We start from the raw sequence: 56,449 nt of genomic DNA, 5'->3' as shown, positions 1-56,449 counted from the left end.
CCACGAAGATCGACTGCCCCGTGACATAGCCGGAGGCCCCGCTCGCCAGGAACACCGCCGCGCCCGCGAAGTCCTCCGCCAGTCCGTTGCGGCCGATCAGTGTGCGGGCGGCCAGTGCCGCCACCTTCTCGGGGTCGGAGGACAGCCGTGCGTTGAGCGGTGTCATCACGAAGCCCGGCACGAGGGTGTTGCAGGTGACGCCGTACGGCGACCAGGCCTCGGCCTGGGAGCGGGCCAGTGACTCCAGTGCGCCCTTGGAGACGCCGTAGGCGCCGCTGTGCACGAAGGCCCGGTGGGCCTGCTGGGAGGTGATGTGGATGATCCGGCCGAAGCCCCGCTCGGCCATGCCGGGACCGAACCTCTGCCCCAGCAGGAAGGGCGCCTCCAGGTTCAGCGCCATGGTGGCGTCCCACACGTCCTCGCCCAGCTCGCCCATCGGCGGCCGCAGGTTGACCCCGGCGCAGTTGACGAGGATGTCCGGCTCCCCGAACACCCCGGCAGCCTGCTCGGCCGCCGCGCGCACGCCGTCGCGGGTGCTCAGGTCGGCGCTGACCCAGGCCGCCCGGCAGCCCTCGGCCGTCAGCTCGTCGACCGTGGCGGCCAGCTGCGACTCCTTGCGCGCCACGACCACCACGCTCGCGCCGGCGCGCGCCAGCGCCCCGGTGACGGCCCGGCCGATGCCGGAGCTTCCGCCGGTCACCACCGCGACTCGGCCGTCCAGCGAGAACAGTTGGGAGAGGTACGCCTGCGCAGTCATGCGGGCAGCCTAATCGGCGGCCCTCAGGCGAAGATCACCGTCCGGCGGCCGTTGAGCAGGATCCGGCGCTCCGCGTGCCACTTCACCGCGCGCGCGAGTGCCTGGCACTCCACGTCCCGTCCGATGGCGACCAGTTGGTCCGGCGTCACACCGTGCCCCACCCGCTCGACCTCCTGCTCGATGATCGGGCCCTCGTCGAGGTCGGCCGTCACATAGTGCGCGGTGGCACCGATCAGCTTCACGCCCCGGGCGTGCGCCTGGTGGTACGGCTTGGCGCCCTTGAAGCTCGGCAGGAAGGAGTGGTGGATGTTGATGATCCGGCCGCTGAGCTGCTTGCACAGGTCGTCCGAGAGGACCTGCATGTAGCGGGCGAGGACGACCAGTTCGACGTTCTCCTCGCGCACGATCTCCAGCAGCTGTGCCTCGGCCTGCGCCTTGGTCTCCTTCGTCACCGGGATGTGGTGGAAGGGGACGTGGTACGAGCCCACCAGCTCCTGGAAATCCGTGTGGTTGGAGACCACGGCCGCGATCTCCACCGGCAGGGCGCCGATGCTGGCGCGGAAGAGCAGGTCGTTCAGGCAGTGGCCGAACTTGCTGACCATCAGGACGATGCGCATCTTCTCGTCGGCCCGGTTGAGCTGCCAGTCCATGTGGAAGGTGTCACCGATCGCCGCGAAGCTCGCCCGCAGCTTGTCCACGGTCAGCGGCGCGTCCGCCGAGAAGTGGACGCGCATGAAGAACAGTCCCGTGTCGTGGTCGCCGAACTGCTGGCTGTCCTCGATGTTGCAGCCGGTCATGAACAGGTAGCTCGACACGGCGTGCACGATGCCCTGCTTGTCCGGGCAGGAGAGGGTGAGGACGTACTGGTCGGCCGGGGCGGCGGCCGGGGCGGACTGCTCGTTCATGCACCACAGGGTCCCATACGGCCACGCGCCGTGGGCAATCGTCCCGCAGGGCGGGACGGGTGGGCACGGCCTGCGGCGCCGGGCGCCGCCGCAGGAAGAGCCGGACCCCGCTTACGCGGACCTGGTCACGATCCGCAGTACTTCCAGGCTCCGCGGAGGTGCGTCGGGGTCGTCACCGTCGCTCGCCGCGAGGCGTATGTGCGCGTCCCGGGCCGCCCGCACCGCCTCCGGCCACCCGTGGTGGTCGAGGTAGGCGGAGACCGGCGCGTCCGGGCCGACCTGGTGCATGATCCTCAGCACCCGCAGCACGGCGGTGTCGACGAGCGCCGCCTCCTGCGAGTCCCGGAATATCGTGCCGACGTACTTCTCTGCGGACCAGTTGTCCAGCCAGGTGTCCTCCACCAGGCGGTACACGGCGTCGGTGACGTCGCCGTATCCGTCCACACCGGCCAGCCAGACGTTCTGCTGGAACGCCGGATCGGAGAGCATGTGCAGCGCGGAGCGCACATTGCTGCGCCAGCGCCACCACGGCATGTCGTTCAGTGGCATGCCGCCCATGGTGGAGGAGCGACGGCCGCGACGGGAAGAGTTCTCCGGAGCTTGCACGGTCATCGATCGTACGTTCCTCGTCACACGAGTCTCACCGACCCCCGTAATTCACCTCCGTGTCACTCTTCGTTGACCATGGAGCACTCCACGGTTAGCAGTGTGACGGAATCGTGCGTGTTCATGACCGGCAGGCGACGCACCCCCCGCAGCATCCTCCGATCCTTCTCCCGGCCCGTCAGAGGCACCGCCCTGTCCGCGGGTGCCCTGGCCGCCGCCGCGTCGCTCACCGCCGGATGCGGGGTCATCCCCGGTGCCACGGGGGGCTCCGGGGATGACTCGATCAAGGTCATGACCTGGGCACCCGAGAACACGGACGCCACCAACAAGCCCGGCATGCCCGCGATGGCCCGCACCTACGGCAAGTGGATCAACTCCCAGGGCGGCATCAACGGCCGCAAGCTCGAGATCCTGACCTGCAACGACCACAACGACAGCGTGGGCGCGGCGAAGTGCGCCCGGTGGGCGGCGGCCGAGGACGTCGTCGCGGTCGTCGGCTCCTACAGCCAGTTCGGCGACTCCTTCCTCGCCCCGCTGGAGAGCGCCGGCATCCCCTACATCGGCGGCTACGGCGTCACCAGCGAGGAGTTCACCGGCCCCATGGTGTACCCGGTCAACGGGGGGCAGCCCGCCCTCCTGGCCGGCCTCGGCAGGGCGCTGTCCGCCGCCTGCGGCCGGATCTCCCTGGTCCGCCCCGACAGCATCGCCGGGGACCAGCTGCCCGCGCTGCTCGACTCGGGCCTGAAGGCGGGCGGGCACGCGGCGGCCGACGACCAGCTCGCCGCCGAGAACGCCACCGAGTACGACAGCCAGGTCGGTCAGGCGCTGCGGGGGGCCACGAAGGACGCGACCCGCAAGGGGTGCGTGGTGCCCGCGCTCGGGGACCGCACCAACACCTTCATGGACTCCTTCCGGCGGGCCCGCGAGGACTACCCGTCGGTGCGGACGGCGACGGTGCTGGGCAGCGTCGACCAGACGGTGATCAACGCGACGGGCGGGGCGTCGGGGCCGTACGAGGGGGCGTACATCACCGGCTGGTACCCGGTTTCGTCCGACGCCCGCTGGGACCCGATGAAGAAGGTGATCAACAAGGAGGCCTTCGGCGACAACCGCATCGACCCCGCGGACGCCGGAGTGCAGACCACCTGGATCGCCTACACCGTGCTGAAGGCCGTACTGGAGAAGATCGGCTCCGGCGAGGTGACCGCCGACAGCGTGCGGCACACCCTCAACGACGGCCTGCACGTGTCCACGGGCGGCCTCACCCCGACCCTGCACTGGCCCTACGAGAGCAAGCTGGCCGGGGTCGGCTTCCCGCGGCTCGTCAACGCCGACGTGACCCTCCAGGTCGTCCAGGACGGCCGGCTGGTCGCGGCGAAGAAGACCGCGGGCTCGGGCATCGACGGGATCACCGACATGACCAGGACGCTGGAGAGCGCCCAGATCGACTGACCCTGCGCCCCGGCTCCCGCCGGTCCCGCCTCACAGCTGGGTGGGCTGGCGCTGGGTCAGGCCGTACTTCTGCGCGATGGCGTTCCACAGCCCGGCGGCCTTCACCTTCTGCTGGCTGGCGGTGCCGCTCTCCCGGTTGCCCGCCTGGGTCTGGCCGGTGACGCGGGCGTGGCCCTTCTTGCAGCCCTTGCCGCTGCCCGCCTGGTCGGCCCAGGCCGCGTAGTGGTTGTCGGCGGCCGCGGAGGCCTGCCAGGCCTTGGTGAGGGCGGCGGTCAGTTCGGCGTTGCCCGGCAGCTTGTCGACGGACAGCTTGCCGAGCCGGGTCACCAGGTCGGTGCGCTGCCTGGCCGCGTCGCGCAGGTCGGAGGCGGCCTGGCCGAGGTTGTTGCACTGCTTGACGTTCGCCACCGCCCGGATCACCGAGGCGCGGCTGCTGCCGCTGTCGGCGAGCAGCTTGTCCAGGGCGACGGCCTGCTCCTTCGCGGGGTCGGCGGCCGCCGAGGCGGAGTCCTGGGTGGCCGGGGAGGCGGCCGCGACGGTCTTGTTGTCGTCGCCCTTGTCGCCGCCACCGCCGCTGAACAGCGCACCGACGCCGACTCCGACGACGACGATGCCGACGCCCACCGCGGCGATCAGCGGCACCTTCGAACCGCTACGGCCGCCCCGGCGCCCGCCGTCGTCGTCCATGGGCGGGCTGTACGACGGCTGCGCCGGGCCGGGGTAGCCGGTCTGCGGCTGACCGTAGCCGCTCTGCGGCTGGATGCGCGGCATCTGCTGCGTGGCGCCGGCCGGGCTCTGCCCGCCTCCCGGCCCGCTGCGGAAGAGGTTGTCGAACTCGGCGGGCGGCTGCCGGTCCCCGCCCTGCGCCTGGGCGCCGTAGGGCGGGATGTACTGCGTGGCCTGGGCGTCGGGGTGCGCGGGCGGCTGCTGCGTGAGCCCCAGATACCGCGTCTGCTCGCCGACCGCCTCGGGCGGCAGCGCGCCTGCGGCCACCGGCGGTATGTACTGCGTGGCGCCCTCGTCGGCAGGGGCCGCCGGGACCGGGGGCAGGTACTGGGTCGCCCCCTCGGCCGCGGTGGCCGTGGGGACGGGCGGTATGTACTGGGTCGCGCCCTCGTCAGCCGGTGCCGGCGCGGCGGCCCCGGGAACCGGCGGTATGTACTGGGTCGCGCCGTCGGCCGCCGGAGACAGCGCCGCGCCCTGCGCCGGATAGACGTCCGGCACGGCGGCGGGCAGGGGCGCGGCCGGGTACTGCTGCTGGTACGGGGCCGGGGCACCGTGGGCGGGCTGCCGGGCCGCGGAGTCCTGAGGCTGCGAGCCGCCGTCGTACGGGGCGCCGCCGTACCCACCAGGGGCCTGGGCGCCGTACGCCGGGGCTTGTCCGGGCGTGCCGTAGGCCTGGCCGCCGTACGACGGAGCCGGTGCGCCCTCCGGGGGCAGCGGGCCGGGGCCCTGGCCGGCGGGCGGCTGCTGTTCCGGGGCGCCCCACTGCTGGGCGGGCGCCTGAGGCCAGCCCTGGTCCTGCTGCGGCGCCTGCTGCCCGCCGGGGCCCCACGAGCCGCCCCAGGCCTGGCCGCCGGCCGGTGCGGCGGCGGCCGGGGGCCCCGCCATGCCCGGCAGCAGGGGCTCGCCTCCGTCGGAGGGCAGCACGATGCCTTCGCGCGCGGGCTGCGCCGAGGGCTCCTCGCCCTGTCCACTCTGCGTCACCGGGACTCCTACGAATGGGGGACCTTCGGAATCGTCGGCTCACGCTACCGGGTCCCCCGAGCCGGGTGCCACGCAGCTCAGGGCGCGATCTTGTTCCCTGTGACAGCAGTAACAAAACGGCCCCGCGGTGCGCTGTTCAAGGGAACGGTCGTGGATCCGGGTGCCGTTTCCCGTGCGTTCACGCAACCGGGGGGCCGATGTTCAGGCGGCCTGCTGGAGGTCGAGTCGGGCCCCGAACTCCCGTACGACCGCTTCGTCCCGGAAGGGTTCCAGGCGCTGCTGCAGGTCCTCCAGGTACTCGGCGCCCCGGTTGGAGCGCAGCGTCTCCAGCAGCTCCACCGCCTTCATCCCGGTGGTGCACGCCTGCTCGATCTCGCGCTGCTGCACCTGGGCCGTGGCGAGCAGCACATAGCCGATGGCGCGGCGCCGGGCCCGGGACTCGGGATGCCCGGCCAGCGACTGCTCGGCATAGCGCGCCGCCGCCTCGGCCTGGCCCAGGTCGCGGTGGCAGTGCGCCAGCTCGTCGGCCAGATAGGCCTCGTCGAAGTGCGCGATCCACACCGGGTCGTCGCCGGATACCGCATCCGCCTGCTCCATCGCCGAGACGGCCCGCCCGCAGGCCGCCTGCGCGGCGCGGACGTCACCGAGCAGGGCGTGCCCGCGAGCCTCGGCCGCATGGAACATCGCCTCCGCGCGCGGGGTCACATGCCCGCGCGCCCCTTCCTGCGCGGCCCGCGCCAGCTGGGCGATCTCGCGCGGGTTGCCGAGCTGAGCGGCGAGGTGGCTCATGGAGGCGGCGAGGATGTAACCGCCGTAGCCACGGTCGCCGGCCGCCTGCGCCAGGCGCAGCGACTGGATGTAGTACCGCTGGGCCAGGCCCGGCTGCCCGGTGTCGACCGCCATGTACCCGGCCAGCTCGGTGAGCCGGGCGACGGTCGCGAAGAGGTCGCGGCCGACCGCCTCGCGGTACGACCCCGCGAGCAGCCCGGAGACGACGCTGTTGAGGTAGTGGACGACGACCGGGCGCACATGCCCGCTGCCGTACTGGTGGTCGAGGTCCACCAGCGCCTGGGTCATGGACCGTACGGCGGCCACGTCGGACTGGCCCACGCGTGGGCCCGCCTGCCGGGACACCTGGGCGTCCGGCGCCGAGATCAGCCAGTCGCGGCTGGGCTCGACCAGTGCGGAGGCGGCGACGGACGAGCCGGACAGGAAGTCCCGCCGGCCCACGTCGCTGCGCCACAGCTCGCAGACCTGCTCGATGGCCCCCAGTACCGTCGGCGAGAACTGGAGACCGACCCCCGAGGCGAGGTTCTTGCCGTTGGCCATGCCGATCTCGTCGATCGTGACCGTACGGCCGAGCTTGCGCCCGAGCGCCTCCGCGATGATCGCCGGGGCCCGGCCCCGCGGCTGCTGACCGCGCAGCCAACGGGCCACGGACGTCTTGTCGTAGCGCAGGTCGAGACCGTGCTCGGCGCCGCACATGTTGACCCGCCGGGCCAGCCCGGCGTTCGAGCACCCCGCTTCCTGGATGAGTGCCTGCAGCCGTTCGTTCGGCTGCCTCGCGACGAGAGGCCTTGCGGCCATGTGCTACCCCCTGCGAACCCCTGGAGCGTGATGTTCCGGCCGGAAGAGTCCGGTCGTGAAGATCACTGCCCAGCTGACATACCGTCAATGCGTGACATGTGCGGTTTGCCGGGGTAAAGGCAGATGCCATCCCCATCGCTGGCTACCCACCCCACGCCCTGCTTCCTCCTGCGCGCCCCCACCCGTGCACCCATGCGCCCCGGCTGCGGGGCCGGTGCTCCTCCCCCGCGCACGCATGGGCCGTAACTCCAGGTGGGTGCGGGAGTTGAGTGAAACGTGGAAGAGACGATCGCCGGCACCCAAGCCGCTCAGATTCCGCAGCAGCGCGGGGAATCGCTGCTGGAAACCGCCGTACGCTACGCCGAGGAGCGGCACTGGGACGTGTTCCCGGGCGCCTGGCTGGAAGCCGTCGACGGGGCGCAGCGCTGCTCGTGCGGCGATGCTTCCTGTCCTGCGCCGGGTGCGCATCCCACGCGCCCCGACTGGACGACCCAGGCGACCGGCAGTGCGACCGTCGCGCGCCGGATGTGGCAGAAGCAGCCGACGGCGTCGATCCTGCTGCCGACGGGGCGTACGTTCGATGCGTTGTCCGTCCCGGAGAGTGCGGGGTTCCTGGCGCTCGCTCGTATGGAGCGGATGGAGCTGACGCTGGGGCCGGTGACGTTGACTCCCGACCGGCGTATGCAGTTCTTCGTGCTGCCGGGGGCTTCGGTGAAGGTTCCTGAACTGGTGCGGAAGTTGGGGTGGTCGTTGGCCTCGCTGGATCTCGTGCCGTTGGGGGAGGGCGGTTACGTGGCTGCTCCTCCGACCCGGTTCGCGTCCCGGGGGGCGGTTCAGTGGGCTTGCCGGCCCACTCCCGCCAATCGGTGGCTGCCGGATGCGGAGGAGCTGATCTCACCGCTTGCGTATGCCTGCGGACGGGATCGGTAGCCGCGCCCCTTCAAGTCGGCTGCAGCCGCGTAGGGTTCCTGCATGACCGAGGCTGCAGTGCGTGTGCGTGGGCTCTGGAAGCAGTTCGGGGCGCAGGTTGCCGTCGGCGGGATCGATCTCGATCTGCCCGCCGGGAAGTTCATCGGGCTGGTCGGGCCGAACGGGGCCGGGAAGACCACCACGTTGTCCATGGTGACCGGGTTGCTGCGGCCCGATCAGGGGTCCGTCGAGGTCGTCGGGCACGACGTGTGGCGGGACCCGGTGGCCGTGAAGGCGCGGATCGGGGTGCTGCCCGAGGGGCTGCGGCTGTTCGAGCGGCTGTCGGGGCGGGAGCTGCTCGGGTACTCGGGGCGGCTGCGGGGGCTGCCCGGTGCCGAGGTCGACAAGCGGGCCACGCAGTTGCTGGACGTGCTCGACCTGGCCGGGGCGCAGCACAAGCTCGTCGTGGACTACTCGACCGGCATGCGCAAGAAGATCGGGCTCGCGGCCGCGCTCCTCCACAATCCCGACGTGCTCTTCCTGGACGAGCCGTTCGAGGGCGTCGACCCGGTCTCCGCGCAGACGATCCGGGGCGTGCTGGAGCGGTACACCGCCTCCGGCGCCACCGTCGTGTTCTCCTCGCACGTGATGGAGCTGGTCGAGTCGCTGTGCGACTGGGTGGCCGTCATGGCGGCGGGCCGCATCCGGGCGACGGGCACGCCGGCCGAGGTGCGCGGGGAGCATCCCACCCTGCAGGCGGCCTTCCTGGAGCTGGTGGGGGCGCGCGGCCGGGACGCCGCGTCCGATCTGGACTGGCTGGGCGGCGGGGCGACCCGATGACGAGCCTGACCTCCACCGTCGTACGGCTGAAGCTGTCGCTGCTGCGGAACGGACTCAGGCAGTCCACGGGCCGGCGGGCCGCGTTCGTCGCGTCGGCCGTCGTCACGCTGCTGTTCGCGCTGCTCCAGCTGCTCGGCTTCGTGGCTCTGCGCGGGCACGCGCACGCCGAGGCCGCCGCCGTGCCGGGTACGGCCGTGCTGGCGCTGGGCTGGGCGGTGATGCCGCTGTTCTTCCCGAGCGGTGACGAGACGCTGGACCCGACCCGGCTGGTGCTGCTGCCGCTGTCGCCCCGGCCGCTGGTCCGGGCCCTGCTGGCCGCCTCGCTGGTCGGGATCGGGCCGCTGTTCACGCTGCTGGTGCTGGTGGGGTGCGTGCTGTCGGTGGCGCACGGCGCAGCGGGCTGTGCCGTCTCCGTCGTGGCCGTCGTCCTCGCCCTGCTGGTCTGCGTGGCGCTCGCGCGGTCCGTCGCCGCGGCCAACGTACGGCTGCTGACGAGCAGGAGGGGCCGCGATCTGGCCGTGCTGAGCGGACTGGTGATCGCCATCGGGGCGCAGCTGGTCAACTTCGGCGCACAGCGGCTGGGTTCGACGGGACTCGGGCAACTGCAGCCGGCCGCGGACGTGCTCTCCTGGGTGCCGCCCGCGTCGGCGGTGGGGGCGGTGCGCTCGGCGAGCGAGGGGGAGTACAGCACGGCTCTCGGCCAACTCGCGTTGTCCGCAGCGGCGTTGGCGCTGCTGATCGTGGTCTGGGCGCGCAGTCTGGCCCGACTGATGACCTCGCCCGACGGATCCACGCTCCAGGCGGCCGACGCGGGGGTACGCGACCGTTCCCCGGCCGGGCTCCGGCAGCTGCTTCCGGGCGGGCGCACGGGTACGGTCATGGAGCGCAGCCTGCGCTACGTCTGGCGCGACCCGAAGACCAAGGCCGCCTGGGTGACCTCGCTGGCCATCGGGCTGATCGTGCCGGTGTTCAACGCGGTGCAGGGCACCGGGTCGATCTACTTCGCGTGCTTCGCCGCCGGCATGCTCGGCATCCAGATGTACAACCAGTTCGGGCAGGACACCTCGGCCTTCTGGATGGTGGCCCTGACGATCTCCTCACCGCGGGACGCCTACACCGAGCTGCGCGGGCGCGCACTGGCCCTGCTGGTGATCACCCTGCCGTACGCCGCCCTCGTCACCGCCCTGACGACCGCGCTGCTCGGCGCCTGGGCCCGGCTGCCGGAGGCGCTCGGCCTGTCCCTCGCCCTGCTCGGCGCGATGCTGGCCACCGGCGCCTGGACCTCGGCCCGCTTCCCGTACTCCATCCCGCAGGAGGGCCACAAGAACGTGGCCCCCGGCCAGGCGGGCCTCGCCTGGATCTCCGTCTTCGGCGGCATGGTCGCAGCGGCCCTGCTCTGCTCCCCCGTCATCACGGCGACGATCTGGCTGAACGTGACAGCGGACGGCCATGCGTGGAGGTGGCTGCTGCTGCCGGTGGGGGCGGTCTACGGCGCTACCCTCACGCTGCTGGGCCTGAGGCTGGCGGCTCCCCGAACGGCGACCCGCCTGCCGGAGATCCTGACGGCGGTCAGCAAGGGCTGACGGCGCCACACGCAGACGAGAAGGCGCAACACCGCTCAAACACCCAGCACAGCCTCGAGAAACGGCTCGACAGCACTCCGCCAGGCCACCGGCTGGTCATAGTGAACAAGGTGCCCGGCCTCGGCAACCTCCGCATACTCCCCAAGAGGCAGCACCCGCACCATCTCCTGCGCCTCCGCCCGCCCCAACTCCCCATCAAGTCCACGGACGACAAGAGCAGGGCACCGCACCTGGGCCAACTCCTCCCAGTGCGCGTCATAGACCCAGGTCTCACGGGACTTCAGCATCTGGTCGCGGTCGAAAACGGGCCGCCAGCCGTCGGCAGACTCGTGCATCACCTCGGCGTAGAACTCCCCCCGCGCAGGGTTCGGCCGCTCCACCCACGGATCGTCCTCACCGAACCACTTGCGTACGTCTGCCAGCGTGGCGAAGGGAACGGGCCAGGCCTTGAACCAGTCCGCCCACTCCCGCTGCGAGGCCGCGCCCAGCGCGGAGGCCCGCATGTCACAGATGATCAGGCCCCGCACCAGGTCGGGGCGTTTCGCGGCGAGCTGCCAGGCGGTCAGGGCGCCCATGGCGTGGCCGATGAGGACGGCGGGGGCGAGGCCGAGCTGTTCGAGGGCGGCCTCGGCGTCCTCGACGTAGGCCTCCCGGGTGTACGCGGCCTGCGGGAGCTTGTCGCTCTGGCCGTGGCCGCGCTGGTCGAGCGCGACGGCGCGGTGGCGCTCGGCGAGCCAGCGGGCGGTGGACGCCCAGTGCGAGGCGCGGCCCATCAGGCCGTGGAGTAACAGCACGCCCGGGGCGCCGGGCTCCGCCTCCGGTTTGGGCGGGTCCGCGAACTCCCACGCGGCCAGGCGCACCCCGCCCGCTCCCGTCACATCGATACGCCGTGCCATCGGTCTGGCACCCCCCAGCTCCGCCTGCCTCGCACCGGTGTACTGCCGTTGTCGCCGTCGTGCTGCCGCCGCAGACTATCGAATGCGTATTCGAAAATACGGCCTCTGCGGACAACACCCCTCGTTCGAGTGACACCCCTCAAGGAATGATCGCCGCCGCCGAGGGGATCTTTCTGGCGGGAGGCGGACCGCTCGGGGAAAAACGGTCCGAGGGGGACGACCCTGAGAGCTCGGGGCTCCGGGTCGGCACAGGGGAGGACAGGCCCCGGCGCCACACGGCGCCGGGGCTCTTCTGTGCCTCAGCGCTTGGCGACGAACACATGCGAGGCGACGTCCGCCTCCAGCTCGGCCGCCTCGCCGCCGCTGCCCACCAGCACCCCGCCGGCCGACTCCGTCACGCTCACCACCGAGCCGGGCTGCACACCCGCGCGGCGCAGCGTGTACATCAGCTGGGCGTCCGTCTGGATCGGCTCGCCGATCCGGCGGACCACGACCGTCTTGCCGTCGCTGCCCGGGTCCAGGTCGGCCAGCGACACCATGCCCTCGTCCAGGAACGGGTCCGCCCCGTCCTTCTCGCCCAGCTCCTCCAGGCCCGGGATCGGGTTGCCGTACGGCGACTCGGTCGGGTGCCGCAGCAGCTCCAGGACCCGGCGCTCCACCGCCTCGCTCATCACGTGCTCCCAGCGGCACGCCTCCGCGTGGACCTGCTCCCACTCCAGGCCGATCACATCGACCAGCAGACACTCCGCGAGACGGTGCTTGCGCATCACCCGCGTGGCCAGCCTGCGGCCCTCGTCGGTCAGCTCCAGATGGCGGTCGCTGGCCACCGAGACCAGTCCGTCGCGCTCCATGCGCGCCACCGTCTGGCTCACCGTCGGCCCGCTCTGGTCCAGCCGCTCCGCGATGCGGGCGCGCATGGGGACGACGCCTTCCTCTTCGAGTTCGAGGATGGTGCGGAGATACATCTCCGTGGTGTCGATCAGTCCGGACATACGTGCCCCTCGATTACCTCTGCCGGAAGCCCGGCGCGTGCGCTGGCCCTGCAACCAATTCTGCCGTACCCCACCGACAAGCGGGGGGTACCGGGAAAACGGGGGCCGCTGCGATCTCGTCGGCCGTGGGCAGTATGCGGCTGTTCGTGCCCACCGCGGCGGAGCCGCACATCGATACAGCCCCGCGCCCCTGGGGAACCGCAGCACATGGCACCCGTACAGCCCCCGGCCGTATTGACACCGCACTGGTCCAGACCGCACGGTGATCCGCGACACAGACGCTGCGAAGGGGCACCGCATGAGCGACGGCACGCCTGCCGACCTGTTCTTCGACGCCGCCATCGGCCTGCTGCAACGGGTCCGCGAGGAGGAGGCCGAGGCGATCACCGCGGCCGGCACCCTCCTCGCCGACACCGTCGCGGCCGGCGGCCGCCTGTTCGCCTTCGGCGCCGGACACTCCTCGCTGCCCGCGCAGGACGTCGTCTACCGCGCCGGCGGTCTCGCCCTGATGAACCTCCTCGCCGTCCCCGGAGTCGTCGGCGTCGACGTCACCCCCGCCACCCTCGGCTCCGCCCTCGAACGCGTCGACGGACTCGCCGGCGCCGTCCTCGACACCTCCCCGATCCGCGCCGGCGACGCCCTCGTGATCATCTCCCTGTCCGGCCGCAACGCCCTGCCCGTGGAGATGGCTCTCAACGCCCGCGCCCTCGGCGTGAAGGTCATCGGCGTGACATCGGTGGCGTACGCCTCTGAGACCACGTCCCGGCACGCCTCGGGCACCTTCCTGAAGGACCACTGCGACATCGTCCTGGACTCGAAGATCGCCGTCGGCGACGCCGAACTCACCCTCGACACCATCCCCGCCCCCTTCGCCCCCGCCTCCACGGTCGTCACCAGCGCCCTGATGCAGGCCGTCATGGCCACCACGGCCGCCGCCCTCGCCGACCGCGGCATCGAACCCCCGCTGCTGCGCTCCGGCAACGTCGACGGCGGCCACGACTGGAACGGACGGATCATGACGGAGTACGCGGACCGGATCTTCTACCGGCACTGAGCACCGGCTACTGCTGCTCCCCCGGCTTCTCCCGCACCGCCTCCGCCAGATCCAGCTCCGCCGCGATCCGTACGGCCACGTCCTCCGCGTAGGCCGCGTCCGCACGCTCGAAACGGCTGCGGCCGGACCCGCGCAGGAACGTGACCACACCCAGCGTCCGGCCCCGGCTGCGCAGCACCGCACACAGCGCGTACACCGCGTCCTCGGGCCACTGCCGGGCCCGCGCCCACTCCCGCGCCTGCTCGGCCGGAACGGACCCGGCGTCCGCACGCACGGTTCCCGCCCGCTCCACACAGCTCAGCGCCGGATGCCCCTCCTCGTAGCGCAGCGGCAGCCCCGCGGCGCCCGTCAGCAGGCTGGGCCCCGGCGCTCCGGCGGGCGACGCGGCCAGCCGCACCAGCCGCACCGGAACCGCATCGTCGCCCTCCGCGCGCGGGGCACCCGCCAGCCGGTCCAGCAGCGCATGGTCGGCGAACCCGGCGAGGGCGAAGTCCAGGTGGACGGTGGCCGCCTCCGTCGGATCCTCGCACTCGGCCGCGGCACGGGCCGCCCGGTGCAGCTGGTTGGAGCGGAACCGCAGCAGCGCCGCCTCCTGCTCGCCCTGCTTGGCGTCCGTGACGTCCTGGAACAGCCAGCCGACCCCGAGCGGCACGGGCTCCTCGGCGAGCGGCGAGGCCAGCCGCACGAACCCACTGCGCCAGCAGCGCCGCTTCTCCCCCTCGGACGTACGCACCGTCACCCACATCTCGGCGGGCGCCGGCGGCGCACCCTCGGCCAGGACATGGGTGAGCGCGCTCTCCAGCTCCTCCACACCCTGCGCGAGCAGCTCGCCGAGCGGCCGCCCGAGCGCGGACGTCCGCCCGATGCCCAGGGCACGGGCCGCGTGCGCATTGACGACGGCGGGCCGCAGATCGGCGTCGACCAGCACGACACCCCAGGAGGCGTCCTCGAACAACGCCTCGCTGAGCGCGATCGACCGCTCCAGATCGATCTGCGCATGCACCTCGCTGAACGCGCAGTACAGCCCCGCCGGCTTCCCGTCGGGCCCGCGCACGGCAGCCGACTGGGTCCGTACGAGAACCCGTCCGCCGTCCTTCGTGACCAGCGCGAACTCGTGCACCTGCCGGCCCGGCGCATGCATGGCCGACATCAGGCGCGCCTCGACATCCTCGGCGTCGGCACTGCGCACCGCCCACCCCGCGAACCCGTGCCGCCCCACCGCCTCGGCGGCCGTCCAGCCGAGGATCCGCTCGGCCTCGCGGTTCCAGTGCGTGACGACCCCGTCCGCGTCGAAGGCGCACAGGGCCGCGTCCATCCCGTCCAGCAGCGCGGCGAGCAGATCGGAGCCGCCGGACTCCTCCGGACCCTCGTCAGAGCTGTGCGGACCGTCCGGCTCGGGCTCGTCCGGCCCCAGCTCGTCGGTGGTCCCACTCCGCCGGGAAGCACTCACCTGGACCCCCTGCAGGCTGCGTCCGCGCACGTACGGCGCTCGGTTCGCTCACTTGCCTTCATTCAACTGGAACGTGACGCAGCCCACATCCTGTTCCCGCAACATTGCAGGAATCAATGCCCGCCACCGGGCCCTGGCTCCAGCCGCAGATCAACCCACTCATCCGGAAGCCGCACTGCCAATCTCTCGAAAAAACAGTTGAGCGTCCGGAAGCCGGTTCCTAGAGTGGGCGTTACTTCGGAAAGGAGGTGGTTCGGCAGATGTATGAATACCGGACAGAAGAGGTGGCTGCGGGCTAGCGGCCTGCCACCACACCATGTGCGGTGCCGGACCAGCGTGTGTGACAAACACGCAGCCGGCCTAATCCAACGCAGTCACCCGACCCGCGAGCTCGCCGGCACGTCCGGCCGGCTCCGACGCCGAACAGGCGGAGGAACCGAGCTCGCGGGTCGTCTGCGTGTGGGGAGGGTGCAGCGCCTTCAGGGGCTGAGCCGCTCCACGTCCCAGTCGCCATCCGGTCGGGACACGTACCGCAGCCGGTCGTGCAGGCGGTTCTCGCGGCCCTGCCAGAACTCGACCGTCTCCGGCGCGATCCGGAAGCCGCCCCAGTGCGGCGGGACCGGCACCTGCTCGCCCTCCGGGTAGCGGGCGCCCAGCTCCGCATAGGCGGCGTCCAGCCCGTCACGGGACGGGATCACCGTGGACTGGGCGCTGGCCCAGGCGCCCAGCTGGGAGCCGTGCGGGCGCATGCGGAAGTACGCGGCGGTCTCGTCGCGGCCGGTCCGGCGCGCGACACCCGTGACGATCACCTGGCGGGCGATCGGATGCCACGGAAAGAGCAACGAGATGTACGGGTTGACGGCCAGCTCGCGGGCCTTGCGGGAGTCGTAGTTGGTGTAGAAGACGAAGCCGTCGGTGTCGTACTGCTTCATCAGGACCGTGCGGGAGCTGGGGCGGCCCGTGGCGTCCGCCGTGGAGACGACCATCGCGTTGGGCTCGTAGATCGTGCCGTGTGACGCCGCCCGGGCGGCGTCCTCGAACCAGCGGGAGAACTGGTCCATGGGATGCGAGGCGAGGTCCTTCTCGTCCAGGCCCTGGGCCCGGTACTGCTTGCGCATGGCTGCGGGATCGACGAGGGGGTCGAGACTGATGTCGCGGTCGGTCACGCGGTCATCTTGCCGTATCGAACGTGAGTGGCACTCAGTGTCGTGTGGGCTCCCCAACGATGGCACTCGGAGTTATGGTGCTGATTCCCCTGCGGTTTGGGTGACCACCGGCTGATCGGGGCATCACCGGGGTGACCGCCGCCGACACTTTCACGAGGAGCCGCCTGATGTCCGATTTCGTACCCGGGCTCGAGGGAGTCGTCGCGTTCGAGACGGAGATCGCCGAACCCGACAAGGAGGGCGGCGCCCTGCGCTACCGCGGCGTCGACATCGAGGACCTGGTCGGGCACGTCTCCTTCGGGAACGTGTGGGGCCTGCTGGTCGACGGTGCCTTCAACCCCGGACTGCCGCCCGCCGAGCCGTTCCCGATCCCCGTGCACTCCGGTGACATCCGTGTGGACGTACAGTCCGCGCTCGCCATGCTCGCCCCGGTCTGGGGCCTGAAACCGCTCCTCGACATCGACGCGGACCAGGCCCGCGAGGATCTGGCCCGGGCCGCGGTCATGGCGCTGTCGTACGTCGCCCAGTCCGCGCGCGGGCAGGGGCTGCCGATGGTGCCGCAGCGGGAGATCGACAAGGCGAACTCCGTGGTCGAGCGGTTCATGATCCGCTGGCGGGGCGAGCCGGACCCGAAGCACGTCGCGGCCGTCGACGCCTACTGGACGTCGGCCGCCGAGCACGGCATGAACGCCTCCACCTTCACCGCGCGGGTCATCGCCTCGACCGGCGCGGACGTCGCCGCCGCACTGTCCGGGGCGGTCGGCGCCATGTCCGGTCCGCTGCACGGCGGTGCCCCCTCCCGCGTGCTCGGCATGATCGAGGAGATCGAGCGGACGGGTGACGCCGAGGCCTACGTCAAGAAGGCCCTGGACCGCGGCGAGCGCCTCATGGGCTTCGGGCACCGGGTGTACCGGGCCGAGGACCCCCGGGCGCGCGTGCTGCGCCGTACCGCCCGGGAACTGGGTGCTCCTCGCTTCGAGATCGCGGAGGCGCTGGAGAAGGCGGCGCTGGAGGAGCTGCACAACCGGCGGCCGGACCGGGTGCTGGCGACCAACGTGGAGTTCTGGGCCGCGATCATGCTGGACTTCGCCGAGGTGCCGGCGCACATGTTCACGTCGATGTTCACGTGTGCTCGCACCGCCGGGTGGTCTGCGCACATTCTTGAGCAGAAGCGGACCGGGCGGCTTGTGCGGCCGTCTGCTCGGTACGTGGGGCCGGGGGCGCGTAGTCCGCGGGAGATCGAGGGTTACGCGGATATCGCCCACTGAAAGGGCCTCTGAGGAGCGCGGGCGACTGCGGCCGCATCGTGGCTTGTCGCGCAGTTCCCCGCGCCCCTCAAGGAGTTGCTCACGCCGGAGTCAGAAGGCTCCCGTGGTGCCGTTCCGCCACCAGGGGGTGGGCCCTCAGTTTGCCCTTCAGCTCGTTGTAGCCGTACTCGGCGAAGAGCGGGTTGGCCGGGTCCGTCGTGATGCCGGGGGCCGTCGACGCGTGCGGGAAGGGCAGGGGCTCGATCTTGGCGTCCAGGCGGGGGTTGTAGAAGAAGGGGACCGAGAAGCGTTCGGTGGCTCCGGGTGGGCTGATCACTCGGTGGTTGGTGGCGATCAGGTAGCCGTTGGTGGCGACCTCGAGGAGTTCGCCCAGGTTGACGACGAAGGCGTCCTCGAGTGGGGGTACGTCGTGGAAGAGGCCGTCCTCGCGCTGGACCTGGAGGCCGCCGACGGTGTCCTGCAGGAGCAGGGTGAGGAAGCCGTAGTCCTTGTGGGCGCCGACGCCCTGGTCGGTGCCGTCGTCGGCGCTGCCCGGGTAGCGGACGAGCTTGAGGTGCGGGTGGGCGTGTGCGCCGAAGATCGGGTCGTAGAAGTCGGCGGGGGCGCCGATGGCGGTCAGGAGTTCGTGCAGGAGGCGGTGCGCCACCCCGCTGAGCTTGTCGATCCAGGCCAGGGCGGCCGTGCGCAGCTCGGGGAGGGCGGCCGGCCACTGGTTGGGGCCCTCCAGCCACCAGTACGGGGGCTCGCCGGGGCCGGGGGCGTGGGCGGGGCGTTCGGCGCCTATGTCGAGCTGGTCGCGCCAGTCGCGGGCGCCGCGGGTGCGCTCGTCGCCGGTGCGCGTGTAGCCGCGGAAGTGCGGGGAGTTGACGTTGTCGAGGGCGAGCCGGTCGGCCTCGGGGAGGGCGAAGAAGGCGCGCATGGCGGTGAGCAGCGCGTCGGTCTCGGCCCGGGTCACTCCGTGTCCGACGAGCTGGAAGAAGCCGACGTCGTGCGCGGCGCTGTGCAGCTGGGCGTGGAGCAGGTCACGGGCCTGGGGGCCGCGGTCGGCGGCCGAGAGGTCGATGATCGGGAGCTGTTCGTACGACGGGTTCGTCGCGGTGTGCGTCGTCATGGATGCGTCCACAGGGGTGTGTGGGCCACGGGCAGGCCGCCGAGGGTAGGGCGGCGCCCAGAATGCCGTAAGAAGGGGAGAAAAAGGGGCTGATTTCAGGCCGAATGCCGACAGCCCATGCTCGTGACGCGCACGTAGTCCACGTGGCGACGGCGAACGAGCATCGGAAGCATGGGCCAAGGGTAACGCGCCTCCGCGCGAACCCTTTCAGCCCAGCGTTTCCTCCAGGAGGGCCGCCCACTGGGCGACCACGCGCTCTCGGCGGGCGGTGTCGTCGGTGAGGAGGTTGGCGAGGCCGAGGCCGCGGGCCATGTCGAGCAGGCCCTGGACGGTCTCCCGGGCGCCGGGGCGGGTCTCGTCGGCGCCGAGGAGGTCGACGGCGATGCGGTGGGTCTCGCGGCCGACGCGGGCCTCCAGCTCGGTCACGCGCGGGCGCAGCTGTTCCTCGTCGCAGGCGGCGACCCAGAGGTGGAGGGCGGCGCGGAAGAGGGGGCCGGTGTAGAGGTCGACCAGGGCGAAGACGACAGCGCGGCGGTCGGCGGCGCCGTCGGGGAACAGCTCCCTGAGCGCGGTGGAGCGCTGTTCGGCGACGTACTCGACGGCCGCCGTGAACAGGTCCTCGCGGGTCGGGAAGTGGTGCTGGGCGGCGCCCCGGGAGACTCCGGCGCGTTCGGCGACGACGGCGACGGTGGAGCCTGCCCAGCCGTGCTCGGCGAGGCAGGCCACGGCGGCTTCCAGGAGCCGCTGCCGGGTGGCCCGGCTGCGGTCCTGCTTGGGTACGCGGTCGCGTTCCGCCGTACTCACACCACCCATGCCGCATCCCGTCTTTCCAGGAAGGCCGTCATCCCCTCCCGGGCGTGGGCGGTGGAGAACAGCCGGGCCGAGAGCGCGGTCAGCTGGGCCGCGTCCCGGTCGAACGTCTCCAGCACCCTAGCCGTGAGCAGCTGTTTCGTCTCGGCCAGGGCCTGCGGGGAGGAGCGGCGCAGGCCGTCCAGGACGGGGGCGAGGGCCTCGTCCACGTCGTCGGCGGCCGTCGTCAGCAGGCCGACGCGTACGGCCTCGGCGGGATCGAAGCGTTCGCCGGTGAGGTAGTAGCGGGCCAGGGCCCGGGGGTCGGCGCGCGGGATCACCGGGAGGGAGATCACCGCGGGGGCGACGCCGATGCGGACCTCGGTGAAGGCGAAGGTGGCATCGAGGGAGGCGGCGGCGATGTCGCAGGCGGCGAGGAGGCCGAGGCCGCCCGCGCGGACGTGACCGGTGATCCGGGCGAGCACGGGTTTGGGCAGCTCCACGATCTGCCGGAGCAGGCCCACAAGGGCGGCCGGGTCGGGTGGGTCGCGCAGGTCGGCGCCGGCGCAGAAGGTGGTGCCGGTGTGGGTGAGGACGACGGCCCGGACGTCCGGGTCCTTCCCGCAGTCGGTCAGGGCCTCGGCGAGCTGGGCGACGAGGGCGGCCGACAGGGCGTTGCGGGTGTCGGTGGCGTCCAGGCTGAGGGTTTCCACGGCACGCGCGCGCGTGCGTCCGATCAGTGTGCTCATGTGTGCTCCCTGAGCTGTCGGCGCAGGATCTTTCCGGAGGCGGCGCGGGGGACGCCGACGATGAAGGTGACCTTGCGGACGCGTTTGTAGGGGGCGACGCGTTCGGCGACGTAGAGCATGATCTCGTTCTCGCTGAGGGCGTCGGCGGTGGGCTGGCGGACGACGAAGGCGTGCGGGACCTCGTTGCCGTCCTCGTTGTAGGCGCCGACGACGGCCGCGTCGGCGATGCCGGGGTGGGCGAGCAGCAGGGCTTCGAGTTCGGCGGGGGCCACCTGGAAGCCCTTGTACTTGATGAGTTCCTTGACCCGGTCGACGACGAAGAGCCAGCCGTCGGCGTCCACGTGGCCGACGTCTCCGGTGTGCAGCCAGCCGTCGGTGTCGATCATTGCGGCGGTGGCGTCGGGGCGGCCGAGGTAGCCCTTCATCACCTGGGGGCCGCGGATCAGGATCTCGCCGTCCTCGCCGGTGCCGAGGTCCTTGCCGGCGTCGTCGAGGGAGACGATCCGCATCTCGGTGCCGGCGATGAGTTTGCCGACCGTGCCGGCAGGCGCCTGGTGCAGGGCGTCGAGGGGGACGACGTGGGTGCCGGGCGACAGTTCCGTCATGCCGTAGGCCTGGCCGATCGGGGGCAGGCCGAGGCGTTCGGCGCAGGCGGCGGCGAGCCCTGCGTCCAGGGGGGCTGCGGCGCTGATGACGTACCTCAGGGACGAGAGGTCGTAGCGGGCGACCGACGGGTGTTTGGCGAGGGCGAGGACGATCGGCGGGGCGACGTACAGGCCGGTGATGCGGTGGTTCTCGATGGCGGCGAGGAAGGTCTCGAGGTCGAAGCGGGGCAGGACGACCACCGTGGCGCCCTTGCGCAGGGGCGCGTTCATCAGGGCGGTCAGGCCGTAGATGTGGAAGAACGGCAGGACGGCGAGGATGCGGTCGCCGGGGCCCGTCGGGACGGGGGCCTGCAGCTGGGCGAGGTTGGTGGCGATCTGCCGGTGGGTGAGCATCACGCCCTTGGGGGTGCCGGTGGTGCCGGAGGAGTACGGCAGCGCGGCGATGTCCTCGGCCGGGTCGAGGTCGATCTCCGGCTCGGGGGCGGCGCAGGCGAGCATGTCGATGAGCGAGCGGTGCCCGGGTGCGCTGTCGCACACGAAGATCTCCCGTATCCCGCCCGCGAGTTCGGCGGCCCGGCGGGCGGCCTCCAGGAGCGGGGAGACGGTGATGATCCAGCGGGCGCCGCTGTCGTCGAGTTGCTTGGCGAACTCCTCGGGCGTGGCGAGCGGGTGCACCGTGGTGACGGAGGCACCCGCGCGCGTGGCCGCGTAGAAGGCGGTCGGGAAGGCGATGGTGTTGGGGCTGTGCAGGGCGAGGACATCGCCCTTGCGCACCCCGGCGTCGGCGAGCGCGGCGGCCAGCCGCCGGTGGAACCGGTCCACTTGCCCGTACGTGAGGGTGGTGCCGTCCGTGCCGTCGATGAGGGCGGGCTGGTCGCCGAACTCGGCGGCACGGCCCAGGACGGCCTCGTGGATGGGGAGTTCTACGGGCGGGACGTCTGCGTACTCGCTGCGGAACACGGTTCCTCCAAGCGGCTGCCGGTGGTGGCCTAGTACGACTTGGGCAGGCCCAGGGTCTGGTGGGAAACGTAGTTGAGAATCATCTCCCGGCTCACCGGAGCAATACGAGCCACGCGCGCGGCCGTTATCAACGAGGCGAGCCCGAACTCGCGGGTGAGCCCGTTGCCGCCGAGGGTGTGCACGGCCTGGTCGACCGCCTTCACGCAGGCCTCTCCGGCCGCGTACTTGGCCATGTTGGCGGCCTCGCCCGCGCCGATGTCGTCACCGGCGTCGTACAGGTGGGCCGCCTTCTGCATCATCAGCCGGGCCAGTTCCAGGTCGATGTGCGCCTGCGCCAGGGGGTGCGCGATCGCCTGGTGGGCGCCGATGGGGGCCTTCCAGACGGTACGGTCGCGGGCGTACCCGATCGCCTTGGAGAGCGCGTAGCGGCCCATGCCGATCGCGAAGGCGGCCGTCATGATGCGCTCGGGGTTGAGCCCGGCGAACAGGTGCAGCAGGCCGGCGTCCTCGTCGCCGACCAGCGCGTCGGCGGGGAGCCGTACGTCGTCCAGGACCAGCTCGAACTGCTTCTCGGCGGCGCTGAGTTCCATGTCGATGGGGTGCTTCTGGAAGCCTTCGGCGTCCGTCGGGACGATGAACAGGCAGGGCTTGAGGCGTCCGGTGCGGGCGTCTTCGGTGCGGCCGACGATCAGGACGGCGTCCGCCATGTCGACACCGGAGATGAAGACTTTTCGGCCGGTGAGGAGCCAGTCGGTGCCGTCCCGGCGGGCGGTGGTGGTGATGCGGTGGGAGTTGGAGCCGGCGTCGGGTTCGGTGATGCCGAAGGCCATGAGGCGGGTGCCGTCCGCCAGCCCCGGGAGCCAGGACCGCTTCTGCTCCTCCGTGCCGAAGCGGGAGACGACCGTTCCGCAGATGGCGGGTGAGACCACGAGCATGAGGAGCGGGGAGCCCGCCGCGCCCAGCTCTTCCAGGACGATGGAGAGTTCCGTGATGCCGCCACCCCCACCGCCGTGCTCCTCCGGGAGGTTGACACCGAGGTAGCCCAGTTTGCCTGCCTCGGACCAGAGTTCGGTGAGGGGCTTTCCCTCGGCGATGGTGCGGGTGAGGTAGTCGCGGCCGTAGCGCTTGCCGAGGGCGGCGACGGCGGACCGGAGGGCCTTGTGCTCTTCGGACTCGATGACGGGAGTCATGGGGCTCCTAGGAAGAGGTTTCCTGTACGACGGCGAGCAACATGCCGGGCTCCACCTGCTGGCCGGCCTTGGCGTGCAGGGCGCTGAGCGTGCCGGTGACGGGCGCGGCGATCTGGTGCTGCATCTTCATCGCCTCCAGCCAGATCAGGGGCTGGCCCGCCTGTACGGTCGCGCCCTCCGACAGGCCCTCCGCGATGCGGACGACCGTGCCCGGCATCGGGGCCAGGAGGGAGCCGGGGGCCAGCTGGGCCGTGGGGTCGGGGAAGCGGGGCAGGGCGGTGAGGGTGGTGGCGTTGACGTGGACCTGGTCGCCGTAGCGAGTGACGTCGAACTTGCGCTGTACGCCGTCCACTTCGAGTACGACTCTGCGCGCGTCGGCGTGTACGACCCGCACCCCCTCGGCAGCGAGGCCGTCCCTGGTGTGCCGGTAGTGGACCTCGTGTTCCTCGCCCGCCATCTCGTACCGCTTGACCTGCGGCTGGGAGGGCACGTTGCGCCAGCCGCCGAAGCGGGAGCGGCCGTGGGCGTCGGCGAGGGCTGCGGCGAGGGGGGCGTACGGGGCGGGTGCGGGCACGGTCAGGTCGGCGAGGTGGCGGTCGTAGAAGCCGGTGTCCACGCGGCCGCTGACGAATTCGGCGTGGCGCAGTGAGCGCACCAGCAGGTCCCGGTTGGTGACCGGGCCGTGAAGTTCCGCTCGCTCCAGTGCACCCGCGAGCCTGCGCAGCGCCTCCGCGCGCGTGGGGGCGTGGGCGACGACTTTCGCGAGCATCGGGTCGTAGTGGACGCCGATCTCGTCGCCGTCGGTGTAGCCGGTGTCGAGGCGGACGCCGGCGGGCACGGCGAGGCGGTGCAGGGTGCCGGTCTGGGGGGCCCAGTCGCGGGCGGGGTCCTCGGCGTAGATGCGGGCTTCGATCGCGTGTCCACGCGCGCGTGGAGCGTCCTTTGCGAGGGCGTGGCCTTCGGCGATGCGGATCTGCTCCGCGACCAGGTCGACGCCGAACACCGCCTCCGTCACCGGGTGTTCCACCTGGAGGCGGGTGTTCATCTCCAGGAAGTGCGCGCGGCCGTCGGCGACCAGGAACTCGACGGTGCCGGCGCCGACGTAGGCGACAGCGCAAGCGGCCTGTACGGCCAGCGCGTACAGGTCCTCCGTGAGCCCCTCGGAGAGGCCGGGCGCCGGGGCCTCCTCGATCACCTTCTGGTGGCGGCGCTGCAGGGAGCAGTCGCGGGTGCCGAGCGGCCAGACCGTGCCGTGGGTGTCGGCGAGGATCTGCACCTCGACGTGGCGGCCGTGCTCGATGTACGGCTCGACGAAGACCTCGCCGTCGCCGAAGGCGCTCGCTGCCTCGGCGCGCGCACCCTCCAGCGCGGCGCTCAGCTCCTCCAGGCGGCGCACGATCCGCATCCCGCGCCCCCCGCCGCCCGCGGCCGCCTTCACCAGCACCGGCAGGTCGGCCTCGGTGACCTCGCCCAGGGGCGCGATCCCCATCAGCTCCTTGGCGCGCGTCTTGGACGCCATCGCCTCGATCGCCTCCGGAGGCGGGCCGATCCAGACCAGGCCGGCGTCGAGGACGGCACGCGCGAACTCGGGGTTCTCGGAGAGGAAGCCGTACCCGGGGTGCACGGCGTCCGCGCCGGCGGCCAGCGCCGCCTTCACGATCAGGTCGCCGCGAAGATACGTCTCCGAGGGCGTCGCCCCCGGCAGCCGTACCGTGGTGTCGGCCACGCGCGCGTGCAGCGCGTTCTCGTCCGCGTCCGAGTGCACGGCGACCATCCGGATTCCCAACTCACCGCAGGTGCGGAAGATCCGGCAGGCGATCTCGCCCCGGTTGGCGACCAGCAGAGTCGAAATCATGAGCCTCACATCCGGAAGACGCCGAAGCCACCGCGCGCGCCCTCGTAGGGAGCGGTGTGGAGGGCGGACAGGCACAGGCCGAGGACGGTGCGGGTGTCGCGCGGGTCGATGACGCCGTCGTCGTAGAGCCGCCCGGACAGGAACATCGGCAGCGACTCGGACTCGATCTGCTGCTCCACCATCGCGCGCAGGGCCGCGTCCGCGTCCTCGTCGTACGGCTGCCCCTTCGCCGCGGCGGACTGCCGGGCGACGATCGACAGGACGCCCGCGAGCTGCTGCGGGCCCATGACGGCCGACTTGGCGCTGGGCCAGGCGAACAGGAAGCGGGGGTCGTAGGCCCGCCCGCACATGCCGTAATGCCCGGCGCCGTACGAGGCTCCCATGAGCACGGACAGGTGCGGGACCCTGCTGTTGCTGACCGCGTTGATCATCATCGCGCCGTGTTTGATGATCCCGCCCTGCTCGTACTCCTTGCCGACCATGTAGCCGGTGGTGTTGTGCAGGAAGAGGAGCGGGATGTCGCGCTGGTTGGCGAGCTGGATGAACTGGGCGGCCTTCTGCGACTCCTCGCTGAAGAGGACGCCCTGGGCGTTGGCCAGGATGCCGACGGGGTAGCCGTGCAGGCTCGCCCAGCCGGTGGCGAGGCTCGTGCCGTACAGCGGCTTGAACTCGTCGAAGTCGGAGGCGTCGACGATCCGGGCGATGACCTCGCGCGGGTCGAAGGGGATCTTCAGGTCGCCCGGGACGATGCCGAGCAGTTCCTCCGGGTCGTACTCGGGCGGTGCCGCCGGGCCCGGATCCTCGTACGCCTTGCGGTGGTTGAGGCGGGCCACGACCCGGCGGGCCTGGCGCAGCGCGTCCTGCTCGTCCACGGCGAAGTAGTCGGCGAGGCCCGACACGCGCGCGTGCATCTCCGCGCCGCCCAGGGACTCGTCGTCGCTCTCCTCGCCGGTCGCCATCTTCACCAGTGGCGGCCCGCCGAGGAACACCTTCGCCCGCTCCTTGACCATGATCACGTGGTCGGACATGCCGGGGATGTACGCCCCGCCGGCGGTGGAGTTGCCGAAGACCACGGCGACGGTGGGGATGCCGGCGGCGGACAGCCGGGTCAGGTCCCGGAAGATGGCGCCGCCGGGGATGAAGATCTCCTTCTGGGAGGGCAGGTCGGCGCCGCCGGACTCCACCAGGCTGATGCAGGGCAGCCGGTTGGCGAGCGCGATGTCGTTGGCGCGCAGGGCCTTCTTCAGGCTCCAGGGGTTGCTGGCGCCGCCGCGCACGGTCGGGTCGTTGGCGGTGATCAGGCACTCCACGCCCTCGACCACGCCGATCCCGGTGACCAGGGAGGCGCCGACCGTGTAGTCGCTGCCCCAGGCGGCCAGCGGGGACAGCTCCAGGAACGGGGTGTCCGGGTCGAGGAGCAGCTCGATGCGCTCGCGGGCGAGCAGCTTGCCGCGTGCGCGGTGCCGTTGGATGTACTTCTCGCCGCCGCCCGCGAGCGCCTTGGTGTGCTCGGCCTCCAGGTCGGCGAGCTTGGCGAGCATGGCCTCGCGGTGGGACCGGTAGTCGGGACTGCCCGTGTCCAGGGCGGAGGTCAGGGCGGTCACAGAAGAACCTCCGGGATGTCCAGGTGGCGGGAGCGCAGCCATTCGCCGAGGGCCTTGGCCTGCGGGTCGAAGCGGTGCTGGGCGGCGACGCCGGCGCCGAGGATGCCGGTCACGACGAAGTTGAGGGCGCGCAGGTTGGGCAGGACGTGCCGGGTGACGGGCAGGTCGTGGCTCTCGGGGATCAGCTGCCGGAAGGTGTCGGCCGTCACCGTGTGGGCGAGCCACCGCCAGGCGTCGTCGGTACGGGCCCAGATGCCCACGTTGGCGTTCCCGCCCTTGTCCCCGCTGCGGGCGCCTACGACGAGGCCGAGAGGGGCACGGCGGACGGGACCTGCCGGAAGGGGCGCGGGCAGCGGTGGCTGGGGCAGTGCGGCGGGTACGAGGGTGTCCTGGGCCGGTGCCACAGCCACCCGGCGCCCGTCATGGAGGACCGCCACATGGTCGACGGCACCATGGGGCACGTACACATCCTCGAAGACCCCATAGGGCGCGCCCTTTCCAGGTGGCGCCAGCACATGGAATCCGGGGTAGCTGGCCAGTGCCAGCTCGATGGCGGCTCCGCTCAGCGCACGCCCGACGACCTGCTGGTCCGGGTCCCGTACGACGAGTCGCAGCAGGGCGCTGGCCGTCTCCTCGGTGTCCGCGTCGGTGCGGTCGGTGCGGACGAGATCCCAACGGACCTCGGCGGGAGGCGACTTGGCGAGGGCGTCGGACAGCTGCTCCCGGACCAGTTCCACCTTGGCCTCGATGTCGAGTCCGGTGAGGACGAAGGCGACCTCGTTGCGGAAGCCGCCGAGCCGGTTGAGCCCGGCCTTGAGCGTCGGCGGCGGAGCCTCCCCGCGCACGCCCTCGATCCGCACCCGGTCGAGCCCGTCCTGGCTCAGCCGTACGGTGTCCAGCCGGGCGGTGACGTCGGGGCCGAGGTACCGGGCGCCCCCGGTCTCGTAGAGCAGCTGCGCGGTGACCGTGCCGATGTCGACGAAGCCACCGGTGCCGGGGTGCTTGGTGATGACGCTGCTGCCGTCCGCGTGGATCTCGGCGAGCGGGAAGCCGGGACGGCGTACGTCCCCCTCCTGGAAGAAGGAGTAGTTCCCGCCGGTCGCCTGCGTCCCGCACTCCAGCACATGCCCGGCGACGACGGCACCGGCGAGGCGGTCGCACTCCCCCGGATGCCAGCCGAAGTGGGCGGCGGCCGGCCCGGTGACGAGCGCCGCGTCGGTCACCCGGCCGGTGATCACGACGTCGGCGCCGGCCCGCAGGCACTCGGCGATACCGAAACCGCCGAGGTAGGCGTGGGCGGCCAGGGTGCCCGGGTGGGCGGCGGTCAGGTCGTCGCCCTCGACATGGGCGACCCGCACGGGGATGCCGAGTCGTTCGGCCAACTGCCGTACGGCGGCGGCGAGTCCGGCAGGGTTGAGGCCGCCCGCGTTGGTGACGATCCGCACCCCGCGCTCGTGGGCTAGGCCGAGGCAGTCCTCCAGTTGGCGCAGGAAGGTGCGGGCGTATCCGGCGGCCGGGTCCTTGAGCCGGTCGCGGCCGAGGATGAGCATGGTCAGCTCGGCGAGGTAGTCGCCGGTGAGGACGTCGAGTTCGCCGCCGGTGAGCATCTCGCGCAGGGCGTCGGCACGGTCGCCGTAGAAGCCGGAGAAGTTGCCGATGCGCAACGGGTTCACCGGGTGCCGCCCTTCGGTGGGCGGCCGGTGCCGGGCGGGCCCGCGAAGGCCTGCGCGATGTCGAGCCAGCGGTCGGCGTCCGGGCCCACGGCGTTCAGGGCGAGGTCTGTGCGGTGGGCGCGCTGGGTGACGAGGAGGCAGAAGTCGAGGGCGGGGCCGGTGACGCGCTGGGGGGCGTCGGGCGGGCCGTAGGCCCACAACTCGCCGGAGGGCGAGGTGAGTTCGATGCGGAACTCCTCCTGCGGCACGGGCAGTCCCCGTACCCCGAAGGCGAAGTCCCGGGCGCGCACCCCGATGCGGACCACATGTCGGAGCCGGTCGGTGGGTGGGCGGACCACACCCAGGGCGTCCGCCACGTCCTGTCCGTGGGCCCACGTCTCCATAAGACGGCCGGTGGCCATGGAGGCGGCCGACATGGGCGGCCCGAACCAGGGGAAGCGGGCTCCGTGCGGCGCCGCCCGCAGCGCCTTGTCCAGCGCGGCCCGGCCCTCCCGCCATCGGGACAGCAGCTCGGCGGATGGACGCCGGGCGCCTTCCTCGGCGGCCTCGTCGACGAAGGAGTCGGGGGACTTCAACGCTTTCTGGACGACTTCCCCGAACCCGTCCTCGTCCGTGACGGCGAGCAGGGCGGCCCGGTCCGTCCAGTGCAGATGGGCGATCTGGTGGGCGATGCTCCAGCGTGGCGCGGGCGTGGCGAGCGCCCACCGCCCCTCCGTCAACTCGCCCACCAAGTGGTCGAGTTCTTCGCTTTCCTCGCGCAGGTCGTCAAAGACGGGCGTCGGCTCGGACATGGCAGGGAGCATGTCAGCGGCACGAGAAACAATCAAGCGTGCTTGCATGAATTTGTTTGCGCGGCTCAAGGCTCGCCAACTGATCAGCCCCCGCCGGGAACCGGCGGGGGCTGGGACAGGGGCTCTGGCACGCGGCGGTGCCTACGAGTGGTTACGAGTGGTACAGCACCCTGACCACCATCGTCTCGGGCGGCAGGGCGTCGAGGTAGGCGTTGAACTCGCGGCGGTAGTCCGGTCCGCCGTACTCGACCCACCGGCCGTCCAGCGTGAGCAGGGCGGGAGTGGGCAGCGCCTCGTCCGCACGGGTCGCCACGAACGCCTCCCGGTCAGGGCCGAAGTAGCCGATCGGGTCGTACGGGAACCGTTCCTCCAGCTCCGGGTCCTCCCTGAAGGCCCGGATCAGCGGCTGAGCCGCGTACTCCGCCCGGGCACGCTCCTCGGGGTAGCCCACCGGGTCGAGGTAGGCCCGGTCGAGGTAGGGGCCGACGGGCAGCGCCGGGGGGTGGCCGGCGGCGAACCGCGCCCACTCGTCCCATCGCCGGGCGGCCTCGTGCGCGGCCTCCTCCCGGTCGGTGTCGAGGTCGAGGAGGCCCCGGGGGCCGCCGTGACAGCGGTCGCGGGGCAGTTCCTCGGACGACTCGGTCCACTCGTCGTACCGGACCAGCCGGGGGTCGTCCTCGTGACCGGGGAGAACCGCGAAGGCACAGTTGGCCCCGGAGATGAACCAGTAGTCCCACTCGCCCACCCAGTCGGGGTGGGGAATGTCCTCGCGGTCGTAGTAGTAGGGAGCCATGGCCTCCCCGATCGCCCGGTGCAGAGCGTCGGGGGCGGCGGGATCGCTGGGCGGTGGGACGCAGACGGTGATGCGCTGTTTGGCCACGGCTGTTCTTCTCGTGACGTCGTCGGGTCGGGCGATGGGCGGGGACTCAGGCACTCGGCGGCGGCCCGCACTGGACCGCGATGTCGTCGCCGCATCCGCGCTCCAGGGTCTTCATGCCCTCCCAGATCCAGAGCAGGTCACTGAGAACGCCGACGCTGCCGAGCAGCTTACCGCCGAGGCGGCCGCCGCCCCGCTTGCCGCCGCCCTCGCCCTCGCCAACGGCCCGGGGAGAGCCCGTGCCTATGCCGCCGGCGCCCTTGACCCCTCCCGAGATATGAGTGTCGAAGATGGGATCGGCGTCTGTTCCGGCGCCCGGATAGATCACGCGGACGTTGGCGTTCCCGACGAACCGGTGGCAGTGCTGCTGTCGGGCTCGGCCTGGACGGATCACGACATCGTCACCGTGCAGGACATCACCGGCGACGGCGTCACCGACCTGGTCTACCGCAGCGACGCGTCGGGCCGGCTGCTGTTGCGCACCGGCCAGCCGGGCGCCTCGGACGGAGTGGACCTGGTCTCGCTCGGCTCGGCGGCCAACTCCGCCAAGGGCGTGGACGAACAGTACGGCGCCTCGGGCTGGTCCAGTACGAGCATCCGCTTCCTGATGGGCACACCGGACGCCAACGGCGACGGGATTCCGGACATCTGGACACTGCGGACGGAGGGATCGGTGCGGTTCTACGCGGGCTCGCGCACCGCGTTGCAGGGCTCCGGCACTGAGATCGTCGGCACCAGCGGCGGCGGCTGGCAGAACAAGATGGCCATCGGCTGACCCTCGTCGCCCCGCCCCGTCGGATCCGTCCGGCGGGGCGAGGCGTGCCTGAGCGACCCGCGCCTTTCCCCGCCCGTCTGCCGGAAATTCGGGCGCGCCGCGCGGGTCGCTCCCCGTACCGTCGACGGATGCTTGATGACGACGGTTACTTCGGAGAGTCCGTAGCAACGACGTACGACGAGTCGACGACGGAGATGTTCGACCCCGAGGTCGTGGAACCGGCGGTCGACCTGCTGGCGGAGCTGGCCGGTGGCGGCCGGGCCCTGGAACTCGGCATCGGTACCGGGCGTATCGCGCTGCCGCTGGCGGGGCGCGGGGTCGAGGTGCACGGGATCGAGCTGTCCCAGGCGATGGTGGAGCGGATGCGGGCCAAGCCGGGCGGAGACGCGATCGGGGTGACGATCGGGGACTTCGCGGCCACGAAGGTGGACGGCACCTTCTCCGTCGCCTACCTGGTCTACAACACGATCATGAACCTGACGTCACAGGACGCCCAGGTGGAGTGCTTCCGCAACGTCGCGGACCATCTGGAACCCGGCGGCTGCTTCGTCGTCGAGGTCATGGTGCCCGACCTGCGCCGACTGCCGCCCGGGCAGAACGCGGTGCCGTTCCGGGTGGACGGCGGGCGGCTGGGCTTCGACCTGTACGACGTGGCGACGCAGTCGATGAGTTCGCACCATGTGGAGGTCGTGGACGGCCGCGGTTCGTACCTGGCCGTTCCGTTCCGGTACGTGTGGCCGGCGGAGCTGGATCTGATGGCCCGGCTCGCGGGGCTGCGGCTGCGTGAGCGGTGGGACGGCTGGAGCCGGGAGCCGTTCACGAGCGACAGCCGGCAGCACGTGTCGGTATGGGAGAAGCCGGCCGAGTGAAGTCGGCCGGGGAGCGTGCGTCAGGCTTCCAGGGGCCGCGCCGGGGCGCCCAGGAGGTCAGGCCTCCGGGGCCTGCGCCCGCACCTTCCCTCTTCCCACCTGCGTCCGCACCGCGCCGATGCTCGCCGCGATGACCAGCGCGATCGCGGCGGCCTCCGTGGCGGACAGGGCCTGGCCGAGGATCAGGAAGCCGGCCGTGGCCGCGATGGCCGGTTCCAGGCTCATGAGGATGGCGAAGGTGGACGCGGGCAGGCGGCGCAGGGCCAGGAGTTCGAGGGTGTAGGGCAGCACCGAGGAGAGCAGGGCCACCGCCGAGCCGAGGGCGACGGTGGTGGGGTCGAGGAGGCGGGTGCCTGCCGAAACCATGCCGATGGGCAGGAACAGCAGGGCCGCGACCGCCATGGCCAACGCCAGTCCGTCCGCCTGCGGGAAGCGGCGGCCCGTCCGTGCGCTGAAGACTATGTAGGCCGCCCACATGGCGCCGGCACCCACGGCGAAGGCAACACCTATGGGGTCGAGGTCGCTGAAGCCTCCGCCGCCCAGCAGGAAGACACCTGCGAGGGCGAGGGCCGCCCACACCGCGTTGACCGCACGGCGGGACGCCAGGACGGACAGGGCCAGCGGGCCGAGGACTTCGAGGGTGACCGCGGGGCCGAGCGGGATGCGGGCGACCGCCTCGTAGAAGAGGCCGTTCATCGCGCCCATGGTGATGCCGAAGACGACGACCGTGCCCCAGTCGCTGCGGGAGTGGCCGCGCAGCCGCGGTCGGCAGACCACCAGGAGGACCACGGCCGCCGCAATGAGCCGCAGGGTGACGACGCCGGCCGCACCGGCCCTCGGCATCAGGGTCACCGCGAGGGCCCCGCCGAACTGGACCGAGATCCCGCCGGCCAGCACCAGCCCGACGGGTCCGAGCGAGCCGAAGCGGCGGCGCCCTGCGGCGGGCGTCATCCGGGTCGGCGTGGTGGTGGGGGAGGTGGCGGTCACGGGCGGTCCTGGTGCTTGATCGAGTTCGTTCATCGCGATGTACTACCAAGTCCAGGGTAATGGACTTCGACAGGTGCGTGAACCCTTTACGGCACTGTCCCGGATGCTGGGATCAGATGCCCGGCCAGGACTCCTCGTCACGGAACAGCGGACGGCCGTCGGGCAGAAACGAGTGCACGTTTCCAGGGGCCTCATGGGTGGGCTGCGGCCAAGCGGTGGGCTGGGGCCGAGCGCCCGCGGGGGCGTACGTCTCATGCCCCTGCCCGTGGTCGTACACCTGCTGCGGCGCCTCCCCCCACAGCGGCATGCGCAGCTCGCCGGTGTCCATGGACGCGTTGTTCTGCGAGCGGTGCAGCCGCGCGTACGCCCCGCCCCGTGCGAGCAGTTCCTCGTGGCGGCCGGTCTCGGCGATGCGGCCGCGGTCGACGACGAGGATGCGGTCGGCGTCGGGTGCGAGGTTGAGGTCGTGGGTGATCATGATCGTCGTACGGCCCGTCATCAGCCGGCGCAGCGGCTTGACCACCCGGCGGGCGGCCATCGCGTCCAGGCCGGTCGTCGGCTCGTCCAGGACCAGCACGGGGGCGTCGCGCAGGATGGCGCGGGCGATGGCCAGGCGTTGGAGCTGGCCGCCGGACAGCCGGGCCGAGTTGGGGTCGACCCTGGTGTCGTAGCCGTCGGGGAGCCGGACGATGAAGTCGTGCGCGTCGGCCGCCCGCGCCGCCTCCTCGATCGCCTGGTCGCCGGCGCCGGGACGGCCGCAGGCGATGTTGGCGCGGACCGTGTCGTGCAGCACCAGGGTCTCCTGCGGGAGCAGGGTGACGTACTCGCGCAGGCGGGCCAGCGGGAAGTCGCGCAGGGGGACGCCGTCCAGCAGGACCTCGCCGGCGTCCGGGTCGTAGAAGCGGAGCAGGAGCTTGGAGACCGTGGACTTTCCGGCGCCGCTCGGGCCGGTGATGATCACCAGTTCGCCGGGGGTGACGGTGAAGGACAGCCCCTCGAGGGCCGTGCGGTCGGCGCCCGGGTAGCGGAAGGCGACGTCCCGGACCTCGACCGTGCCGTCCGGGCGGCCGGCCTGCGTGCCCCGCCGGGGGTCGGTGACCGAGGGCCGTACGTCCAGGATCTCGATCAGCCGCTCGGCGCCCGCCGTGGCCGCGGTGACCGTGAGTCCGAGCTGGGCCAGGCCGCGCACGGGCGGGTAGAGGTAGCCGAGGAACGCGGCGAAGGCGAGCAGCTGGCCGAGCGTCATCCGGCCGGTGGAGATCTCCCAGGCGCCGATGCCGATCACGGCGAGCACGCAGACCGTCTCGATGACCTGGACGAGCTGCTCGTAGGCCTCGCCCAGCCGGGTCGAGCGGACGGAGGCGCGGAACCAGGCGTTCGCCTCCTCGCGCAGCCGCCGGCGCTCGGCGTCCCGGCGGTCGTAGGCCTGGGTGAGCACGATGTTGCCGAGGGACTCCTCGACCACGGAGGTGATCGCGCCGTCGGCGACCCGGCCCTCGCGGGAGACGTCCTTGATGGAGCCGGAGAAGCGGCGGGCGGCCAGCCAGAACAGGGGCGCGAGGACGAAGGTGGCGGCGGCCAGGTCCCAGCGCAGCCAGAACGCGGCGGCCGCGTAGAAGAGGGCGGAGAAGGCGGCCGAGGCGGCGCCCACCAGGCCGGACACGACCATCGTCTCGATCGCCTCGACGTCGCTGGTCAGCCGGGAGAGCAGATCGCCCTGGCGGTGGCGCTGGAAGAAGTGCGGGGGCAGCTGCTGCACATGGTCGAAGACGTGCTCGCGCAGCCGCATCACGAAGCGTTCGGTGACCCACGCGGCAAGGGAGTTGCCCGCGTAGGCGACGACCGCGCCGACCACGGCGATGCCCAGCCACTTCACGGCCGGACTCCAGAACGCGCCGAGCGAACCCTTCTGCAGGGCGTGGTCGGTGAGGTCGCTGAAGAGCAGGATGGCCTCGGTCTCGGCGAGCGCGGCGAGCACCGTGCACAGCCAGACGAGGAGCAGCCATTTCCTGAGCCCCTTGGTCAGCAGCCAGAAACGGCGGAACGCGGTGCGGTCCGGAATGGTCGGAGTGTCCTCGCACTCATATCCCTCGGCCTCACTCTCACCCATACCCATTTCACATCCCTGCTTCCCTTCACCGGAATTCCTGGAATTCAGGACCGCACAGAGGACCGACGGCGAACCGTCGGTCCTCGTTACGACTGACTCAGCCGTCCTGGCCGGGGATCGGCTTGGGCAGCGGCTTCGGCGCCCGCTTCTTGTGCTTCGGCTTCGGCGGCGGGGGAGGCAGCTGCTTCTTCGGCTTCGGGGGCAGCGGGGCGAGCTTCTTGAGGCTCATTTCCGACTCCTTTTCGTAGCGCTGTACTTGTGTGCCGAATTCCACGTCCGGAACCCGACATCGAAGAACCTACACGCCACCGGAGCGCCCGAACGGCAAAAATGGCAAAGGGGCGCTGTGAGTACCTTGGAATACCTTGGTGAATCCTGAGGAATACCCGCCCGGCCGCCGCGAACCTGAGAGTTCTCTTACGAACCTGGCAGCCTTTTGAAGGCCCTTCAAGTAGGCCGGCTCACTTCACCACCCCTCCCCCTCCCTCCAGCCCCTGCGCGAGCACCTCCGCCAGGTGCCTCCCCCGCACCCCGGCCAGCTGCTGAAGCTGCGTGCGGCACGAGAAGCCGTCCGTCAGGACCACGGCCCCCTCGGGCGCCTCCCGTACCGACGGCAGGAGTTGCTCCTCGGCGCAGCTCTTCGACACCTCGAAGTGCCCTTTCTCGAAGCCGAAGTTGCCTGCCAGGCCGCAGCAGCCGCCGCTCAGCTCGCCGGTCAGGCCTGCGGACTCGCGCAGTCTGCGGTCGGCGGCGTCGCCGAGGACCGCGTGCTGGTGGCAGTGGGTCTGGCCGACGACCGGGCGGTTCACGGGAGGCGGGGTCCAGTCGGGGGCGTGGCGCTCAAGGGCTTCGGCGAAGGTGAGGACTGCTGAGGCCAGCCGGGGTGCGCGCGGGTCGTCGTGCAGGAGTTCCGGGAGGTCGGCACGGAGGGCCGCCGCGCAGCTCGGCTCCAGGACGACGACCGGGGCGCCCCGGCGCAGCACCGGTTCCATCAGCTCCAGCGTGCGGCGCAGCACCGCGCGGGCCCGGTCGAGCTGGCCGGTGGACATGTAGGTCAGGCCGCAGCAGACCCCGCCGCCGAGCGGGCGGGACGGTGGCAGTACCACCCTGAGGCCGGCGGCCTCCAGTACCCGTACGGCCGCCTGTCCGACCGAGGGTGAGAGGTGCTCGGTGAACGTGTCGGGCCACAGGACGACCAGGTTTCCCGTAGACCGCCGCTTCCGCCGTCGCCACCAGCGGCTGAACGTCTCCGGCGCCACCCGAGGGATCTCCCGCTCCGGCGCGATCCCGCCCAGCCGTTTGCCCGCGCGCGCCAACAGGCTTACGGACGCGAGCCTGTTGAGCAGCGGGGCCGTGCGCGTCCGGGCCACCCAGCGCAGCCATACCGGCAGCCACCCCATCGTGTAGTGGGCGGCCGGGCGGCGCCGGCCCTCGTAGTGGTGGTGCAGGAACTCGGCCTTGTAGGTGGCCATGTCGACGCCGACCGGGCAGTCCGAGCGACAGCCCTTGCAGGACAGGCACAGGTCCAGTGCGTCCCGGACCTCCGTGGAGCGCCAGCCGTCCGTGACCAGGTCGCCCGCGAGCATCTCGTGCAGCAGCCGGGCCCGACCGCGCGTGGAGTGTTCCTCCTCGCCGGTCGCCCGGTACGAGGGGCACATCACGGCGGGCCCGGCCGCCGTGCTCGTACGGCACTTGGCGACGCCGACGCAGCGGCGGACGGCCGCGCGGAAGTCGCCGCCGTCGGCCGGGTAGCCGAAGGCCACGTCGACGGGATTTCCCGGAAGAACGGAGAACCGGAGGTTGGTGTCCAGGGGGGCCGGGCGGACCAGCATGCCGGGGTTGAGGAGGTCGTCGGGGTCCCAGATCGTCTTCGCCCGCTCGAAGAGCCTCACCGTCTCCGCGCCGTACATCCGCGGCAGCAGCTCCGCGCGGGCCTGGCCGTCGCCGTGCTCCCCGGACAGCGAGCCGCCGTGGGAGACCACCAGGTCGGCCAGTTCCTCGGAGAAGTGCCGGAAGCGGCCGATGCCCGCCTCGGTGAGCAGGTCGAAGTCGATGCGGACGTGGATGCAGCCGTCGCCGAAGTGGCCGTACGGAGTACCGCGCAGGCCGTGCGTGGACAGGAGGGCGCGGAAGTCCCGGAGATAGGGGCCGAGCCGGGCGGGCGGCACCGCGCAGTCCTCCCAGCCCGGCCAGGCCTCGCTGCCGTCCGGCAAGCGCGTCGCCGTACCGCTCGCGTCCTCCCGGATCCGCCACAGGGACCGCTGCGCCGCCGCGTCCGTGACCACCAGGGAGTCGACCACGTCGGCCGCGCGGACGATCTCCTCCGCACGCGCGCGGGCCTCCCCTTCCGACTCCCCGCCCGTTTCGACGAACAGCCAGGCGCCGCCTTTCGGCAGCCCGGCCGGCGAGCGCACCAGGTCGGCCGCCATGCCCTCCACCGTCAGCGGCTGGTGCGGCAGGAGCCCGGCGGCTGCCTCGGCGGCCGCGCTCTCGTCCCCGTACGCCAGCACCGCGAGGGCACGCGCGCGTGGGGCCTCCACCAGCCGTACGACCGCCTCCGTCAGGATGCCGAGGGTGCCCTCCGAGCCGCAGAAGGAGCGGGCGACATCGGCGCCCTTCTCGGGCAACAGGGCGTCCAGGGCATACCCGGAGATGCGGCGGGGCAGGTCCGGGAAACCGGTGCGCAGGCGGGCGAGGTCTCCTTCCACCAGGGCGCGCAGCCCGTCCGGAGCGCCGGCCCAGTGCTGCCCGAGCCGCAATCGCTGCCCGCGCGCGGTGATCACCGACAGCTCGTGGACACTGTCCGCCGTGGTCCCCCAGGCGACCGAATGCGAGCCGCACGAGTTGTTGCCGATCATTCCGCCGAGCGTGCACCGGCTGTGGGTGGACGGGTCGGGGCCGAAGCGCAGGCCGTGCGGGGCGGCGGCCTCCTGGAGGCGGTCGAGGACGAGCCCCGGCTGGACGACAGCGGTCCGTGTGCCCGGGTCGAGCTCCAGCAGGCCGTTCATGTGCCGGGTGAAGTCCAGCACCACGCCCGTGCCGGTCGCCTGCCCGGCGATCGACGTGCCCCCGCCGCGTGCCACCACCGGCACTCCGCGCGCGCGGCACACCTCCAGCACCGCCGCCACGTCGTCGGCGTCCCGCGGGGCCACCACCCCCGCCGGGACACGCCGGTAGTTGGACGCGTCCATGGTCACGAGCGCCCGGGCGGTGACATCGAAGCCGACCTCACCCCGGACGGCCCCGCGCAGTTCCGCCTCAAGGCCCGAGTGATCCGTCATGCGTCCAGGATGCATCCGCTCACGCACAGTCACCGCGACTTTTCCACAGCCCCGCACATATCGTCGTACAAGCTCGGGCAAGGTCAGTGCACGTTCAGTACAACCTCACAGGTCCACGGCTCGGCGCGCTCGTCTCATCGGACGGACATGGTTCCGTCCCGTTTCGTCTAGCGGATACCCTCCGACTCGTGGCCGACATCCAGATCCCCGCTGACATCAAGCCCGCCGACGGACGCTTCGGCGCGGGCCCCTCCAAGGTGCGCACCGAGGCGCTCGACGCGCTCGCCGCGACCGGAAGCTCTCTGCTCGGCACCTCCCACCGCCAGGCCCCGGTCAAGAACCTGGTGGGCCAGGTCCGCGAGGGCATCAGCTCCCTGTTCTCCCTCCCCGAGGGCTACGAGGTCATCCTCGGCAACGGCGGCTCCACCGCCTTCTGGGACATCGCCACCCACGGACTGATCGAGAACAAGTCCCAGCACCTCAGCTTCGGCGAGTTCTCCTCCAAGTTCGCGAAGGCTGCCAAGCTCGCTCCCTGGCTGGCCGAGCCGACCGTCATCGCCACCGAGCCGGGCACCCACCCCGAGGCGCAGGCCGAGGCGGGCGTCGACGTGTACGCCTTCACGCACAACGAGACCTCCACCGGTGTCGCCATGCCGATCAAGCGCGTGGCCGGCGCCGACGAGGGCGCGCTCGTCCTCGTGGACGCCACCTCCGGCGCGGGCGGCCTCCCGGTCGACATCGCCGAGACCGACGTCTACTACTTCGCGCCGCAGAAGTCCTTCGCCTCCGACGGCGGCCTGTGGATCGGCGTCTTCTCCCCGGCCGCCATCGAGCGCGCCGAGCGGATCCACGCCTCCGGCCGCCACGTCCCGGAGTTCTTCTCGCTGCCCACGGCGATCGACAACTCCCGCAAGAACCAGACGTACAACACCCCGGCCCTCGCCACCCTCTTCCTGCTCAACCAGCAGCTGGAGTGGCTCAACGGCCAGGGCGGCCTGGCCTTCTCCACCGGCCGCACCAAGGACTCCTCGACCCGCCTGTACACCTGGGCGGACGAGTCCAAGTACGCCACCCCGTTCGTCTCCGACCCGGCCAAGCGCTCCCAGGTCATCGGCACGATCGACTTCTCCGACGAGATCGACGCGGCCGCCGTCGCCAAGGTGCTGCGCGCCAACGGCATCGTGGACACCGAGCCGTACCGCAAGCTCGGCCGCAACCAGCTGCGCATCGCGATGTTCCCGGCGATCGACCCGGCGGACGTCGAGGCGCTGACGCAGTGCATCGACTACGTGATCGAGAAGCTCTGACCTCTCCGGTACGAGCACGAGGGCGCCCGGTGCCACACCGGGCGCCCTCTTCTCAACTCCTGCGCCGCAGCCGCCGCACCCCGAAGAGGGCGGCCGCGCCGACGGCCACGATGACCGCGCCGACCTTGAAACTCCCGCTGTTGCCGGTGCTGTTGCTGTCACCGGAGGCTGAACTTCCGCTGCTGGAGGGCGGCTTGCTCGACCCGCCGTCCGGTGCGTCCTCCGCCTGCACCGCGCTGTCGGCGCCCTCGCTGCCGTACATCAGCTTGGTCCCGTCGACGGAGTACGTGACGGACTCCCCCTGCCCCTGCAGCGGCACGTCGAGCCGCCCTTTCCGCTTGATCTTCCCGCCGTTCCAGTCGTAGGAGATACCGCCGAAGTACCCCCGGACCACCAGCTGCCGGCCGTTCGGCGAGAAGGCGGCGTCGGTGGCCCAGAGGTCGATGGGGGCGACGGGCCTGAAGATGTTCGCGCCTGAGGTGGAGAGGTGCGCAGGCCCTTCGTACAGATGCCCGCCGTCCTCCTTCTTGTCGATGATGTACACGCGCCCGGTCCTGGGGTGCACGACCATCGACTCCGCGTTCCTCGCTCCGTCGGAGTACTTGACGACGTACTGCGCCGCCGTGACCGTCTGGTCCTTCAGCACCTTCGGCTCGGGCAGCCGGTAGATCCAGACGTACGGCCACTTGCCGTCGAGGTTGTCCCCGATGTCGCCGAGGTAGATCTGGTCGTCCGGCCCGATGGAGACGGCCTCGACGTCGCGCGGGGAGCCGATGCCGCGCAGGGTCACCCTGGCGACGGTCTTCCCGGTCGCGCTGTCCACGGCGTAGAGGTACGGCCCGTCGTCGCTGTCGTTGTGCGTCCAGTAGATGCCGGGGTGCAGACGGGAGGCGGCCAGGCCGCTGGACTCGGTGATCCGGGGGTCCTTGATGGTGAACCCCTGGTCACCGGAACGGTCACCGTCGGCGGCGGAGGCGGGCAGCGCGCAGGCACCCGCGAGCAGGGCCCCGGCGAGCAGGGCGAACGGTCGGCGCATGCACCAAGACTGCCATCCCGGTGGGGCGTTCACCGGCGTGGTGGGCCTCACACTCCACACACTGCCGTGATCGTCCATCATGACCGGATGCTTAGGTTCATGCCCGTGGGCGACTCCATGACGATCGGAAGCGCCGGCGAGCACACGTGGCGTTACCGGCTGTGGCAGCACCTGTGCACCACGTACGACGGCCCCTTCGCCCTCGTCGGTCCGCGCGAGACCCTGTACGACAAGGCGACGGACGCCCCGACCTCCCTGGCCTACGCCGACCCCGACTTCCCCCGCGCCCACCTGGCCGGCTGGGGCGAGGGCTGGCTGCACATGGCTCCGCTGATCGGCCCGGCGGTGCGGGAGTTCCGGCCGAATGTACTGCTGGTCTCGCTGGGCCTGATCGACCTGGGCTTCTACACCAACGCCGAGCAGACCGCGGAGAACGTACGGGCCTTCGTGGCGGGTGCGCGGGAGGCCGACCCGCACATCCGGATGGTGCTGCTGCCGGTGATCCCGAACATACGGGCCGAGGTGGACACGCCCTTCGCCGAGCAGGTGGACCGGTTCAACGTCCTGCTCGCGAAGGCGGTCGCCGACCTGGACGAGCCCCGCTCGCCGATCCTGCTCGCGTCGCCGCCCACGTCGTACGACATCCACGGCGACACGTACGACGGGACGCATCCCAACGCGAGCGGGGAGCACCGGATCGCGGGGGCGTTCGCGGGGGCGATGTGGGAGGCGTGGGGAATCGGACGGGCGTACGCGGCCGGAACAAGTTGACCGAATTCCGGCGTCTCCTGGTCACCGTGCGTATCGTTGAAGTGCGCGGCTGCACTCGTCCTTGGGGCAGCTGGGGAGGAGCGCCACGATGACCGTCCTTGAAGACAGGATCGCGATGGCCGAGTGCGACAACGAGAGCACGCTCGACGAAATGTTCGACCGGCTTGAGCCCACCCCCGAGGGATACAAGGTCGAGATCGTCGAGGGGACCGTCTACATGTCGCCGCAGCGGGACACCCATTGGGATATCACCCTGGACATCCTTGAGCAGTTGCGGGCCAAGTATCCCCGGAGGCGGTTGAAGTCCGATGTCCGGATCGACTACCCAGGTCACCTCAACGGTTTCGCCACAGATGTGACGGTCATCAGGGAAGGCGCGGCCAAGACGGAGAAGGGCCGCTGGCGTCACGAAGACGTCGAGTTCGTCGCCGAGGTCATTTCCAAGGGCACCGCAGCCAACGACTACGGCCCCAAGAAGACCGCCTACGCCACCGCCGAAGTCCCCGTCTACGTCATCGCCGACCCCTACAAGGGCACGTGCTACGTCTACACCCAACCCAAGGAAGGCGACTACACCACAAGGACGACAGTCGATTTCGGTAAGGACATCGACCTCACCGGCACCGTGGTCGACCTCACCCTCAAAACCGACGACTTCCCCCGCGACTAAGACCTGCGTCACCCGTTCGGCCCCCAGCAGTCGCTGTCGTACTTGGGTTCGCTTTCGATGGAAGCGAACCCCGGCGTGTGTCCGGGGCCTCCCAAAACCGTCGAACGAAGGAGACGCAGTCATGCCCACAGGCAAGATTCAGGAGTGGAACGAGGGCCAGGGCGAGGGCAAGATCAAGGCCGATCGAGGTGGCCCCCAGCTGGAATTCTCCTCGAGTGACCTCCGGAATCCCGTCGAGCGGACGAAGCTGCACCGCGGGGACAAGGTCCAGTTCCAGGACGACGCAGCGCAGCCCGAACACGCGATAGACGTCACGAAGGCCTGAGCCTCGAAAACACCGCACAGCAGGCACCACCCGAAGGGGAGCGGGTGTGTGCCTGTCCGCGTTCCGGGCGCTGGCATCGCTTGCCTAGAGCGCACTCCAAGCCGTTGGCTGGTGGACCATGAAGTACACGCAGCTAGGACGCACGGGACTCAAGGTCAGCCGACTCGTCCTCGGCACCATGAACTTCGGCCCGCAGACCGGTGAAGCCGACAGTCACGCGATCATGGACGCGGCGCTGGACGCGGGCATCAACTTCTTCGACACCGCCAACGTGTACGGCTGGGGCGAGAACAAGGGCCGTACGGAATCGATCATCGGGGACTGGTTCGCCAAGGGCGGCGACCGGCGCGACAAGGTCGTCCTCGCCACCAAGGTGTACGGCAACATGGACCCGGACGGGGAGAGCCTCTGGCCCAACCACGACAAGCTGTCCGCCCTCAACATCCGGCGGGCCGTGGACGCCAGCCTGAAGCGGCTGCAGACCGACTACATCGACGTCTACCAGTTCCACCACATCGACCGCCGGACCCCCTTCGAGGAGATCTGGCAGGCCATCGACGTGCTCGTGCAGCAGGGCAAGATCCTGTACGTCGGCTCCTCCAACTTCCCCGGCTACAAGATCGCCCAGGCCAACGAGATCGCCGCCCGGCGCGGCGGCACCATCGGACTGGTCAGCGAGCAGTGCCTGTACAACCTGGCCGAGCGTCGCGCCGAGATGGAGGTCATCCCGGCCGCGCAGGACTACGGGCTCGGGGTCATCCCCTGGTCGCCGCTGCACGGCGGTCTGCTCGGCGGGGTGATCAAGAAGGAGGCCCAGGGCGGGCGCCGCGCCTCCGGCCGGGCCGCCGACGCGCTCACCAACAGCGCCGTCCGCGCGCAGATCCAGTCGTACGAGGACCTGCTCGACAAGCACGGTGTGGAGCCCGGCGAGGCCGCCCTGGCCTGGCTGCTCACCCGTCCCGGCGTGACCGGCCCGATCGTCGGCCCGCGCACCGCCGAACAGCTGGAGTCGGCCCTCAGGGCCCTGGAACTGGAGCTGAGCGAGGAGCTGCTGGCGGGCCTGGACGAGATCTTCCCGGGTCCGGGGCCGTCTCCTGAGGCCTTCGCCTGGTAGCCGAAGCCACACCTGTGTCGGCGGCGGTCTACCGTCCGACCGCCGCCGACAAGGCAACCACCACGAACATCAGCACAAGCACACCGGCCATGATCCGGTTCCGGGTTTTCGGGTCCACGTACCCGAGCCTAACCGGCCCCGCCGAGCGCCCAGCGGTCGACCGTCTCGTACCGGGGCTGCTCCCCGGGCACTCCGGACTTCGGCAGATTGCTGCGCACCAGGGCGAGCTCGGACACGGTCCAGGTCCGGCCGGTGAACTCGCCGAGCAGGCTCACGTACGGCCGTACGTTCAGCGGATGCCGGCTGCGCGCCACCGTCAGATGGGCCAGATAGCGACGGTGCTCCCCCATCGGCACGCCGGACTTCACCGCCGCCGCCTCCGTGCGGTCGGCCAGCAGCCGCAGGGTCGGCAGGTCTCCGTCCGCGCCCACCCACAGCACCTGCCCGCGCCCGAACTGCCCGCCGCCCCGCAGGGCCAGCGGGAAAGGAGAGGTCCGGTGCGCCGCGCGGCCCAGGCGGGCCGACAGGTCCGGTACGACGGCCTCGTCGACCTCGCCGTAGAAGGCGAGCGTGAAGTGCCAGCCGGGGCGGCTGGTCCAGCGCAGCCCCTCCGCGCCGGGCAGCCTCTTCAACTTCGCGACCTCGGCGGCGAGCTCATGGATGACATCCTCCGGGGGCAGCACGGCGGCGAAGAGTCTCATGAGGTCACCCTGCCAGGGAACGCGCCCCGCAATGCATGAAGCTCCCGGCCCGCAACGCACAAAGCTGCTGACCTGACGCGGCCCGGCCGGGGATGATCGACGGCATGGAGAAGAACGGGAAGATCATCATCAGAGAAGGCGGTCCGGACGACATCCCCCTGATCCTCGGCATGTTCGACAGCGGTGTCGCATGGCTCGTGGCGCAGGGGCGCAGCCGGCAGTGGGGCACCGCGCCCTGGTCGGAGAACCCGAGGGCGGTGGACATGATCACCCGCTTCGTCAGCGAGGGCAGCCCGTACATCGCCGAGTACGACGGTGTCCCGGCGGCGACGCTGACCGTCACCGACGCGCCCGGTCCGTATCTGGAGCCCGCCGACGAACCCGAGCGCTACATCCACGCCTTCGCCTCCGACCGGCGCTTCAAGGGCCATGGCATCGGCGCCGCGCTGCTCGCCCACGTGGCCGAGGAGACCCGCCGGGCCGGGATCTCGCTCCTGCGCGTGGACTGCTACGCGGGCGGCGACCGCAAGCTGGTCGCCTTCTACGAACGCAACGGCTTCATCCCGACCGAGTCCTTCACCGCGAGCGTGCCCGGCGACGACGCGTGGCCGGGGCAGGTGCTGGCCCGGAGGGTCCTGTAGGACCCCCCGGGGCCGGGACCGCTCAGGCGGCCGTCGCCAGTTGCTCCCGCTCTCTCGGGACGAACCGCACCTGCGGGTGGCCGTGGTGCCAGCCCACCGCCAGGCGCAGGTCGCCGATGCGGGCGAGGACCAGTCCGATCGCGGCGGCCGCGCCGGCGGAGACGATGCCGCCGAGGGCGAAGCCGACGCGCGGCCCGTAGGTGTCGGTGATCCAGCCGACGACCGGCGCACCGAGCGGCGTACCGCCCATGAACACCATCATGAACAGGGCCATCACCCGGCCGCGCATGGCCGGGTCGGTGGCCATCTGCACGGCGGTGTTCGCGGTGACGTTGACCGTCAGGCCGAAGATCCCGATCGGGACCATGAGCAGGGCGAACAGCCAGTACGACGGCGCCAGCGCGGCCACGGTCTCCAGCGCGCCGAAGGCCACCGCGGCGGCGATCAGGACGCGCAGGCGGGCCGTGCCGCGGCGGGCGGCCAGCAGGGCGCCGCCGAGGGAGCCGACGGCTATCAGGGTGTTGAAGAGGCTGTAGGCGCCGGCGCCGGCGTGGAAGATGTCGTCGGCGTAGGCCGACAGCCACACCGGGAAGTTGAAGCCGAAGGTGCCGATGAAGCCGACGAGGACGATCGGCCAGATCAGCTCGGGGCGCTTCGCCACATAGCGCAGGCCCTCGCGCAGCTGGCCCTTCCCTCTCGGCGCGCGCTCGACCACGTGCAGCTCGCGGGCGCGCATCAGCAGCAGTCCGGCGATCGGGGCGACGAAGGACAGGCCGTTGAAGAGGAAGGCCCAGCCGGTGCCCACGCCCGTGATCAGGAGGCCGGCGACGGCGGGGCCGACCAGGCGGGCGGACTGGAAGTTCGCCGAGTTCAGGCTGACCGCGTTCTGCAGCTGCTCGGGGCCGACCATCTCGGAGACGAAGGACTGCCGGGCCGGGTTGTCGACCACCGTGGCGAGGCCGACGGCGAAGGCGGCGACGTAGACGTGCCAGACCTGGACGTGGCCGGTGAGGGTCAGCGCGGCGAGCGCGAGGCCCGTGACGGCCATGGAGGTCTGGGTGACGAGCAGCGTGGGCCGCTTGGGGAGGCGGTCGACCAGGACGCCGCCGTAGAGGCCGAACAGCAGCATCGGCAGGAACTGCAGGGCCGTCGTGATGCCGACGGCCGCGGAGGAACCGGTGAGGCTGAGCACGAGCCAGTCCTGGGCGATGCGCTGCATCCAGGTGCCCGTGTTGGAGACGACCTGGCCGATGAAGAACAGGCGGTAGTTCCTGATCCTCAGCGAGCTGAACATCGAGGACTTGCGGGGGTTGTCGGTGGATATCGGTGCGGGTGCGGAAGGTGTTCCGGGTCCCGTACTCAAAAGACGTCGCCTCCTCTTCTGATTCCTACAGATGCGCGAGCTTCTCCAGCACGGGGGCGGCGGCGCGCAGTGCGGCCCACTCGTCCTCGTCGAGGCCCTCGACCAGGCCGGCCAGGAACGCGTTGCGCTTGCGGCGGCTCTCCTCGAGCATCGCCTCGGCCTGCTCGGTCCTGGTGACGACCTTCTGGCGCCGGTCCTCGGGGTGCGGCTCCAGACGGACCAGTCCCTTGGCCTCGAGCAGCGCGACGATGCGGGTCATCGACGGCGGCTGGACGTGCTCCTTGCGGGCCAGCTCGCCCGGCGTGGCCTGGCCGCAGCGGGAGAGGGTGCCGAGCACCGACATCTCGGTCGGGCTCAGCGACTCGTCGACCCGCTGGTGCTTGAGCCGACGGGACAGCCGCATCACGGCGGAGCGGAGGGAGTTCACGGCGGCAGCGTCGTCGCCATGGGTAAGGTCCGGCATGTTCTTTAGAGTAACTCATTACTCTCGCTAAAGACCACCCGCGACGCGCCGGAATGCCCGTGACGCCCGCCACTGAACCGTCTGATCACTCATATGAGTGAGGAGATTCCGGAAAGTGACGCATCGGGCGCCCAGATGTGGCGACCCTCGTACCCATGGGGACCAGCGTGCTCAGCCTGCGTATAGACGGGGAGCTGCTCGAACGGCTCCGGCATCACGCGGCGAAAAGAGGAATGAGCGTGCAGGACTATGTGGTCCGCACGCTCATCCGGGACGACTTCGACCAGCGATTCCAGGCCGCCGTCGAGGAGACGGAGAAGTTCTACGGGGTCACCTGAGGGCTCACGCGAGACCCAGGGCCGGCATCAGGTAGTAGAAGCCGAAGACCGCCGCGACGACGTACATCGCCACCGGGACCTCCTTCGCCCGGCCGGCCACCAGGCGCAGCACCACGAAGGTGATGAAGCCCATGCCGATGCCGTTGGTGATCGAGTAGGTGAACGGCATCATCAGCATCGTCACGAAGGCCGGGATCGCGATGGTGTAGTCCGCCCAGTCGATCTCCTTGACGGAGTTCGACAGGATCAGGAAGCCCACCGCGACCAGGGCCGGTGTGGCCGCCTGGGACGGGACCATCGTGGCGACCGGGGTGAGGAAGAGGGCCACCGCGAAGAGGCCGCCCGTGACGACGTTCGCGAAGCCCGTGCGCGCGCCCTCGCCGACGCCCGCCGTGGACTCCACGAACGCGGTGGTGGCCGAGGAGGAGCTCGCGCCGCCCGTCGCGACCGCGAGGCCGTCCACGAAGAGGACCTTGTTGATGCCCGGCATGTAGCCCTGGGCGTCGGTCAGCTTGGCCTCGTCGCTGACGCCCATGATCGTGCCCATGGCGTCGAAGAAGGACGACAGCAGGACCGTGAAGACGAAGAGGGTTCCGGTCAGCACGCCGACCTTGGAGAAGCCGCCGAACAGGCTGAACTGGCCGATCAGGCCGAAGTCGGGCGTGGCGACCGGGTTGCCCGGCCACGTCGGGACGGTCAGACCCCAGGTCGTGACGTGGGCGACCGAGTTGATGATCAGCGCGAGGACGGTCATGCCGACGATGGAGATCAGGATCGCGCCCGGCACCTTGCGCACGATGAGCGCGAAGGTGAGCAGCGCGCCCAGGATGAAGATCAGCACCGGCCAGCCGGTGAGGTGACCGGTGCCGCCGAGCTGCAGCGGGACGGTCGTCTGGGCGACGTCCGGGATACGGGTGACGAAGCCGGAGTCGACCAGGCCGATCAGCATGATGAACAGGCCGATGCCGATGGAGATCGCCTTGCGCAGGCCGAACGGCACGGCGTTCATCACGCGCTCGCGCAGCCCCGTGGCCACGAGCAGCATGACGATGAAACCGGCCAGCACGACCATGCCCATGGCGTCCGGCCAGGACATCCGGGGCGCCAGCTGGAGCGCGACGACCGAGTTCACGCCGAGACCGGCGGCCAGCGCGATCGGCACGTTGCCGATGACACCCATCAGGAGCGTGGCGAACGCGGCCGTCAGGGCCGTCGCCGTGACCAGCTGCCCGTTGTTCAGGTGGTGCCCGTACATGTCCTTCGCGCTGCCGAGGATGATCGGGTTCAGCACGATGATGTACGCCATCGCAAAGAAGGTGGCGAAACCGCCCCGGATCTCGCGGGCGATGCTGCTGCCGCGTTCGGAGATCTTGAAAAAGCGGTCGAGGGTGCCATAGGCGGGGGTGCCGCCCGGCTTCTCGGGGGTGGGGACCTTGGCAGGTGCCGAGGCTGACATGCGGGACCTCATCACCAGCGGGGTTCCCCCGAGCCCCGTTGGAGTTTCATACGAACAGAAGCGGTCAAAGACAAACGGTTTCAGTATGAACGTATGACTCCCACATCGCCATCTCCGCGCGTAGACCCGAACGGCTCGTAAGCTGTGCCCCATGGCTAAGTGGACCCCCAAGCACGAGGCGCCGGAGCCCCTGGAGGGCCCCGTGGTCGCCACCATCACCGGCGGCACGATCGTGTGGTTCGTCCTCTTCCTGGTCCAGCTCCCCTTCTACGGCTGGTTCGACGACCACGATCACCTCTGGTGGCTGTGGACCTGCCTGGCCGGCGGCGGGCTGGGGCTCATCGGCATCTGGTACGTCCGCAGGCGCGATGCGGCGATCAAGCGAGCCGCGTCACTGCAGACGACGTCGACGGAGTAGCCGTACAACCTGCGCACGACTCGGCTCCTCCCCAAGTCGGAACTTCCCCCCGCTCGGCAGGTGAAGGCGCACAAGCGCACGTACCGTCGAATGCATGACCCACATCGACGCGGGCGCCGAACTCGACCCCGTGCACCCGGTGGCCCTGCCGGGCGTACCCTCGACCGGTCTGACCGGCGCCCAGGTCGCCGAGCGCGTCGCGCGCGGGCAGGTCAACGACGTGCCGGTGCGCAGCAGCCGCTCCCTGGGCGAGATCGTCCGCGCGAACGTCTTCACCCGGTTCAACGCGATCATCGGTGTGCTGTGGCTGGTCATGCTCTTCGTCGCGCCGATCCAGGACAGCCTCTTCGGCTTCGTGATCCTCGCCAACACCGGCATCGGCATCGTGCAGGAGTGGCGCGCCAAGCAGACGCTGGACTCGCTCGCCGTGATCGGCGAGTCCCGGCCGACCGTGCGCCGTGACGGCATCGCCGCCGAGGTGGCCACGAACGAGATCGTCCTGGACGACCTCATAGAGATAGGCCCCGGGGACAAGATCGTCGTGGACGGGGTGTGCGCGGAGGCCGACGGGCTGGAGATCGACGAGTCGCTGCTCACCGGTGAGGCCGATCCCGTCGTCAAACGCCCCGGCGACCAGGTGATGTCCGGCAGTTTCGTGGTCGCGGGCGGCGGCGCCTTCCAGGCGACCAAGGTGGGCCGCGAGGCGTACGCGGCCCAGCTCGCCGAGGAGGCCTCCCGCTTCACGCTCGTCCACTCCGAGCTGCGCACCGGTATCTCCACGATCCTCAAGTACGTGACGTGGATGATGGTCCCGGCCGCGATCGGCCTGGTCGTCACCCAGCTCGTGGTCAAGAACAACGACCTGAAGGACGCGATCGCCCGCACGGTCGGCGGCATCGTCCCGATGGTCCCGGAGGGGCTGGTGCTGCTCACCTCCGTGGCCTTCGCGATCGGGGTGATCCGGCTCGGCCGCAAGCAGTGCCTCGTGCAGGAGCTGCCCGCCATCGAGGGCCTGGCGCGCGTCGACACGGTCTGCCTGGACAAGACCGGGACGCTCACCGAGGGCGGTATGGACGTCACCGAACTGAGGACCCTCGACGGTTACGACGACGACTACGTCCGCAAGGTGCTCGGTGCCCTCGGCGAGTCCGACCCGCGCCCCAACGCCTCCCTCCAGGCGATCATCGACGCCTACCCGGACATCGAGGAGTGGCGCTGTATCGAGTCGCTCCCGTTCTCCTCCGCCCGCAAGTACAGCGGTGCGGCGTTCAGCGAGGGCGACGGCGAGACCAGCACCTGGCTGCTGGGCGCCCCCGACGTGCTGCTCGGCGCCGACGACCCGGCCCTGGCCGAAACCGAGCGCCTCAACGAACAGGGCCTACGGGTCCTGCTCCTCGCCCGCGCCACCCGCGACCTGGACGACCCCGAGCCGGCCCGCGGCGCCCGCCCCACCGCCCTGGTGGTCCTGGAGCAGCGCCTGCGCCCCGACGCCGCCGACACCCTGCGCTACTTCGCGGACCAGAACGTCCGTGCCAAGGTCATCTCCGGTGACAACGCGGTGTCGGTCGGCGCGGTCGCGGCCAAGCTGGGCCTGGCCGGTACGACGGTGGACGCACGCCGGCTGCCCGCCGGCCAACGGGACATGGCCAAGGCGCTGGACGACGGAACCGTCTTCGGCCGGGTCACCCCGCAGCAGAAGCGGGACATGGTCGGCGCGTTGCAGTCGAACGGGCACACGGTCGCGATGACCGGCGACGGCGTGAACGACGTGCTGGCCCTCAAGGACGCCGACATCGGTGTCTCGATGGGTTCGGGCTCGGAGGCGACCCGGGCGGTCGCGCAGATCGTCCTGCTGAACAACAGCTTCTCGACGCTGCCGTCGGTGGTGGCCGAGGGCCGCCGCGTCATCGGCAACATCACCCGCGTGGCGACCCTGTTCCTGGTCAAGACGGTCTACTCGGTGCTGCTCGCGGTGCTGGTGGTGTGCTGGCAGGTCGAGTACCCCTTCCTGCCCCGCCACCTGACCCTGCTCTCCACGCTCACCATCGGCGTCCCGGCCTTCTTCCTGGCCCTGGCCCCCAACAAGGAACGGGCCCGCCCCCACTTCGTCCGCAGAGTCATGCGCTACTCGATCCCGGGCGGGGTGGTGGCCGGAGTGGCGACCTTCGTGACGTACCTGCTCGCCCGCCACTACTACACCGGCCCGGGCGCCCTGGCCGCGGAGACCAGCGCGGCGACCCTGACCCTGTTCCTGATCTCCATGTGGGTCCTGGCGATCATCGCGCGGCCGTACACCTGGTGGCGGGTGGCCCTGGTGGCCGCCATGGCAGTGGCTTTCCTGTTCGTCCTCATGGTCCCTGACCTGCAGACCTTCTTCGCCCTGAAACTGGTGGGCGTCACCGTGCCGTGGACGGCGGTGGGGGTGGCGGTGGTGGGGGCGGCCGCCCTGGAGTTCCTGTGGAGGTGGGTGGACCGGCGGTTCCCGGCGTGAGGGCCGTTTCCGGCGTGAGCCCGAACAGCGCGGCCGCGCCACCGGTACGACTCCGGTGGCGCGGCCGTCTGCTCGATGGGACCTACTGCACGTCGACGAAGTCACCCGCGGCGCTGACCGCCGGAGTGGTCGTGGTGCCGGCGAAGCTGTAGCGGTAGTAGCCGTCGTAGCCGGCCGTGACCGTGGTCTTCAGGTAGCCGGTGGAGGACGAGGTGATCGTCTTGACGGTGGTGTAGGTGCTGGTGCCCGCCTTGCGGAACTGCAGCTTGACGGACTGGCCGCCGAAGCCGACGTAGGTGTTGTGGTCCCAGTCGGCGCGGGTCAGCTTGCCGGTGACGGTGAGGGTGCTGCCCTTCCTGACCGGCTCGGGCGTGGCGTCGGCCGTCAGCTTGGAGTAGCGCTGCACCTTGGTGGTGGCCATGCTGCCCTGGTCCTTGAAGCCGACCTTGCTGTAGTCGGGGTTGTCAGGGTTCTGGCCGTTGAAGGCGATCGCCTCGGCCGCCACGCCCCAGGTGCCGGCGTCCACGTTCTTCGGGTCGGGGTCGGTCGGGTAGATGTCGACCGTGCCCTTGCAGGCTGCGGTGGTGGACGAGGTGGCGGTGCAGGTCGCCGGGTTGTCGCCGGACAGCTCGGTGGTCTCGGTGTCGTAGGAGCCCTTGTAGAGGAAGGCGTCCGTGTAGAAGTCGCTCGCAGCGATGTTCACGTCCGAGCCGTGCGTCAGCGTGTACGTGTAGGTGGTGCTGACCTTGGCGGACGCGCCGACCTTGATCGCCGAGGTGATCTTGAGGTTCGAGAAGCTCACGTTCAGCGTGTACGGCGTACCGCTGGTCGGAGCAGCCTGCGCGACCGGAACGGCGAGAGCGGAGAGGGCCAGGGCGCCGGTGACGGCGGCCACGGTGGCACGAATGCGCATGCGTTTCCCTGGAGGGAGAAGTGATGGGGGAGTCGGTTGACTCACGCAATCCGATCCGCGAGGGGTGCAAAGGGTTGTAGCGCAAGAGGGGCCCCGGCCAGATCTTGACCAGCCCGTGACACAAGTGAGAGGAAACGTTCCGGCCCCGGGAGCCGGATGTTCCGCTTGTGCTCCCGGGGCCGGAATCTGCCGTATGTCGCTTACTTCACGTCGACGAAGTCACCCGCGGCGCTGGCCGCAGCGGTGGACGTGGTGCCCGCGTAGGAGAAGCGGTAGTCGCCGTCGGCCGTGGCCTTGGTCGTCGTCTTCAGGTAGCCCGTGGAGTCCGACTTGATGGTCTTCAGCGTGGTGTAGGTGCTGGAGCCCTTCTTGCGGAACTGGAGCTTCACCGACTGGTTGCCGAGGCCGGCGTACTTGTGCGACTCCCAGTTGGCACGGGACAGCTTGCCCGTGACCGTGATGGTCCTGCCCTTCTTCACCGGCTCGGGCGAGGCGTTGACCGTCAGCGTGGAGTTGCGCTGCACCAGGGTGGTGCCGAGGTCGAACCGGGCAGCGCTCTTCTCGTGCGCGAAGTCGAAGGCGAACGCGGCCTCCTTCCAGGTGCCGGCCTGGGAGTTCTTCAGCCCCGAGCTGTTCTCGCCCGACGGGTAGATGTCGATCCGACCCTTGCAGGTGGCGACGGTCGCCGTGGTCTTGGTGCAGGTCGCGGGGTCGTCGCCGGCCAGGGCGTTGTCCGGACGCTCGGAGGAGCCGAGGAAGAGGGCCGGGAAGGTGATGAACGAGTCCGAGGTGACGTCGAGGCCGGCCTCGTGGGTCAGCGTGTAGGAGACCGCCGCGGAGACGTGGGCGGTCGGGCCGACCTTGATCGTCTTGGCGATCTTGAAGTGGGAGAAGGTGACGTTCAAGTCGTCAGCCGGGGCGGCGGCGACGCTGAACGCGGTCTTGCCGGCGCGGTACGAGGAACCCCCGTCGGCGGCCTGCGCGGCCGGCACGGCGAGGGCGGAGAGGGCCAGGGCGCCGGAGACGGCGGCCACGGTGGCACGAATGCGCATCTGTTTCCTTGGATGAGTGGATGTGCGGGTGTTCCTGTGGATCCGGCCTGCTGTGCTCCGGGTTTACCGCACGTCGACGAAGTCACCCGCGGCGCTGACGCCAGCGGTGGAGGAGTTGCCCGCGAAGGAGAAGCGGTAGGTGCCGTCGGCCGTCGCGGTCGTCGTGGTCTTCAGGTTGCCTCTGGAGTCCGTCTTGACGGTCTTCAGCGTGGTGTAGGTGCTGGAGCCCTTCTTGCGGAACTGGAGCTTGACCGACTGGTTGCCGTAGCCGCCGTACTTGAGCGTCTCCCAGTTGGCGCGGGTGAGGGAGCCGGTGACGGTGAGGGTCTTGCCCTTCTTCACCGGCTCGGGCGTGGCGTCGGTGGTGAGCTTCGCGGCGCGCAGGAAGAGGAAGGAGCCGGACTTCTCCTGCCAGATGTAGTTCTCGTCGTTGGCGTTGATCCACGCGGAGACGTACCAGGTGCCGGCCGTCTTGTTGAGGAGATAGTCGGTCCTCGGGTCGATCTTCACCGAGGCGATGCACGTGGAGGTGGTGGCGTTGACCGCGATGCAGGCGGGCTTGCCGGTCCGGACGTAACCGTCGCCAGGGCCGTAGAGGTCGAACTCGTCGGCGCCCTTGATGCCCGAGTCGTCCGTCGCGGTCACGCTGACCTTGAACGTGACCGCGCTGGAGGTGCCGATCGTCACCTTGTTGTCGCCGTCCACGACCACCTTGGTGATCTTGGTGTCGCCGTCACCGCCGTCCGCGTGCGCGGCCGGAACGGCGAGAGCGGACAGGGCCAGAGCGCCGCTCACGACGGCGACAGACGCTCGAATGCGCATGTGTTGTCCCCACGTTGGTTGTCTGTGGAGCCTGGTGACTCCACAGACATGACCTGGGACAGATGTGAAAGGTTGTACTACTCGTAAGAATGTGGTGTGGGAATCGTCGAGGTCAGTCGAACCAGCGGTCCCGTGCCAACTCCTCGGTGCGGGAGGGGTCTTCCAGCAGGGCCGCCACCTCGAAGCGGCGCGGCCACTGGCCCGCCGCCCAGGCGAGGCCCGCGGCGACGCCCTCCAGGGTGGCCGCGTGCAGGACGCCGTCGTCGGTCAGCCGCCAGTCGATCTCCACGCCGTCCACGACGAGTTCCTCGTGTTCGACGTAGGTGTCAGGGGTCCGCGGACCGAGCAGCACCCGCACCGAGTCCGGTACGTCGTGCTCGGCGCCCTCGGAGTGCACCTCGCCGGTGACGGACTCGCTCAGCCGCCGGACCTGGAACAGCTCGGCCAGCTCGGCGGCCCGGGAGGGGCGCACGGGCAGCAGCGGGACGCCGGAGGTGAAGGGCAGCAGGTCGGGCGAGTCGACCACGACCGCGTCGGCCGCGTCCACCACGGTCACCCGCCCGTCGGTCACGGCCCGCAGCTCGTCCGGCAGGGTCACCTGCTCCGGGTCCAGCTCCGCCAACGCGCTGTACAGGCCGTGCAGTTGGGCCGCGGTGACCGGCCGCTCGAGGTCGGCGAGGCGGTCCAGCAGTTCGGCGGCACCGCCGGGCTCGTCCAGCAGGGCGGACACGGAGGTCCGTACGCCCAGCGCGCGCAGCACCTGCTCGTCGTCGAAGCCGGTCGCGTCGGCCTCGTCGTACAGACCGTGCAGGAGGGGGTCACCGCCGGCCGCGAGCAGACCCGCCGGGCGGCGGCCGTCGAGCACCGGGTGCCCGCGCAGCCACCAGGCCGTGTACGGCCGTACGACCTCGTGGGTGCCGTCGGGCAGCAGGATCCGCACCGGCTGGGTGAGGGCGTCGCGCAGCGGCGGCCGGGCGAGCAGGGAGAGGGCCTCGGGCCAGTGGTCGTCGTCCACCAGGTCGAGGTCGCGTACGGCGACCAGTTCGGTGGCGACCGGAGGCACCGGGCTGTCGGGGAAGCGGTCGAGGATGTCCTCGCACCACACGTCCACGGCATCCAGCAGGCCCGCGTCGTCGGGCTCGGCGAAGTCGCCCTCCCGGGGCTCCAGTTCGTCCGGGTCGAGGACGACGTCCGTGGCGCGGACGAGCGCGAAGTCCGCGAGGACACCGCAGGCGGTGAGGGGCTGTTCACCCCACTTCGCCGCCAACTCGGCGTCGACGGCGGCCAGTTCGTCCTCGCGGATCACGCGGGCGAAGGGGCTGCCGGGGAAGACCAGCTCGCCCGCCGGGGCGAGTTCGCCGTCCTCGTCGGGCAGCGCGAGAGCCCCGAGCCAGGGCTCGTCACCGGGCTCCAGGCCGGCGTCGCGCACCAGGGCGAGGACGGTGTCGGCCAGTTCCTCGGCGTCCGGGGCGTCCTCCTCCCACAGCGCCCCGCCCTCGTCGTCCAGGGAGCCCGCCACGGCGGCCCGCACCTGCGGGGTGGTCAGCACCGCACGCGGGCTCGCGGGCAGCGCGCCCAGCTTCTCCAGCAGCGGATGGGCGGCGTCCTCGTGGGCGACCTTCAGCCCCAGTCGGCCGAGGATGTCGGGATCGATGAGGGCGGCGTCCGGGGTGGGGAGAAGGACCTGCCGGGGGCCGATGGTGGTCCGGCCGTCCGCGAGCGGGACCGGCAGCCCCGAGAGCCGGTCGGGTTCGACCCCGGCGAGGCTGTCGTAGAGCCGCCACCACCAGTCGGGGTCCTTCTCCAGACCGGCGAGCCGGTCGACGGCGTCGGCGAGCGACAGCCGGGCGACACCGAGGGTGCGCAGCTCGACGCGGCGTTCGAGGCCGGCGGGCAGCAGGGTGGGCAGCACCTCCGCGAGGACCCGTACGGTGCTGGCACCCGCGCCCTCCACCACTTCGGCGTCCCGCGGCCGCAGCGCCTCGGGAAGCTCGTCGTCGCCCTTCGCCACGACGGCCGGGGGCAGGAAGGCGGTCCGCGGCAGCCGCTCCAGGACCGCCTGGCGCAGCGCCCCGTCCAGCTCTCCCCTGCCCAGCGGCCCGGGTACGAGGTCGATCACGCCGTCGGTCACCGGACGCCACTCGGCGAGCAGCTCGGCGTAGGTGTCCGCCGCCCGCTGCACCAGGAAGTCGGTCAGCGGACCCGGGGCCGCGTGCCGCCGGGTGGTGTCCAGCGGGAAGGACGCGATGAGGAGCGCGGGAACGCCGAGGGGCTCGTCGCTGGGGGTGGGCGCGTGCACGACGGGCGTGGTGCGCGGCCGGGCCGGGCGGCCGTCGGTGTCCTCCGGTACGGCCCAGGTCACGGACCAGTGCGGGCGCAGGCGCTCCTCGACCGGGCGGTCGACGAGCAGGTCCGGGGTGAGCGGCCCGTGCGCGGAGACGGTACGCCAGCGGGTGGCACCCTCCCGCGAGTCCTCTACGACGGTGACGGCGCCCTCGGTACGACGCCGGAGGGTACGGGGAGCCTGGTCCTCGACCTCCACGACGACTTCCTCCAGCCCCGGCAGGGCCAGGAGCAGGGCGTCGTCGACGGCGGCGAGGAGGCGCTCGGCGAGGTCGGCGGCGGCCGTGTCCCGCAGGGGCAGGATGACGGCGGTGTCGTACGGGTCCGGGGCGGAACCCTCGGCGGCGAAGGGGAGACGCAGAAGCGGTGCGTGCCCGTCGCGGCGCCGGATCTCGTCCCCGAGCCCGGGGCTGTGCCGGGCGGTCTCGGCGGCCAGTTCCCGTGCCTCGGCCAGCGACCAGCGGACCCCGCCGTGCCGGCCGACGATCGCAGGCTCGTCCGTGACGGCGATGACGGCGGCGAAGCCGACGCCGAACCGGCCGACGGCGCCCTGCGTGTCCTGGGCGTCCCGCTTGGCCGAGGCCCGCAGCGTGGAGAGAGACTCGACACCGGCCGCGTCGAGCGGGGCGCCGGTGTTCGCGGCGACCAGAACCCCGTCGCGGAGAGTGAGCCGCAACCGCCCCGGCACCTTGGCCCGTGCGGCGGCGTCGGCGGCGTTCTGGGCCAGCTCCACCACGAGCCGGTCCCGGTAGCCGCCGAGGACCAGGTCCTCCTCGGCGTTGGCGTCCTCACGGAACCGGGCGGGGCTGGTGGCCCAGGCGTCGAGG

50 protein-coding genes (2 of these 50 only partly in view) are annotated in these 56,449 nt (G+C 71.2%); 17 read left to right on the top strand and 33 right to left on the bottom strand.

Annotated features, from left to right (window positions below):
- The 3 genes from ACZ5DS_RS23940 to ACZ5DS_RS23930 all read right to left on the bottom strand — a co-directional run.
- Positions 1-757, bottom strand: partial view of an SDR family NAD(P)-dependent oxidoreductase gene (locus ACZ5DS_RS23940; protein WP_468241917.1) — the 5' portion only. 23 nt of this gene lie to the left of the window's left edge; 757 of the gene's 780 nt are visible here — the first part of the coding sequence; the start codon lies at positions 755-757; the stop codon falls past the left edge of the window.
- Positions 758-780: 23 nt separating this feature from the next.
- Positions 781-1,662 carry a formyltetrahydrofolate deformylase gene (gene purU / locus ACZ5DS_RS23935; RefSeq protein WP_468241915.1) on the bottom strand — a complete coding sequence of 294 codons (882 nt, stop codon included), beginning with the start codon at positions 1,660-1,662 and terminating at the stop codon, positions 781-783.
- A 111-nt stretch (positions 1,663-1,773) separates the two neighbouring features.
- Complete coding sequence (locus ACZ5DS_RS23930; RefSeq protein WP_468241913.1) at positions 1,774-2,274, bottom strand: SCO4402 family protein; 501 nt, start codon at positions 2,272-2,274, stop codon at positions 1,774-1,776.
- A 117-nt stretch (positions 2,275-2,391) separates the two neighbouring features.
- On the opposite strand from ACZ5DS_RS23930, the gene ACZ5DS_RS23925 reads away from it, so the two are divergent.
- Positions 2,392-3,720: an ABC transporter substrate-binding protein gene (locus tag ACZ5DS_RS23925; RefSeq protein ID WP_468241911.1), complete on the top strand. Its 1,329-nt coding sequence runs from the start codon at positions 2,392-2,394 to the stop codon at positions 3,718-3,720.
- Positions 3,721-3,750: 30 nt separating this feature from the next.
- On the opposite strand, the gene ACZ5DS_RS23920 is transcribed toward ACZ5DS_RS23925, so the two are convergent.
- Together ACZ5DS_RS23920 and ACZ5DS_RS23915 are read right to left on the bottom strand one after the other, a co-directional pair.
- Positions 3,751-5,427: a hypothetical protein gene (locus ACZ5DS_RS23920; RefSeq protein WP_468241909.1), complete on the bottom strand. Its 1,677-nt coding sequence runs from the start codon at positions 5,425-5,427 to the stop codon at positions 3,751-3,753.
- A 201-nt stretch (positions 5,428-5,628) separates the two neighbouring features.
- Positions 5,629-7,014, bottom strand: coding sequence for a transcriptional regulator (locus ACZ5DS_RS23915; protein WP_468241907.1), 1,386 nt, complete (start codon positions 7,012-7,014; stop codon positions 5,629-5,631).
- 276 nt (positions 7,015-7,290) lie between these two features.
- Here ACZ5DS_RS23915 and ACZ5DS_RS23910 point away from each other — a divergent pair, with 276 nt between their 5' ends.
- Genes ACZ5DS_RS23910 through ACZ5DS_RS23900 form a run of 3 tightly spaced genes read left to right on the top strand, consistent with a single transcriptional unit; the run spans position 7,291 to position 10,346 of the window.
- The gene (locus tag ACZ5DS_RS23910; protein ID WP_468241905.1) at positions 7,291-7,944 is read left to right on the top strand and encodes a bifunctional DNA primase/polymerase; all 654 of its coding nucleotides are present in this window, start codon (positions 7,291-7,293) and stop codon (positions 7,942-7,944) included.
- A 42-nt stretch (positions 7,945-7,986) separates the two neighbouring features.
- Positions 7,987-8,763 (top strand): ABC transporter ATP-binding protein, encoded by a 777-nt coding sequence (locus ACZ5DS_RS23905; RefSeq protein ID WP_468241902.1) that lies wholly within the window; start codon positions 7,987-7,989, stop codon positions 8,761-8,763.
- Positions 8,760-10,346 carry a transporter gene (locus ACZ5DS_RS23900; protein WP_468241900.1) on the top strand — a complete coding sequence of 529 codons (1,587 nt, stop codon included), beginning with the start codon at positions 8,760-8,762 and terminating at the stop codon, positions 10,344-10,346. The genes ACZ5DS_RS23905 and ACZ5DS_RS23900 overlap by 4 nt, the downstream gene beginning before the upstream one ends.
- Before the next feature lie 35 nt (positions 10,347-10,381).
- Here ACZ5DS_RS23900 and ACZ5DS_RS23895 read toward each other — a convergent pair whose 3' ends face one another.
- On the bottom strand, positions 10,382-11,242 hold the full coding sequence (locus ACZ5DS_RS23895; protein WP_468241898.1) for an alpha/beta fold hydrolase: 861 nt from the start codon (positions 11,240-11,242) through the stop codon (positions 10,382-10,384).
- A gap of 299 nt (positions 11,243-11,541) precedes the next feature.
- On the bottom strand, positions 11,542-12,234 hold the full coding sequence (locus ACZ5DS_RS23890; RefSeq protein ID WP_067120881.1) for a metal-dependent transcriptional regulator: 693 nt from the start codon (positions 12,232-12,234) through the stop codon (positions 11,542-11,544).
- A 298-nt stretch (positions 12,235-12,532) separates the two neighbouring features.
- Between ACZ5DS_RS23890 and ACZ5DS_RS23885 the strand changes: the two genes are divergently transcribed.
- On the top strand, positions 12,533-13,288 hold the full coding sequence (locus tag ACZ5DS_RS23885) for an SIS domain-containing protein (protein WP_468241895.1): 756 nt from the start codon (positions 12,533-12,535) through the stop codon (positions 13,286-13,288).
- A gap of 7 nt (positions 13,289-13,295) precedes the next feature.
- Here the strand turns inward: ACZ5DS_RS23885 and ACZ5DS_RS23880 are convergent, their stop codons facing one another.
- Positions 13,296-14,738, bottom strand: coding sequence for a PAS domain-containing protein (locus ACZ5DS_RS23880; RefSeq protein ID WP_468241893.1), 1,443 nt, complete (start codon positions 14,736-14,738; stop codon positions 13,296-13,298).
- Positions 14,739-15,217: 479 nt separating this feature from the next.
- Complete coding sequence (gene pdxH / locus ACZ5DS_RS23875; protein ID WP_468241890.1) at positions 15,218-15,904, bottom strand: pyridoxamine 5'-phosphate oxidase; 687 nt, start codon at positions 15,902-15,904, stop codon at positions 15,218-15,220.
- 167 nt (positions 15,905-16,071) lie between these two features.
- Here pdxH and ACZ5DS_RS23870 point away from each other — a divergent pair, with 167 nt between their 5' ends.
- Positions 16,072-17,172 (top strand): citrate synthase 2, encoded by a 1,101-nt coding sequence (locus ACZ5DS_RS23870; RefSeq protein WP_468241888.1) that lies wholly within the window; start codon positions 16,072-16,074, stop codon positions 17,170-17,172.
- A 79-nt stretch (positions 17,173-17,251) separates the two neighbouring features.
- Here the strand turns inward: ACZ5DS_RS23870 and ACZ5DS_RS23865 are convergent, their stop codons facing one another.
- From ACZ5DS_RS23865 to ACZ5DS_RS23815, 11 genes are all read right to left on the bottom strand, one after another.
- Entirely contained in the window at positions 17,252-18,283 is a 1,032-nt protein-coding gene (locus tag ACZ5DS_RS23865; RefSeq protein ID WP_468241886.1) for an isopenicillin N synthase family dioxygenase, read from the bottom strand.
- Between the two features lie 207 nt (positions 18,284-18,490).
- Positions 18,491-19,096 carry a TetR/AcrR family transcriptional regulator gene (locus ACZ5DS_RS23860; RefSeq protein WP_468241883.1) on the bottom strand — a complete coding sequence of 202 codons (606 nt, stop codon included), beginning with the start codon at positions 19,094-19,096 and terminating at the stop codon, positions 18,491-18,493.
- The gene (locus ACZ5DS_RS23855) at positions 19,084-19,821 is read right to left on the bottom strand and encodes an enoyl-CoA hydratase family protein (RefSeq protein WP_468241881.1); all 738 of its coding nucleotides are present in this window, start codon (positions 19,819-19,821) and stop codon (positions 19,084-19,086) included. The genes ACZ5DS_RS23860 and ACZ5DS_RS23855 overlap by 13 nt, the downstream gene beginning before the upstream one ends.
- Positions 19,818-21,386: a 4-coumarate--CoA ligase family protein gene (locus ACZ5DS_RS23850; protein WP_468241879.1), complete on the bottom strand. Its 1,569-nt coding sequence runs from the start codon at positions 21,384-21,386 to the stop codon at positions 19,818-19,820. Before ACZ5DS_RS23850 ends, ACZ5DS_RS23855 begins: the two co-directional genes overlap by 4 nt.
- A gap of 29 nt (positions 21,387-21,415) precedes the next feature.
- On the bottom strand, positions 21,416-22,576 hold the full coding sequence (locus tag ACZ5DS_RS23845) for an acyl-CoA dehydrogenase family protein (protein ID WP_468241876.1): 1,161 nt from the start codon (positions 22,574-22,576) through the stop codon (positions 21,416-21,418).
- A gap of 7 nt (positions 22,577-22,583) precedes the next feature.
- Positions 22,584-24,431 (bottom strand): acetyl/propionyl/methylcrotonyl-CoA carboxylase subunit alpha, encoded by a 1,848-nt coding sequence (locus ACZ5DS_RS23840; protein ID WP_468241874.1) that lies wholly within the window; start codon positions 24,429-24,431, stop codon positions 22,584-22,586.
- Between the two features lie 5 nt (positions 24,432-24,436).
- The gene (locus ACZ5DS_RS23835) at positions 24,437-26,035 is read right to left on the bottom strand and encodes an acyl-CoA carboxylase subunit beta (RefSeq protein WP_468241872.1); all 1,599 of its coding nucleotides are present in this window, start codon (positions 26,033-26,035) and stop codon (positions 24,437-24,439) included.
- On the bottom strand, positions 26,032-27,708 hold the full coding sequence (locus ACZ5DS_RS23830) for an acyclic terpene utilization AtuA family protein (RefSeq protein ID WP_468241869.1): 1,677 nt from the start codon (positions 27,706-27,708) through the stop codon (positions 26,032-26,034). Before ACZ5DS_RS23830 ends, ACZ5DS_RS23835 begins: the two co-directional genes overlap by 4 nt.
- Complete coding sequence (locus tag ACZ5DS_RS23825) at positions 27,705-28,499, bottom strand: TIGR03084 family metal-binding protein (protein ID WP_468241867.1); 795 nt, start codon at positions 28,497-28,499, stop codon at positions 27,705-27,707. The genes ACZ5DS_RS23830 and ACZ5DS_RS23825 overlap by 4 nt, the downstream gene beginning before the upstream one ends.
- A gap of 151 nt (positions 28,500-28,650) precedes the next feature.
- A complete protein-coding gene (locus ACZ5DS_RS23820) occupies positions 28,651-29,379 on the bottom strand; it encodes a hypothetical protein (protein WP_468241865.1) in 729 nt (242 codons plus the stop codon).
- A 46-nt stretch (positions 29,380-29,425) separates the two neighbouring features.
- Positions 29,426-29,704: a hypothetical protein gene (locus ACZ5DS_RS23815; RefSeq protein ID WP_468241862.1), complete on the bottom strand. Its 279-nt coding sequence runs from the start codon at positions 29,702-29,704 to the stop codon at positions 29,426-29,428.
- A gap of 27 nt (positions 29,705-29,731) precedes the next feature.
- On the opposite strand from ACZ5DS_RS23815, the gene ACZ5DS_RS23810 reads away from it, so the two are divergent.
- Complete coding sequence (locus ACZ5DS_RS23810) at positions 29,732-30,151, top strand: hypothetical protein (protein ID WP_468241860.1); 420 nt, start codon at positions 29,732-29,734, stop codon at positions 30,149-30,151.
- Positions 30,152-30,279: 128 nt separating this feature from the next.
- Positions 30,280-31,020: a class I SAM-dependent DNA methyltransferase gene (locus ACZ5DS_RS23805; RefSeq protein WP_468241858.1), complete on the top strand. Its 741-nt coding sequence runs from the start codon at positions 30,280-30,282 to the stop codon at positions 31,018-31,020.
- 57 nt (positions 31,021-31,077) lie between these two features.
- On the opposite strand, the gene ACZ5DS_RS23800 is transcribed toward ACZ5DS_RS23805, so the two are convergent.
- The 4 genes from ACZ5DS_RS23800 to ACZ5DS_RS23785 all read right to left on the bottom strand — a co-directional run bounded on the left by ACZ5DS_RS23800 (position 31,078) and on the right by ACZ5DS_RS23785 (position 37,398).
- Entirely contained in the window at positions 31,078-31,971 is an 894-nt protein-coding gene (locus ACZ5DS_RS23800; protein ID WP_468242179.1) for an EamA family transporter, read from the bottom strand.
- 148 nt (positions 31,972-32,119) lie between these two features.
- A complete protein-coding gene (locus ACZ5DS_RS23795) occupies positions 32,120-34,117 on the bottom strand; it encodes an ABC transporter ATP-binding protein (RefSeq protein WP_468241856.1) in 1,998 nt (665 codons plus the stop codon).
- 97 nt (positions 34,118-34,214) lie between these two features.
- On the bottom strand, positions 34,215-34,346 hold the full coding sequence (locus ACZ5DS_RS23790) for a hypothetical protein (RefSeq protein WP_468241853.1): 132 nt from the start codon (positions 34,344-34,346) through the stop codon (positions 34,215-34,217).
- Positions 34,347-34,578: 232 nt separating this feature from the next.
- Entirely contained in the window at positions 34,579-37,398 is a 2,820-nt protein-coding gene (locus ACZ5DS_RS23785) for an FAD-binding and (Fe-S)-binding domain-containing protein (RefSeq protein ID WP_468241851.1), read from the bottom strand.
- 188 nt (positions 37,399-37,586) lie between these two features.
- On the opposite strand from ACZ5DS_RS23785, the gene serC reads away from it, so the two are divergent.
- Positions 37,587-38,705 (top strand): phosphoserine transaminase, encoded by a 1,119-nt coding sequence (gene serC, locus ACZ5DS_RS23780; RefSeq protein ID WP_468241849.1) that lies wholly within the window; start codon positions 37,587-37,589, stop codon positions 38,703-38,705.
- Between the two features lie 52 nt (positions 38,706-38,757).
- Here serC and ACZ5DS_RS23775 read toward each other — a convergent pair whose 3' ends face one another.
- Positions 38,758-39,741, bottom strand: coding sequence for a WD40 repeat domain-containing protein (locus ACZ5DS_RS23775; protein WP_468241847.1), 984 nt, complete (start codon positions 39,739-39,741; stop codon positions 38,758-38,760).
- A gap of 87 nt (positions 39,742-39,828) precedes the next feature.
- Here ACZ5DS_RS23775 and ACZ5DS_RS23770 point away from each other — a divergent pair, with 87 nt between their 5' ends.
- From ACZ5DS_RS23770 to ACZ5DS_RS23755, 4 genes are all read left to right on the top strand, one after another.
- Entirely contained in the window at positions 39,829-40,512 is a 684-nt protein-coding gene (locus tag ACZ5DS_RS23770; RefSeq protein ID WP_468241845.1) for a GDSL-type esterase/lipase family protein, read from the top strand.
- 88 nt (positions 40,513-40,600) lie between these two features.
- Positions 40,601-41,182, top strand: a complete 582-nt coding sequence (locus ACZ5DS_RS23765; RefSeq protein WP_468241843.1) for a Uma2 family endonuclease — start codon at positions 40,601-40,603, stop codon at positions 41,180-41,182.
- 121 nt (positions 41,183-41,303) lie between these two features.
- Entirely contained in the window at positions 41,304-41,507 is a 204-nt protein-coding gene (locus ACZ5DS_RS23760) for a hypothetical protein (RefSeq protein WP_468241841.1), read from the top strand.
- A 118-nt stretch (positions 41,508-41,625) separates the two neighbouring features.
- Positions 41,626-42,621 (top strand): aldo/keto reductase, encoded by a 996-nt coding sequence (locus ACZ5DS_RS23755; protein ID WP_468241839.1) that lies wholly within the window; start codon positions 41,626-41,628, stop codon positions 42,619-42,621.
- A 128-nt stretch (positions 42,622-42,749) separates the two neighbouring features.
- Here the strand turns inward: ACZ5DS_RS23755 and thpR are convergent, their stop codons facing one another.
- Positions 42,750-43,322, bottom strand: a complete 573-nt coding sequence (thpR, locus tag ACZ5DS_RS23750) for an RNA 2',3'-cyclic phosphodiesterase (protein ID WP_468241837.1) — start codon at positions 43,320-43,322, stop codon at positions 42,750-42,752.
- A gap of 104 nt (positions 43,323-43,426) precedes the next feature.
- Here thpR and ACZ5DS_RS23745 point away from each other — a divergent pair, with 104 nt between their 5' ends.
- Positions 43,427-43,963 carry a GNAT family N-acetyltransferase gene (locus ACZ5DS_RS23745; protein ID WP_468241835.1) on the top strand — a complete coding sequence of 179 codons (537 nt, stop codon included), beginning with the start codon at positions 43,427-43,429 and terminating at the stop codon, positions 43,961-43,963.
- A gap of 22 nt (positions 43,964-43,985) precedes the next feature.
- Here the strand turns inward: ACZ5DS_RS23745 and ACZ5DS_RS23740 are convergent, their stop codons facing one another.
- Both ACZ5DS_RS23740 and ACZ5DS_RS23735 read right to left on the bottom strand, forming a co-directional pair.
- Complete coding sequence (locus ACZ5DS_RS23740; protein WP_468241833.1) at positions 43,986-45,326, bottom strand: MFS transporter; 1,341 nt, start codon at positions 45,324-45,326, stop codon at positions 43,986-43,988.
- Between the two features lie 25 nt (positions 45,327-45,351).
- On the bottom strand, positions 45,352-45,789 hold the full coding sequence (locus tag ACZ5DS_RS23735) for a MarR family winged helix-turn-helix transcriptional regulator (protein ID WP_468241830.1): 438 nt from the start codon (positions 45,787-45,789) through the stop codon (positions 45,352-45,354).
- A 155-nt stretch (positions 45,790-45,944) separates the two neighbouring features.
- Here ACZ5DS_RS23735 and ACZ5DS_RS23730 point away from each other — a divergent pair, with 155 nt between their 5' ends.
- The gene (locus ACZ5DS_RS23730; protein ID WP_468241828.1) at positions 45,945-46,127 is read left to right on the top strand and encodes a ribbon-helix-helix protein, CopG family; all 183 of its coding nucleotides are present in this window, start codon (positions 45,945-45,947) and stop codon (positions 46,125-46,127) included.
- A 4-nt stretch (positions 46,128-46,131) separates the two neighbouring features.
- Here the strand turns inward: ACZ5DS_RS23730 and ACZ5DS_RS23725 are convergent, their stop codons facing one another.
- The gene (locus ACZ5DS_RS23725; protein ID WP_468241826.1) at positions 46,132-47,583 is read right to left on the bottom strand and encodes an NCS2 family permease; all 1,452 of its coding nucleotides are present in this window, start codon (positions 47,581-47,583) and stop codon (positions 46,132-46,134) included.
- Positions 47,584-47,734: 151 nt separating this feature from the next.
- Here ACZ5DS_RS23725 and ACZ5DS_RS23720 point away from each other — a divergent pair, with 151 nt between their 5' ends.
- The gene (locus ACZ5DS_RS23720; protein WP_468241823.1) at positions 47,735-48,001 is read left to right on the top strand and encodes a DUF2530 domain-containing protein; all 267 of its coding nucleotides are present in this window, start codon (positions 47,735-47,737) and stop codon (positions 47,999-48,001) included.
- 94 nt (positions 48,002-48,095) lie between these two features.
- Positions 48,096-50,492 (top strand): HAD-IC family P-type ATPase, encoded by a 2,397-nt coding sequence (locus tag ACZ5DS_RS23715; protein WP_468241821.1) that lies wholly within the window; start codon positions 48,096-48,098, stop codon positions 50,490-50,492.
- Between the two features lie 82 nt (positions 50,493-50,574).
- Here the strand turns inward: ACZ5DS_RS23715 and ACZ5DS_RS23710 are convergent, their stop codons facing one another.
- The 4 genes from ACZ5DS_RS23710 to ACZ5DS_RS23695 all read right to left on the bottom strand — a co-directional run.
- Positions 50,575-51,405 (bottom strand): hypothetical protein, encoded by an 831-nt coding sequence (locus tag ACZ5DS_RS23710; RefSeq protein WP_468241819.1) that lies wholly within the window; start codon positions 51,403-51,405, stop codon positions 50,575-50,577.
- A gap of 200 nt (positions 51,406-51,605) precedes the next feature.
- Positions 51,606-52,457, bottom strand: coding sequence for a hypothetical protein (locus ACZ5DS_RS23705; RefSeq protein ID WP_468241817.1), 852 nt, complete (start codon positions 52,455-52,457; stop codon positions 51,606-51,608).
- Between the two features lie 63 nt (positions 52,458-52,520).
- Positions 52,521-53,279, bottom strand: coding sequence for a calcium-binding protein (locus ACZ5DS_RS23700; RefSeq protein WP_468241815.1), 759 nt, complete (start codon positions 53,277-53,279; stop codon positions 52,521-52,523).
- Positions 53,280-53,391: 112 nt separating this feature from the next.
- On the bottom strand, positions 53,392-56,449 hold the 3' portion of the coding sequence (locus ACZ5DS_RS23695) for a sacsin N-terminal ATP-binding-like domain-containing protein (RefSeq protein ID WP_468241813.1). It continues 71 nt past the right edge of the window; only the last 3,058 of its 3,129 coding nucleotides appear in the window; its start codon lies off the right edge, out of view; the stop codon is at positions 53,392-53,394.

Source organism: Streptomyces sp. NPDC031100 (assembly GCF_055570785.1).
This window is presented reverse-complemented; position numbering and strand designations above follow the sequence as displayed.

Coding starts and splice junctions, on each gene's coding strand:
- purU (WP_468241915.1), bottom strand. CDS start 1,662: ATGAACGAGCAGTCCGCCCCGGCCGCCGCCCCGGCCGACCAGTACGTC.
- ACZ5DS_RS23930 (WP_468241913.1), bottom strand. CDS start 2,274: ATGACCGTGCAAGCTCCGGAGAACTCTTCCCGTCGCGGCCGTCGCTCC.
- ACZ5DS_RS23925 (WP_468241911.1), top strand. CDS start 2,392: ATGACCGGCAGGCGACGCACCCCCCGCAGCATCCTCCGATCCTTCTCC.
- ACZ5DS_RS23915 (WP_468241907.1), bottom strand. CDS start 7,014: ATGGCCGCAAGGCCTCTCGTCGCGAGGCAGCCGAACGAACGGCTGCAG.
- ACZ5DS_RS23905 (WP_468241902.1), top strand. CDS start 7,987: ATGACCGAGGCTGCAGTGCGTGTGCGTGGGCTCTGGAAGCAGTTCGGG.
- ACZ5DS_RS23900 (WP_468241900.1), top strand. CDS start 8,760: ATGACGAGCCTGACCTCCACCGTCGTACGGCTGAAGCTGTCGCTGCTG.
- ACZ5DS_RS23895 (WP_468241898.1), bottom strand. CDS start 11,242: ATGGCACGGCGTATCGATGTGACGGGAGCGGGCGGGGTGCGCCTGGCC.
- ACZ5DS_RS23890 (WP_067120881.1), bottom strand. CDS start 12,234: ATGTCCGGACTGATCGACACCACGGAGATGTATCTCCGCACCATCCTC.
- ACZ5DS_RS23885 (WP_468241895.1), top strand. CDS start 12,533: ATGAGCGACGGCACGCCTGCCGACCTGTTCTTCGACGCCGCCATCGGC.
- ACZ5DS_RS23870 (WP_468241888.1), top strand. CDS start 16,072: ATGTCCGATTTCGTACCCGGGCTCGAGGGAGTCGTCGCGTTCGAGACG.
- ACZ5DS_RS23865 (WP_468241886.1), bottom strand. CDS start 18,283: ATGACGACGCACACCGCGACGAACCCGTCGTACGAACAGCTCCCGATC.
- ACZ5DS_RS23860 (WP_468241883.1), bottom strand. CDS start 19,096: ATGGGTGGTGTGAGTACGGCGGAACGCGACCGCGTACCCAAGCAGGAC.
- ACZ5DS_RS23855 (WP_468241881.1), bottom strand. CDS start 19,821: ATGAGCACACTGATCGGACGCACGCGCGCGCGTGCCGTGGAAACCCTC.
- ACZ5DS_RS23845 (WP_468241876.1), bottom strand. CDS start 22,576: ATGACTCCCGTCATCGAGTCCGAAGAGCACAAGGCCCTCCGGTCCGCC.
- ACZ5DS_RS23840 (WP_468241874.1), bottom strand. CDS start 24,431: ATGATTTCGACTCTGCTGGTCGCCAACCGGGGCGAGATCGCCTGCCGG.
- ACZ5DS_RS23825 (WP_468241867.1), bottom strand. CDS start 28,499: ATGTCCGAGCCGACGCCCGTCTTTGACGACCTGCGCGAGGAAAGCGAA.
- ACZ5DS_RS23805 (WP_468241858.1), top strand. CDS start 30,280: ATGCTTGATGACGACGGTTACTTCGGAGAGTCCGTAGCAACGACGTAC.
- ACZ5DS_RS23800 (WP_468242179.1), bottom strand. CDS start 31,971: ATGACGCCCGCCGCAGGGCGCCGCCGCTTCGGCTCGCTCGGACCCGTC.
- ACZ5DS_RS23795 (WP_468241856.1), bottom strand. CDS start 34,117: ATGGGTGAGAGTGAGGCCGAGGGATATGAGTGCGAGGACACTCCGACC.
- ACZ5DS_RS23790 (WP_468241853.1), bottom strand. CDS start 34,346: ATGAGCCTCAAGAAGCTCGCCCCGCTGCCCCCGAAGCCGAAGAAGCAG.
- ACZ5DS_RS23785 (WP_468241851.1), bottom strand. CDS start 37,398: ATGACGGATCACTCGGGCCTTGAGGCGGAACTGCGCGGGGCCGTCCGG.
- ACZ5DS_RS23775 (WP_468241847.1), bottom strand. CDS start 39,741: ATGCGCCGACCGTTCGCCCTGCTCGCCGGGGCCCTGCTCGCGGGTGCC.
- ACZ5DS_RS23770 (WP_468241845.1), top strand. CDS start 39,829: ATGCTTAGGTTCATGCCCGTGGGCGACTCCATGACGATCGGAAGCGCC.
- ACZ5DS_RS23765 (WP_468241843.1), top strand. CDS start 40,601: ATGACCGTCCTTGAAGACAGGATCGCGATGGCCGAGTGCGACAACGAG.
- ACZ5DS_RS23760 (WP_468241841.1), top strand. CDS start 41,304: ATGCCCACAGGCAAGATTCAGGAGTGGAACGAGGGCCAGGGCGAGGGC.
- ACZ5DS_RS23755 (WP_468241839.1), top strand. CDS start 41,626: ATGAAGTACACGCAGCTAGGACGCACGGGACTCAAGGTCAGCCGACTC.
- thpR (WP_468241837.1), bottom strand. CDS start 43,322: ATGAGACTCTTCGCCGCCGTGCTGCCCCCGGAGGATGTCATCCATGAG.
- ACZ5DS_RS23745 (WP_468241835.1), top strand. CDS start 43,427: ATGGAGAAGAACGGGAAGATCATCATCAGAGAAGGCGGTCCGGACGAC.
- ACZ5DS_RS23735 (WP_468241830.1), bottom strand. CDS start 45,789: ATGCCGGACCTTACCCATGGCGACGACGCTGCCGCCGTGAACTCCCTC.
- ACZ5DS_RS23730 (WP_468241828.1), top strand. CDS start 45,945: ATGGGGACCAGCGTGCTCAGCCTGCGTATAGACGGGGAGCTGCTCGAA.
- ACZ5DS_RS23725 (WP_468241826.1), bottom strand. CDS start 47,583: ATGTCAGCCTCGGCACCTGCCAAGGTCCCCACCCCCGAGAAGCCGGGC.
- ACZ5DS_RS23720 (WP_468241823.1), top strand. CDS start 47,735: ATGGCTAAGTGGACCCCCAAGCACGAGGCGCCGGAGCCCCTGGAGGGC.
- ACZ5DS_RS23715 (WP_468241821.1), top strand. CDS start 48,096: ATGACCCACATCGACGCGGGCGCCGAACTCGACCCCGTGCACCCGGTG.
- ACZ5DS_RS23710 (WP_468241819.1), bottom strand. CDS start 51,405: ATGCGCATTCGTGCCACCGTGGCCGCCGTCACCGGCGCCCTGGCCCTC.
- ACZ5DS_RS23705 (WP_468241817.1), bottom strand. CDS start 52,457: ATGCGCATTCGTGCCACCGTGGCCGCCGTCTCCGGCGCCCTGGCCCTC.
- ACZ5DS_RS23700 (WP_468241815.1), bottom strand. CDS start 53,279: ATGCGCATTCGAGCGTCTGTCGCCGTCGTGAGCGGCGCTCTGGCCCTG.